At 69.2% G+C, this 56,486-nt stretch carries 54 protein-coding genes, 1 pseudogene and 1 riboswitch (1 of these 56 running past the window's edge); of the genes and pseudogenes, 39 read left to right on the top strand and 16 right to left on the bottom strand.

Annotated elements, in window-relative coordinates; all coding sequences use genetic code 11:
* Positions 1-53: 53 nt before the first annotated feature.
* The gene (locus AB0H36_RS15555) at positions 54-1,580 is read left to right on the top strand and encodes an alkaline phosphatase D family protein (RefSeq protein ID WP_360522415.1); all 1,527 of its coding nucleotides are present in this window, start codon (positions 54-56) and stop codon (positions 1,578-1,580) included.
* Positions 1,581-1,674: 94 nt separating this feature from the next.
* Here the strand turns inward: AB0H36_RS15555 and AB0H36_RS15550 are convergent, their stop codons facing one another.
* Complete coding sequence (locus AB0H36_RS15550; RefSeq protein WP_360522412.1) at positions 1,675-2,529, bottom strand: alpha/beta hydrolase; 855 nt, start codon at positions 2,527-2,529, stop codon at positions 1,675-1,677.
* A 54-nt stretch (positions 2,530-2,583) separates the two neighbouring features.
* Here AB0H36_RS15550 and AB0H36_RS15545 point away from each other — a divergent pair, with 54 nt between their 5' ends.
* Together AB0H36_RS15545 and AB0H36_RS15540 are read left to right on the top strand one after the other, a co-directional pair.
* Positions 2,584-3,129 (top strand): TetR family transcriptional regulator, encoded by a 546-nt coding sequence (locus tag AB0H36_RS15545; protein WP_360522409.1) that lies wholly within the window; start codon positions 2,584-2,586, stop codon positions 3,127-3,129.
* A gap of 10 nt (positions 3,130-3,139) precedes the next feature.
* Positions 3,140-5,200 carry a prolyl oligopeptidase family serine peptidase gene (locus tag AB0H36_RS15540; RefSeq protein WP_360522406.1) on the top strand — a complete coding sequence of 687 codons (2,061 nt, stop codon included), beginning with the start codon at positions 3,140-3,142 and terminating at the stop codon, positions 5,198-5,200.
* A gap of 10 nt (positions 5,201-5,210) precedes the next feature.
* Here AB0H36_RS15540 and AB0H36_RS15535 read toward each other — a convergent pair whose 3' ends face one another.
* Positions 5,211-6,575 (bottom strand): aminotransferase class V-fold PLP-dependent enzyme, encoded by a 1,365-nt coding sequence (locus AB0H36_RS15535; protein ID WP_360522403.1) that lies wholly within the window; start codon positions 6,573-6,575, stop codon positions 5,211-5,213.
* Between the two features lie 16 nt (positions 6,576-6,591).
* Positions 6,592-6,705: riboswitch (SAM riboswitch) on the bottom strand.
* 94 nt (positions 6,706-6,799) lie between these two features.
* On the opposite strand from AB0H36_RS15535, the gene AB0H36_RS15530 reads away from it, so the two are divergent.
* From AB0H36_RS15530 to AB0H36_RS15495, 8 genes are all read left to right on the top strand, one after another.
* The gene (locus AB0H36_RS15530) at positions 6,800-7,315 is read left to right on the top strand and encodes a DinB family protein (RefSeq protein ID WP_360522400.1); all 516 of its coding nucleotides are present in this window, start codon (positions 6,800-6,802) and stop codon (positions 7,313-7,315) included.
* A 105-nt stretch (positions 7,316-7,420) separates the two neighbouring features.
* Positions 7,421-10,051, top strand: coding sequence for a DNA translocase FtsK 4TM domain-containing protein (locus AB0H36_RS15525; RefSeq protein ID WP_360522397.1), 2,631 nt, complete (start codon positions 7,421-7,423; stop codon positions 10,049-10,051).
* Positions 10,052-10,195: 144 nt separating this feature from the next.
* A complete protein-coding gene (locus tag AB0H36_RS15520) occupies positions 10,196-10,762 on the top strand; it encodes a hypothetical protein (protein WP_360522394.1) in 567 nt (188 codons plus the stop codon).
* Positions 10,763-10,878: 116 nt separating this feature from the next.
* Positions 10,879-11,634: a RodZ domain-containing protein gene (locus tag AB0H36_RS15515; RefSeq protein ID WP_360522391.1), complete on the top strand. Its 756-nt coding sequence runs from the start codon at positions 10,879-10,881 to the stop codon at positions 11,632-11,634.
* Between the two features lie 202 nt (positions 11,635-11,836).
* A complete protein-coding gene (locus AB0H36_RS15510) occupies positions 11,837-13,744 on the top strand; it encodes a radical SAM protein (RefSeq protein WP_360522388.1) in 1,908 nt (635 codons plus the stop codon).
* Complete coding sequence (gene pgsA, locus AB0H36_RS15505; protein ID WP_360522385.1) at positions 13,741-14,361, top strand: CDP-diacylglycerol--glycerol-3-phosphate 3-phosphatidyltransferase; 621 nt, start codon at positions 13,741-13,743, stop codon at positions 14,359-14,361. The genes AB0H36_RS15510 and pgsA overlap by 4 nt, the downstream gene beginning before the upstream one ends.
* Positions 14,362-14,522: 161 nt before the next feature.
* Entirely contained in the window at positions 14,523-15,014 is a 492-nt protein-coding gene (locus tag AB0H36_RS15500) for a CinA family protein (RefSeq protein WP_360522382.1), read from the top strand.
* Between the two features lie 163 nt (positions 15,015-15,177).
* Positions 15,178-15,465, top strand: a complete 288-nt coding sequence (locus AB0H36_RS15495; protein ID WP_360522379.1) for a helix-turn-helix transcriptional regulator — start codon at positions 15,178-15,180, stop codon at positions 15,463-15,465.
* Positions 15,466-15,710: 245 nt separating this feature from the next.
* On the opposite strand, the gene AB0H36_RS15490 is transcribed toward AB0H36_RS15495, so the two are convergent.
* The 3 genes from AB0H36_RS15490 to AB0H36_RS15480 form a co-directional block, all read right to left on the bottom strand.
* On the bottom strand, positions 15,711-16,172 hold the full coding sequence (locus tag AB0H36_RS15490) for a DUF4262 domain-containing protein (RefSeq protein ID WP_360522376.1): 462 nt from the start codon (positions 16,170-16,172) through the stop codon (positions 15,711-15,713).
* Between the two features lie 127 nt (positions 16,173-16,299).
* A complete protein-coding gene (locus AB0H36_RS15485; protein WP_360522373.1) occupies positions 16,300-17,088 on the bottom strand; it encodes a DNA-formamidopyrimidine glycosylase family protein in 789 nt (262 codons plus the stop codon).
* Between the two features lie 3 nt (positions 17,089-17,091).
* A complete protein-coding gene (locus AB0H36_RS15480; RefSeq protein ID WP_360522370.1) occupies positions 17,092-21,681 on the bottom strand; it encodes an ATP-dependent helicase in 4,590 nt (1,529 codons plus the stop codon).
* Between the two features lie 134 nt (positions 21,682-21,815).
* Here AB0H36_RS15480 and AB0H36_RS15475 point away from each other — a divergent pair, with 134 nt between their 5' ends.
* Positions 21,816-22,967: a hypothetical protein gene (locus AB0H36_RS15475; protein WP_360522367.1), complete on the top strand. Its 1,152-nt coding sequence runs from the start codon at positions 21,816-21,818 to the stop codon at positions 22,965-22,967.
* Positions 22,964-23,158, top strand: a complete 195-nt coding sequence (locus AB0H36_RS15470; protein ID WP_360522364.1) for a DUF3046 domain-containing protein — start codon at positions 22,964-22,966, stop codon at positions 23,156-23,158. Before AB0H36_RS15475 ends, AB0H36_RS15470 begins: the two co-directional genes overlap by 4 nt.
* 26 nt (positions 23,159-23,184) lie before the next feature.
* Here the strand turns inward: AB0H36_RS15470 and AB0H36_RS15465 are convergent, their stop codons facing one another.
* The 3 genes from AB0H36_RS15465 to AB0H36_RS15455 form a co-directional block, all read right to left on the bottom strand.
* Positions 23,185-25,302: an MMPL family transporter gene (locus AB0H36_RS15465; RefSeq protein ID WP_360522361.1), complete on the bottom strand. Its 2,118-nt coding sequence runs from the start codon at positions 25,300-25,302 to the stop codon at positions 23,185-23,187.
* A gap of 146 nt (positions 25,303-25,448) precedes the next feature.
* Positions 25,449-26,012, bottom strand: a complete 564-nt coding sequence (locus tag AB0H36_RS15460) for a GrpB family protein (RefSeq protein ID WP_360522358.1) — start codon at positions 26,010-26,012, stop codon at positions 25,449-25,451.
* Between the two features lie 29 nt (positions 26,013-26,041).
* Positions 26,042-26,833, bottom strand: a complete 792-nt coding sequence (locus AB0H36_RS15455; RefSeq protein ID WP_360522355.1) for a hypothetical protein — start codon at positions 26,831-26,833, stop codon at positions 26,042-26,044.
* A gap of 248 nt (positions 26,834-27,081) precedes the next feature.
* Here AB0H36_RS15455 and recA point away from each other — a divergent pair, with 248 nt between their 5' ends.
* From recA to AB0H36_RS15435, 4 genes are all read left to right on the top strand, one after another.
* Positions 27,082-28,152 (top strand): recombinase RecA, encoded by a 1,071-nt coding sequence (gene recA / locus AB0H36_RS15450; protein ID WP_360522352.1) that lies wholly within the window; start codon positions 27,082-27,084, stop codon positions 28,150-28,152.
* A gap of 800 nt (positions 28,153-28,952) precedes the next feature.
* On the top strand, positions 28,953-29,282 hold the full coding sequence (locus AB0H36_RS15445) for a hypothetical protein (protein ID WP_360522349.1): 330 nt from the start codon (positions 28,953-28,955) through the stop codon (positions 29,280-29,282).
* A gap of 590 nt (positions 29,283-29,872) precedes the next feature.
* Positions 29,873-30,367 (top strand): regulatory protein RecX, encoded by a 495-nt coding sequence (locus AB0H36_RS15440; RefSeq protein WP_360522346.1) that lies wholly within the window; start codon positions 29,873-29,875, stop codon positions 30,365-30,367.
* 144 nt (positions 30,368-30,511) lie between these two features.
* On the top strand, positions 30,512-30,904 hold the full coding sequence (locus AB0H36_RS15435) for a hypothetical protein (RefSeq protein WP_360522344.1): 393 nt from the start codon (positions 30,512-30,514) through the stop codon (positions 30,902-30,904).
* A 205-nt stretch (positions 30,905-31,109) separates the two neighbouring features.
* Here the strand turns inward: AB0H36_RS15435 and AB0H36_RS15430 are convergent, their stop codons facing one another.
* On the bottom strand, positions 31,110-32,132 hold the full coding sequence (locus AB0H36_RS15430; protein ID WP_360522341.1) for a WYL domain-containing protein: 1,023 nt from the start codon (positions 32,130-32,132) through the stop codon (positions 31,110-31,112).
* Between the two features lie 63 nt (positions 32,133-32,195).
* Between AB0H36_RS15430 and AB0H36_RS15425 the strand changes: the two genes are divergently transcribed.
* From AB0H36_RS15425 to rny, 3 genes are all read left to right on the top strand, one after another.
* Positions 32,196-34,454, top strand: a complete 2,259-nt coding sequence (locus AB0H36_RS15425) for an excinuclease ABC subunit UvrA (protein ID WP_360522338.1) — start codon at positions 32,196-32,198, stop codon at positions 34,452-34,454.
* Between the two features lie 104 nt (positions 34,455-34,558).
* Positions 34,559-35,038, top strand: coding sequence for an antitoxin (locus tag AB0H36_RS15420; protein WP_360522335.1), 480 nt, complete (start codon positions 34,559-34,561; stop codon positions 35,036-35,038).
* A gap of 621 nt (positions 35,039-35,659) precedes the next feature.
* The gene (gene rny, locus AB0H36_RS15415) at positions 35,660-37,324 is read left to right on the top strand and encodes a ribonuclease Y (RefSeq protein ID WP_360522332.1); all 1,665 of its coding nucleotides are present in this window, start codon (positions 35,660-35,662) and stop codon (positions 37,322-37,324) included.
* 1 nt (position 37,325) lies between these two features.
* Here rny and AB0H36_RS15410 read toward each other — a convergent pair whose 3' ends face one another.
* Positions 37,326-37,694, bottom strand: a complete 369-nt coding sequence (locus AB0H36_RS15410) for a nuclear transport factor 2 family protein (protein WP_360522329.1) — start codon at positions 37,692-37,694, stop codon at positions 37,326-37,328.
* A 78-nt stretch (positions 37,695-37,772) separates the two neighbouring features.
* On the opposite strand from AB0H36_RS15410, the gene AB0H36_RS15405 reads away from it, so the two are divergent.
* Complete coding sequence (locus tag AB0H36_RS15405; protein ID WP_360522326.1) at positions 37,773-38,261, top strand: GNAT family N-acetyltransferase; 489 nt, start codon at positions 37,773-37,775, stop codon at positions 38,259-38,261.
* Here AB0H36_RS15405 and AB0H36_RS15400 read toward each other — a convergent pair.
* The 4 genes from AB0H36_RS15400 to AB0H36_RS15385 form a co-directional block, all read right to left on the bottom strand.
* A complete protein-coding gene (locus AB0H36_RS15400; protein WP_360522323.1) occupies positions 38,240-38,539 on the bottom strand; it encodes a DUF6458 family protein in 300 nt (99 codons plus the stop codon). The two genes, AB0H36_RS15405 and AB0H36_RS15400, sit on opposite strands and share 22 nt — an antisense overlap.
* A 90-nt stretch (positions 38,540-38,629) precedes the next feature.
* Positions 38,630-39,793 (bottom strand): acyl-CoA dehydrogenase family protein, encoded by a 1,164-nt coding sequence (locus AB0H36_RS15395; protein WP_360522320.1) that lies wholly within the window; start codon positions 39,791-39,793, stop codon positions 38,630-38,632.
* Between the two features lie 45 nt (positions 39,794-39,838).
* Positions 39,839-40,417, bottom strand: coding sequence for a DUF1707 domain-containing protein (locus AB0H36_RS15390; RefSeq protein ID WP_360522317.1), 579 nt, complete (start codon positions 40,415-40,417; stop codon positions 39,839-39,841).
* Complete coding sequence (locus AB0H36_RS15385) at positions 40,414-41,130, bottom strand: type 1 glutamine amidotransferase (protein ID WP_360522314.1); 717 nt, start codon at positions 41,128-41,130, stop codon at positions 40,414-40,416. The genes AB0H36_RS15390 and AB0H36_RS15385 overlap by 4 nt, the downstream gene beginning before the upstream one ends.
* A gap of 108 nt (positions 41,131-41,238) precedes the next feature.
* Here AB0H36_RS15385 and AB0H36_RS15380 point away from each other — a divergent pair, with 108 nt between their 5' ends.
* From AB0H36_RS15380 to AB0H36_RS15345, 8 genes are all read left to right on the top strand, one after another.
* On the top strand, positions 41,239-41,667 hold the full coding sequence (locus AB0H36_RS15380; RefSeq protein ID WP_360522311.1) for a hypothetical protein: 429 nt from the start codon (positions 41,239-41,241) through the stop codon (positions 41,665-41,667).
* Entirely contained in the window at positions 41,622-41,885 is a 264-nt protein-coding gene (locus AB0H36_RS15375; RefSeq protein ID WP_360522308.1) for an FHA domain-containing protein, read from the top strand. The genes AB0H36_RS15380 and AB0H36_RS15375 overlap by 46 nt, the downstream gene beginning before the upstream one ends.
* Positions 41,886-41,920: 35 nt before the next feature.
* Complete coding sequence (gene dxr / locus AB0H36_RS15370; RefSeq protein ID WP_360522305.1) at positions 41,921-43,147, top strand: 1-deoxy-D-xylulose-5-phosphate reductoisomerase; 1,227 nt, start codon at positions 41,921-41,923, stop codon at positions 43,145-43,147.
* Positions 43,144-44,454, top strand: a complete 1,311-nt coding sequence (locus tag AB0H36_RS15365; protein WP_360522302.1) for a site-2 protease family protein — start codon at positions 43,144-43,146, stop codon at positions 44,452-44,454. The genes dxr and AB0H36_RS15365 overlap by 4 nt, the downstream gene beginning before the upstream one ends.
* A 26-nt stretch (positions 44,455-44,480) precedes the next feature.
* Positions 44,481-45,629 carry a flavodoxin-dependent (E)-4-hydroxy-3-methylbut-2-enyl-diphosphate synthase gene (gene ispG / locus AB0H36_RS15360; RefSeq protein WP_360522299.1) on the top strand — a complete coding sequence of 383 codons (1,149 nt, stop codon included), beginning with the start codon at positions 44,481-44,483 and terminating at the stop codon, positions 45,627-45,629.
* A gap of 125 nt (positions 45,630-45,754) precedes the next feature.
* The gene (locus tag AB0H36_RS15355) at positions 45,755-46,009 is read left to right on the top strand and encodes a DUF2191 domain-containing protein (RefSeq protein ID WP_360522296.1); all 255 of its coding nucleotides are present in this window, start codon (positions 45,755-45,757) and stop codon (positions 46,007-46,009) included.
* Positions 46,006-46,428 (top strand): PIN domain nuclease, encoded by a 423-nt coding sequence (locus tag AB0H36_RS15350; RefSeq protein ID WP_360522293.1) that lies wholly within the window; start codon positions 46,006-46,008, stop codon positions 46,426-46,428. The genes AB0H36_RS15355 and AB0H36_RS15350 overlap by 4 nt, the downstream gene beginning before the upstream one ends.
* Positions 46,401-46,979 carry a nucleosidase gene (locus AB0H36_RS15345; protein WP_360522290.1) on the top strand — a complete coding sequence of 193 codons (579 nt, stop codon included), beginning with the start codon at positions 46,401-46,403 and terminating at the stop codon, positions 46,977-46,979. Before AB0H36_RS15350 ends, AB0H36_RS15345 begins: the two co-directional genes overlap by 28 nt.
* On the opposite strand, the gene AB0H36_RS15340 is transcribed toward AB0H36_RS15345, so the two are convergent.
* Entirely contained in the window at positions 46,967-47,473 is a 507-nt protein-coding gene (locus tag AB0H36_RS15340; protein WP_360522287.1) for an NUDIX domain-containing protein, read from the bottom strand. The two genes, AB0H36_RS15345 and AB0H36_RS15340, sit on opposite strands and share 13 nt — an antisense overlap.
* Positions 47,474-47,537: 64 nt before the next feature.
* Between AB0H36_RS15340 and AB0H36_RS15335 the strand changes: the two genes are divergently transcribed.
* From AB0H36_RS15335 to AB0H36_RS15290, 10 genes and pseudogenes are all read left to right on the top strand, one after another.
* On the top strand, positions 47,538-47,906 hold the full coding sequence (locus tag AB0H36_RS15335; RefSeq protein WP_360522284.1) for a MerR family transcriptional regulator: 369 nt from the start codon (positions 47,538-47,540) through the stop codon (positions 47,904-47,906).
* Positions 47,903-48,235, top strand: a complete 333-nt coding sequence (gene trxA, locus AB0H36_RS15330; protein ID WP_360522281.1) for a thioredoxin — start codon at positions 47,903-47,905, stop codon at positions 48,233-48,235. Before AB0H36_RS15335 ends, trxA begins: the two co-directional genes overlap by 4 nt.
* A gap of 89 nt (positions 48,236-48,324) precedes the next feature.
* A complete protein-coding gene (locus AB0H36_RS15325; protein WP_360522278.1) occupies positions 48,325-48,489 on the top strand; it encodes a CopG family transcriptional regulator in 165 nt (54 codons plus the stop codon).
* Positions 48,486-49,124: a VOC family protein gene (locus AB0H36_RS15320; protein ID WP_360522275.1), complete on the top strand. Its 639-nt coding sequence runs from the start codon at positions 48,486-48,488 to the stop codon at positions 49,122-49,124. The genes AB0H36_RS15325 and AB0H36_RS15320 overlap by 4 nt, the downstream gene beginning before the upstream one ends.
* Positions 49,121-49,597, top strand: a complete 477-nt coding sequence (locus AB0H36_RS15315; protein ID WP_360522272.1) for a GNAT family N-acetyltransferase — start codon at positions 49,121-49,123, stop codon at positions 49,595-49,597. Before AB0H36_RS15320 ends, AB0H36_RS15315 begins: the two co-directional genes overlap by 4 nt.
* A gap of 189 nt (positions 49,598-49,786) precedes the next feature.
* Positions 49,787-51,043 carry an MFS transporter gene (locus AB0H36_RS15310; protein ID WP_360522269.1) on the top strand — a complete coding sequence of 419 codons (1,257 nt, stop codon included), beginning with the start codon at positions 49,787-49,789 and terminating at the stop codon, positions 51,041-51,043.
* Between the two features lie 27 nt (positions 51,044-51,070).
* Positions 51,071-51,895, top strand: coding sequence for a GNAT family N-acetyltransferase (locus AB0H36_RS15305; RefSeq protein WP_360522266.1), 825 nt, complete (start codon positions 51,071-51,073; stop codon positions 51,893-51,895).
* A 36-nt stretch (positions 51,896-51,931) separates the two neighbouring features.
* A pseudogene (locus AB0H36_RS15300) lies at positions 51,932-52,653 on the top strand (M14 family zinc carboxypeptidase).
* Between the two features lie 221 nt (positions 52,654-52,874).
* Positions 52,875-54,638 carry a proline--tRNA ligase gene (locus AB0H36_RS15295; RefSeq protein ID WP_360522264.1) on the top strand — a complete coding sequence of 588 codons (1,764 nt, stop codon included), beginning with the start codon at positions 52,875-52,877 and terminating at the stop codon, positions 54,636-54,638.
* Positions 54,639-54,841: 203 nt separating this feature from the next.
* Entirely contained in the window at positions 54,842-56,197 is a 1,356-nt protein-coding gene (locus AB0H36_RS15290; protein ID WP_360522261.1) for an FAD-binding oxidoreductase, read from the top strand.
* Between the two features lies 1 nt (position 56,198).
* Here the strand turns inward: AB0H36_RS15290 and AB0H36_RS15285 are convergent, their stop codons facing one another.
* Positions 56,199-56,486 carry the 3' portion of a DUF6596 domain-containing protein gene (locus tag AB0H36_RS15285; protein WP_360522258.1) on the bottom strand. It continues 939 nt past the right edge of the window, so the window shows 288 of its 1,227 coding nt (coding positions 940-1,227); the start codon falls outside the window, past its right edge; it ends in the stop codon at positions 56,199-56,201.

Raw genomic sequence — 56,486 nt, 5'->3', positions numbered from 1 at the left:
CCAGTTCGCCCGGGTGTCACCTGGCTGTCATCGCGGCGGCGCACCTTCAGGTCATGAACTTGAGCCGCCGCCAGCTCCTGGCCGCATCCACCGTTGCCGGTGCGTCCCTCGCAGTACCAGGGACTGCCACTGCCGCGACGCCGAACCTCGTCCGTCGCGACCGGCCCGCCCTGCCGTCCGGGATCATGTCCGGTGACGTCACCGAGAACTCGGCCGTCGTCTGGTCCCGGACCGACCGCCGCGCCCGCCTCGTCGTCGACCTGACCAGCCACGGCCGGTTCGACCGGGCGATCCGGCTGCGCGGCCCGGTCACCGGGCCGGACGACGACTTCACCGCGCAGCTGCCGCTGAAGGGCCTGCGCCCGGGCCAGCGCTACGACTACCGGATCGCCTTCGAGGACGCCGGCGGCCGCCGCGGCGAGTCGCTCGAGGGTTCCTTCAGTACGCCGGGCCGCAACCGCGGACTGTCGTTCGTCTGGACCGGCGACACCGCCGGCCAGGGCTACGGCATCAACCCCGACCTCGGCGGCATGATCGCGTACCAGGCGATGCACGACACCCGGCCGGACTTCTTCCTGCACTCCGGTGACAACATCTACGCCGACGGCCCGATCGCGGCCGAGGTGAAGGTTGCCGACGGCACCATCTGGCGGAACGTGGTGACCGAGGAGGTCGCCAAGGTCGCCGAGACGCTGGCCGAGTACCGCGGCCGGTACAAGTACAACCTGCTCGACGAGCACGTCCGGGCCCTGTACGCCGACGTGCCGATCGTCAGCCAGTGGGACGACCACGAGACGGTCAACAACTGGTACCCCGGCGAGATCCTCACCGACGAGCGCTACACCGAGAAGCGGGTCGACGTCCTGGCGGCCCGGGCCCGGAAGGCGTTCCTGGAGTACCTGCCGATGGTCCACACCGCCGGCCGGGGCCGGATCTACCGCAAGGTGAGCTACGGCCCGCTGCTGGACATCTTCTGCCTGGACATGCGGACCTACCGCGACACCAACCCGAAGCCGGACGTGGCCGGCGAGGTCGCGATCCTCGGCGCGGAGCAGTCCGAGTGGCTGGTCCGCGAGGTCGCGAAATCGAAGGCGACCTGGAAGGTGATCGCCAGCGACATGCCGATCGGCGTGCTGGTCCCGGACGGCACCGAGATCGAGGCGGTCGCGAACGGACTGGCCGGCGCGCCCGGTGGCCGCGAGCACGAGATCGCCTGGATCCTCAGCCAGTTCAAGCGGCGCAAGATCCGCAACACGATCTGGCTGACCGCGGACGTGCACTACTGCGCGGCGCACCACTACGACCCGTCGCGGGCGGCCTTCACCGACTTCGACCCGTTCTGGGAGTTGGTCGCCGGGCCGATCAACGCCGGCACGTTCGGGCCGAACGCGCTGGACTCCACGTTCGGGCCGAAGGTCGAGTTCGTGAAGGCGGCCGACTTCCCGAACCAGCCGCCGAGCGGCGGCAACCAGTTCTTCGGCCACGTCGACATCGATCCCCGCACCGGCGTCTTCACCGCGTCGCTGCGCGACCTCTACGGCAAGGTCCTGTGGTCCAAAGACATCAAACCCGCCCAATAGAAGAGGCGGTTGAGAGGGCCACTGAGGCCCGTCGTACTCACTGGCCCCGGCGCCAGTGCGGGATGCCGCCCACCGGGGCCGGTGGGTACGACGCTCACCCTTTGAAGAACTCCAGGGCGTGCGCGACCACAGCCTCCGGCTGGTCGTCGACGACGAAGTGCGACGCGCCCGGGATCTCGATCAGCTGCAGATCGTCGACGTACGGCTCGTAGCCGTGCAGGAACTCGGCCCGGACGTTCGGATCCTCGGCGCCGAGCAGAACCAGCGTCCGGGTGGTCAGCTGCCGGTCCTTGTACTTGCCGCGCAGCATCTGCATCCCGACCGGCTGGATGAAGTGCCGGTACAGCGCGGACCCGGCCCGGGCGCGGGCCGGCTCGCGCAGCCGCTCGGTGAAGATCTCCAGGTCCTCGTCGCTGATCCCATGGGAGACCGACGCCAGCAGGTGGCGCGTCAGCCAGGTGCGCAGGGCCCACGGGCCGAGGCCCGGCACGGGCAGGATGAAGTTGAACCAGGCGTGCCGCACGAGGCTGCGCATCATCGCGCCGTCGAAATCGACGTACGGCGGCGGGATCGCGATCGACACCTGGTCGCGGACGCGCTCGGGATGTTCCAGGCACAGCAAGTACGCGACGATCGCGGACCAGTCGTGCGCGATCAGGTGCACCTGGTCGACGTCCAGCGCGTCCAGCAGCGCGAGCACGTCGCCGAGCAACTGGTCGGCGGTGTACCCGTCGGGCGGCGCGTCGGTCCACCCGGCGCCGCGCAGGTCGGGGCAGATCACACGGTAGTGCTGAGCCATGCTGGGAATGACGTCGCGCCACTCCCACCAGTGCTGCGTGAAACCGTGGAGCATCAGGACGGCGTCGCCGCTGCCGGCTTCGGTCACATGCATCCGGAGTCCAGGCAGCTCGACGTAGGTGTGGGTCACCCCATCGAGTGTCGGAAGCATGGCATCGACGGTACTACGAACGTAGTACAAAGTCACTACGTTTATAGTGACGGTATGACGCCGACGCGTGCTCGTGCTCTGGACGCCGCCATCGAGCTCCTCGGCACCAAAGGACTGCGGGCGATGACGCATGCCCGCGTCGACGAGAAGGCCGGCCTGCCGAAGGGCTCGACCTCGAACTACTTCCGTACCCGGGCCGCGCTGCTGTCCGGGGTGGCCGACCGGATCGCCGAGAGCGAGAACGAGGCGCTCGGCACTGCGTTCAGCCCGGCCACGCCCGAGGAGTTCGTCGACATCATGTGCGGGCTGTTCGACTTCCTCACCCGGATCAACCGGGTGCGGACGACCGCCCGGCTGATCCTGTTCCTGGAGGGCAGCCACGATCCGGTCGTCCGGGAGGCGCTGTCCCGCGGCCGTGAGGCGATCGTGGCGACTGCCACCGCGGCGCTGGCCGAGCTCGGCGCGCCGAACCCGCGGGAGGCCGCCCGGGCCGTGGCGGCCGCGTCCGAGGGCCTGATCCTGCATCGCATCGCGCGGCACGACGACGTCGACCCCCGGCCCACTTTCGAATTGCTGTTGAAGGTTGCACTTGCCGGTTAGGTTTGTCCGCATGACCTACCCGGAGAGCCGCCGCGACGACGTCGTCGAGACACTGCACGGGCATCGGATCGCCGATCCGTACCGCTGGCTGGAGGACCCCGACGCACCCGGCACCCGGGACTGGGTCACCCGCCAGAACGCGCTGACCGAGGCCGAGCTGTCGAGCTACCCGGAGCGGGCGTGGTTCCAGGCCACGATGTCCGCGATCCTGGCCCGGCCGCGGGCCGGCGTCCCGGTGAAGAAGTCCGGCTGGTACTTCGTCGGCCGCAACGACGGTACCCAGGCGCAGGACGTCGTGTACGTCGCCGAGACCCTCGAGGACCTGGTCGACCGCGGCCGGGTCCTGATCGACCCGAACACGCTGTCCGAGGCGGGCACCGACTCACTGGGCACCTTCACGGTCAGCCCCGACGGCAAGTACTTCGCCTACGGCATCAACGAGAGCGGCAGCGACTGGACGACGTTCCGGCTGCTCGACATCGCCACCGGCACGCCGGTCGACGACGTGGTCACGGAAGCCAAGTTCTGCGAGGCGACCTGGTTGCCTGACAGCTCGGCGTACCTCTATCTGCACTACCCGGCGAGCGGGCGCAGCGAAGGCACCGAGACGAAGTCGCTGTCCGGCGGCCGGTTGATGCTGCACCGGGTCGGTACGACGCAATCGTCGGACGAGCTCGTGCTGGACTTCCCGGAGAACGACCGCATCTTCATCACGCCCGAGGTGTCCGAGGACGACCGGTACCTCGTCGTCCACATCAGCGAAGGCACCGACCCGGCGACCCGGCTGTGGGTCTACCCGATCACCTCGGACGGCGGCATCGGCGAGCCGATCAAGGTGGTCGACTACCTCGCGGACGAGATCACGTTCGTGCGGATGTCCGGCGATCAGCTGGTCGTGCGCACCGATCGCGACGCACCCCGCGGCCGCGTCGTGCTTGCGTCCCTTGATGGGCAGTTCGCCGACCTGATCCCGGAGGGCGAAGGCACCCTGCAGGCGGTCCGCGGTACGGCGAGCGGCCTCGCCACGCTGACCCTGCTCGACGCGCAACCCGTGCTCACGCTCTACGCGCTGGACGGCTCCGACGCCCGCGTCGTCGATGCGCCAGGCGGGGGAGTGGTCGGCATGAACGCCTCCCCGGAGTACGACGAGCTCTTCGTCGGGCTGTCCACGCCGACCGAACCGACCCTCTCGTACGTCGTGTCCGCCTCGACCGGCGCCGTACGCGCACTGCCCGAGCTCGTCCGCGGGTCCGGCGGCTTCACGTCACCGGCCATCACGGTCGAACGCCGGCTCGAGCCCGGCCGCGAGGTGCCGTACTTCCTGATCAGCCGCGCCGACCTGGACTACTCGTCCCCGCGACCGACCATGCTCTACGGGTACGGCGGCTTCCGCATCCCGATCCTGGCCGAGTACCGGCCCGGCTGGCCGGCATGGCTGGCCGCCGGCGGGGTGCTGGTGATCGCGAACCTGCGCGGTGGCGGCGAGTACGGCAGCGCCTGGCACGACGCTGGTCGCCTGAAGAACAAGCAGAACGTCTTCGACGACTTCATCGCCGTCGCCGAGCACCTGCGCGACACCGGCGTGACCACGTCGGAGCAGCTCGCCATCCACGGTCGCAGCAACGGCGGTCTGCTGGTCGGCGCCGTGATGACGCAGCGGCCCGACCTGTTCGCGGTCGCGCTGCCGGGTGTCGGCGTACTCGACATGCTGAGGTTCCACCTGTTCACGGTGGGGGCCGCGTGGACGTCGGACTTCGGGCATCCGGGCGACGCGAAGCAGTTCGAGGACCTGCTGGCCTACTCGCCACTGCACCGGGTGCAGGACGGGACGGCGTACCCGGCCACGCTCGTGGTCACCGGTGACCACGACGACCGGGTGGTGCCGTTGCACAGTCACAAGTTCATCGCCGCGTTGCAGCATGCCCAGTCCTCCGCCGAACCTGTCTTGACCAGGGTCGAGGTCAACACCGGCCACGGCTTCGGGAAACCCGCCGCGATGGTCGCGTCGGAATGGGCGGACCTACTGGCGTTCGCTGCTCACCATGTAGGCCTTGAACCTCCTGAGCAGTAGGAGGGCTGCATCACCAGATGCGAGGCGCTTGGAGGTCGCGGGGGTCGTCGGCGGGCTGACAGCCGTGCGCGGACTCCTCGTACTCCGACCGCGGTCCGCTGGTGGCCAGCGTCCGTACGGCGTTGACGAGACGGTCCACGTGCTCTCGGGTCGTCCCGAGGCCGAGGCTCGCGCGGACCGCCGTACCGTGCTCGGGGGAGTCCGCGAGCAGGTGGCCGACGAGCGGGTGCGCACAGAACTTGCCATCGCGGACGCCGACGCCGTACTCGGCGCTCAGCGCCGCGGACACCAGGGTCGAGGTCAGGCCGGCGACGGTGAAACACACCGTGCCGACGCGGTCCGCGTCCTGGCCGAAGATCGAGTACGTCGTGACGCCGGGAATCTGCGCGAGACCGGTCCGGAGCCGGGCGAGCAGGCTGCGCTCGTGCTGCTCGATGGCGTCGCGGTGCTTGCTGATCGCCGCACAGGCCGAAGCCAGCGCGATCGCGCCGATCACGTTCGGGGAGCCGCCCTCGTGCCGCGCCGGGCCGGTCGCCCAGACCACGAGGTCCTCGGTGACCGCAGTCGTCGCGCCGCCGCCGTACAGGTAGGGCTCAGCGGCGTCCAGCCAGTCGGAGCGGCCGATCAGGGCGCCCGCGCCGTACGGCGCGTAGAGCTTGTGGCCGGACAGCGCGACCCAGTCGACGTCGAGCTCGGCGATGTCGACCGGCCGGTGCGGCGCGAGCTGCGCGGCGTCCAGGCAGACACGCGCACCGTGCGCCTTGGCGACGGCCGCGATCTCGGCGATCGGGAAGATCTCGCCGGTCACGTTGGACGCACCGGTGACGACGACGAGCCGCGGGCCCTCGGGCGCGTTGCGGAGCGCGTCGGCGACGTTGGTCACCGCCTCGCTCGGGCTGGCCGGCGCAGCGAGGCGCACGGTCCGCTCAGCCGGCCAGGGCAGAAGCGCGGCGTGGTGCTCGGACTCGAACACGATCACGGTCGCGTCAGCTGGTACGGCGTGGGCTAGTAGGTTGAGCGCATCGGTCGTCTGCCGGGTGAAGATCACCTGGTCGTCGTCACGGGCGCCGATGAAGGCATGCACCTCGGCGCGGGCCCGCTCGTACCACTGCGTGGTAATGCGGGAGGCGTAGCCGTTGCCGCGGTGCACCGACGCGTACGACGGCAGTGCCGCCTCGACGCTGGCGCGCACCGACTCCAGACACGGCGCGCTGGCGCCGTGGTCGAAGTTCGCGTAGTCGGTGACCCGGCCGTCGGCCAGTGGGACCAGCAGGTCGGAGCCGACGGTGGCGGGGATGCTGCCGGTCGCGAGGCGGGCCACAGTCGGCCGCGCGGTCGTCGTACTGGCAGGCTCGAGGATGGAGAGGATCGACATGCTGCTGCTCCCAGGAAGTCCGCACTTGCCGAGCGGGGTATCCGCACGGCCTGGTCTTCACCCGGGGCACCCCACCGCGGAGGAGGGTTGCCGGCCAGCGAGCCGGGGCTTGACGCTGGCGCTCATGACCTGCCGAAGACGGTAACGAACGGGCTACGGTCGACGCCAGTGGCTATCTCATGTGATGAGATGGGCGAACACATCGTGGACAACTTGGGGAACGCATGACTTGGAGAGCACCTGCCGTCGAACGACCGGCCGGCTCGTTGACCGCCCCGGAGCGCTCGTTGCTCCAGGGCTACCTGGATTTCTACCGCACCACGCTGCTGTTCAAGTGCGCAGGCCTCACGGCGGCGCAGCTGGCCGAGCGGCCATCGCCGCCGTCGAACCTGTCGCTGCTCGGGCTGATCCGGCACCTGACCAAGGTCGAGCGGATCTGGTTCCGGATCCACTTCGCCGCCGATCCCGCCGAGCCGGTGTTTCCGCTCGAGCTCGGGAAGGACGCGGACTTCGAGCTGATCGATGCTTCGCTGGCCGAAGCGGAGTACGACGGCCTGATCGAGGAGTGGAAGCTGTCCGACGAGGCTGCTGCCGGGCACTCGCTGGACGAGCGCTTCACCTTCAAGGAAACTGAGTCGACGCTGCGGATGATCTACATCCACCTGATCGGCGAGTACGCCCGGCACTGCGGCCACGCCGACCTCGTCCGTGAACAACTGGACGGCACCACCGGCGCCTAAGCTGCGGACCTGGTCCGGTCGTGGCGCCGTGACGCTACGGATGGGGCAGCGTGATCGGCGTGTGACACGTGGGACTCGAGAGGTAATCGGGGTAGCCTGAGGTATATGGCGACCCGCACGTCTTCCCCGGCGCGGGCGCAGAAGTCGGCAGCCAACCGGCCGAGTACGGCGCGGTCGGCTGCTGGTGGACGCTCCCGTCCGTCAGGCGCCCAGAAACGTGGGCAGAGCACGAAGCGCGGCGGTGGATCCACCGCGGCGCGGACCAGCACGCCCAAAGTCAGCGGACCGGGCCCCTTCGCGGCCGCCATGCTCGCGCTCGGCCGCGGCTTCGTGAAGCTCTGGATCGGCATCGCGCACCTGCTCGGCGGCATGGTCCGCGGGATCGGCAACGGCGCCCGCGACCTCGACCCCGAGCACCGCCGCGACGGCGCCGGCCTGTTCCTGATCGGCCTCGGCGTCGTGGTCGCCGCTGCCATCTGGTGGCAGCTGCCAGGTGCCGTCGGCAACGTCATCCGGACCGTCGTCGGCGGCAGCGTCGGCATGATCGGCTGGGCCGTGCCGCTGATGCTGCTGTTCATCGCGCTGCGCACCATGCGCCACCCGGACCGCAACGGCCCGGCCGGCCGCCAGGTAATCGGCTGGACGACGTTCGCGCTCGGTGTGCTCGGCCTGATCCATATCGCCAACGGCCTGCCCCGGCCCGGCAACCCGGCCGACGCGCCGATCCAGGAGGCCGGCGGCGCGATCGGGTACTTCATCTCCACGTTCCTGTCCGACCTGCTCACGCAGTACGTCGCGGCCCCGCTGCTGGTCCTGCTGTCGATCTTCGGCGCCCTGGTGATCACCGGGACGCCGGTCTACGCGATACCCGTGCGGGTCCGCGCGGCCTTCGACGTACTGATGGGACGTACGGCGCTGCCCGAGGACGCACCGTCCGTCGTGGCCGCGCCGACCGACGACACCGTCCGGCTGACCCGCAAGGAGCGCCGCGCCAAGGCCGCCGCCTCCGAGGACGAGGACGGCGAGCCCACGGTCAAGCCGTACGACTCGCCGGTGCTCGAGGGGCGGGAAATCAGCAAGCGCGGCCGCAAGTCGAAGGCCGCGCCGCCTCCCCCGGAGGAGGACGCGTACGACGCCGACGCCGCGGCGGCCGCCGTACCCTCGCCGTCACCGGTCGTTGCCTCGGGCAAGTCTTCTTCGGACTCGCCGCCCGAGCCGCCGCCGCACACGCCGCTGCCGCGGCGGGTCGAGCAGCTGAGCCTGTCCGGCGACATCACCTACACGCTCCCCGACGGGCAGATGCTCAAGCCGGGCTCGGTGCACAAGGCGCGGACCAAGGCGTCCGACCAGGTCGTCGACCGGCTCACCGAGGTGTTCGAGCAGTTCGGCATCGACGCCCAGGTCACCGGCTACACCCGCGGCCCGACCGTCACGCGGTACGAGGTCGAGCTCGGCTCCGCGGTGAAGGTCGAGAAGGTCACCGCGCTGTCGAAGAACATCGCCTACGCGGTCGCCTCGGCCGACGTCCGGATCCTGTCGCCGATCCCGGGCAAGTCCGCGATCGGCATCGAGATCCCGAACACCGACAAGGAGATCGTCAGCCTCGGCGACGTGATCCGGTCGGCGACCGCGCGCAACGACCACCATCCGATGGTGGCCGGGCTCGGCAAGGACGTCGAGGGCGGGTTCGTCGTCGCGAACATGGCGAAGATGCCGCACCTGCTGGTCGCGGGCGCCACCGGTTCGGGTAAGTCGTCGTTCGTGAACTCGCTGATCACCTCGATCCTGATGCGGGCCACGCCGGACGAGGTGCGGATGATCCTGGTCGACCCCAAGCGGGTCGAGCTGAACAACTACGAGGGCATCCCGCACCTGATCACGCCGATCATCACCAACGCCAAGAAGGCCGCCGAGGCGCTGCAGTGGGTCGTCCGCGAGATGGACATGCGGTACGACGACCTGGCCGCGTTCGGGTTCCGGCACGTCGACGACTTCAACAAGGCGGTCCGGGCGGGCAAGGTGAAGCCGCCACCGGGGTCCGAGCGGGTGCTGACGCCGTACCCCTATCTGCTGGTGATCGTCGACGAGCTGGCCGACCTGATGATGGTCGCTCCGCGTGACGTCGAGGACTCGATCGTCCGGATCACCCAGCTCGCGCGTGCGGCCGGCATCCACCTGGTGCTTGCCACCCAGCGGCCGTCGGTGGACGTCGTGACCGGTCTGATCAAGGCGAACGTGCCGTCGCGGCTGGCGTTCGCGACCTCGTCGCTGGCCGACAGCCGGGTCATCCTGGACCAGCCTGGCGCGGAGAAGCTGGTCGGCCAGGGTGACGGACTGTTCCTGCCGATGGGCGCGAGCAAGCCGATGCGTATCCAGGGCGCCTGGGTCACCGAGTCCGAGATCCGCGGCGTGGTCGAGCACTGCAAGGAGCAGCTGCAGCCGACGTACCGCGAGGACGTCACCGCCGCGGCCGGCCCGAGCCGGGAGCTCGACGACGAGATCGGCGACGACATGGACCTGGTCGTCCAGGCCGCCGAGCTGATCGTCTCCACCCAGTTCGGCTCCACCTCGATGCTGCAGCGTAAGCTCCGGGTCGGCTTCGCCAAGGCCGGCCGCCTGATGGACATCCTGGAAAGCCGAGGCGTCGTCGGCCCGAGCGAAGGCTCCAAGGCCCGCGACGTCCTTGTCAAGCCCGACGACCTAGAGGACTTCATCACCACCCTCCGAGGAGAGTGACGTGCTCCCCAGGACGCTCGCCACCACGACCACGTGTCCAGGCACACCCCGACCGGGCGTCAGCCCAGCCGCGCCTCCGGTCGGCTCCGTTCACCTTCACCCGGTCGCGCAGCGGCCGGGTCGTGTTGGGCGAGGGGTATGCCGATGACTGCTGCCAGTGCTCTGCCCAGGCAGGAACGCTTCGACCTCGACCCGGAGCCGGTGCCGTTCACCGTCCGCGCGTCCCAGAAGGTGCACGGCGGGATCGCCGTCGGCGCCCTCCTGGTCGCGATCGGCTTCGCCACCTCCGCCTCCACCAGCCCGACCGGCGTACTGCGCTGGATCGCTGCCGCCGGGTTCGCCGTACTGGCCCTGGTCTGCGCGCGCGCCCTGACGGTCGGCGACATGCTCGTGGCCGACGACGTCGGCATCCGCCTGCGCATCCGCAACGAGTGGATCGGAACCCGATGGGAGGACATCGAGGAAGTGACGGTGCTGAAGCGCCGGCATCTGCTGGACGACGGCAGAATCGCCGTCCACCTTCAGGATCCGGGCCCGGTCCTGGGCGCGATGCCGAGTTCGACTCGCAAGACAACGGATGCGAACCGGCGGTTGACCGGCTCGTCACTCGCGGTACCGTTCGGGTTGACGGCTCGGCCGTCGGACGGGGAAGTGGTACAGGCACTGCACATGCTGGCGGATGCCAGGTGTCCGGTCAGGGAACAACTCTGACTCGTCCGTGACCCTGTCGGACAAAGGCCGTTGAGTTGGTGTCGGCGGTCCCGCTGTCGGCGTTTCGGAGTCGACGGTCCGCTGAACAGTCGGGCGATGGAGAGGACGGTGGGGACGTGAGCATCGGCAGCGAGCTCACGGCGGCCCGCGAACGGGCCGACATGACGATCGAGCAGCTGAGCGCCGCAACCCGGATCAGAACGGGGCTGCTCGTCGCCATGGAGGCCGACGACTTCTCCCGCTGCGGCGGGAACTTCTACGCGCGCGGCCATATCCGCGCGATCGCCCGCGTGGTCAAGGCCGACCCGGCGCCCCTGCTCGCCACCTTCGACGCCGAGCACGCGGTCGAGGAGGACAAGGCCCGTCGCGAGGAACGGGCCGCCATCAAGGGCCCGACCCTGCACCCGGCCCGGCCGCGCTGGGCAGTCGTGGTCGGCGCGATCCTGATCGGCCTGATGGGCTGGGGCATGGTCCGGCTCTTCACCGTGCCGAGCGACGTCGAGGCGAACGCCTCCAAGTCCGCCACCTCGACCCCGGTCGTCACCACCGTGACCCCGAAGGCGACGCCCACGCCGACCGTCAAACCCACCAAGCGCAAGCCGACCAAGCCTCCGGTGCCCACCAAGGTCAAGCTCACCCTGACCGCGAAGGGCGACGGCTCCTATGTCACGGTCCGGGACAAGAAGGGCAAGCGCCTCTTCCAGGGCCTCCTCGGCCCCGGCACCTCCCAGACCGTCACCACCACCGGCGACGTCCGCGTCTCCGTAGGCGTCCCCGCCAACCTCTCCGTCACCGTCAACGGCCACACCCACTCCATCAAGCTCTACCGCTTCGAAGCCCACCCCAACGGCACCCTCACCAAACCCGACTAATCCCCGCCAATCGCCGCACGACCCCGCCCAAACACCACCTCCGGGCGACGTTGCTCCGCCACCGCCGGGCCACCTTCCACCGCGGCTGGCTGACCGCCGCCTGGGGGACGGCTCGCCACCAGGCAGCGGTGAGTGGGGTGATGTGGGCGGGTGTGAGATGTGGTGGTGAGTTAGGTCGCGGGGTGTACGTCGCGTCATACTCGTGGTGATGACTACGCCTCCCACCACCGTCGCCCTGGTCACGCTGGGCTGTGCCCGCAACGATGTCGACTCCGAGGAGCTGGCCGGTCGGCTCGAAGCCGGCGGGTTCCGGCTCGTCGAGGACGCCGCCGAAGCGGACACCGTGGTGGTGAACACCTGCGGTTTCGTCGAGGCCGCCAAGAAGGACTCGGTCGACACGCTCCTCGCAGCCGCGGACTACAAAGACGGCGGCCGCACCCAGGCCGTCGTCGCGGTCGGCTGCCTCGCCGAGCGGTACGGCGAGCAACTCGCCGAAGCCCTGCCCGAAACCGACGCAGTCCTCAGCTTCGACGACTATGCCGACATCTCGGACCGCCTCCGCTCGATCCTCTCCGGCACCAAGCACCAGCCCCACGTACCCCGCGACCGCCGCAAACTCCTCCCGCTGGCCCCCGCGGCCCGCGCCTCAGCCACCGATGTAGCCATCCCCGGCCACGGAAACCACATCCCCACCTCCCTCAAGGCTCGCCCAACCCCCGCCACGCCAACTTCCACCACGCCCCCGGCGAGCAGCGGAGCCGCAGCTCCCAGCGGTGCGGCGACCACCGCCGCTCGGCCAGTGACCGGCGGAGGCGCGGCGGCTGCCGGCGCAGAGTCGCCGACCTCACCGGACGGCACCTCTGCAGCCAGCACTTCTGCCCTAGGTGACGCTGCCGCGGCTGCGCGGGCGCTGGGCGGTCCGTCGGCGGCGGCGCGTGAGGGCTCGGCGGAGATCTTGGCGGCGGACGGTTCCGAGGGTGGGCTCGAGCTGAAGATCGAGGCGCCGGATCTGCAGGCGGCGCCGGCTAGTGGACCCCGGGTCGTGCGGCGACGGCTCGACGGTGGACCGATGGCGCCGCTGAAGCTGGCGTCCGGGTGCGACCGGCGGTGCGCGTTCTGCGCGATCCCGATGTTCCGCGGCGCGTTCGTCTCGCGGCGGCCGACCGAGGTACTCGGCGAAGCCCACTGGCTGGCGGAGAACGGCGTACGCGAACTCTTCCTCGTCTCCGAGAACTCCACCTCGTACGGCAAGGACCTCGGCGACCTGCGGCTGCTCGAGACCCTCGTCGGCGAGATCGCCGAGGTGCCGGGCATCACCCGCGTGCGTGTCTCCTACCTGCAGCCCGCCGAGATGCGCCCCACGCTGATCACCGCGATGACGTCGACTCCCGGCGTCGTCCCGTACTTCGATCTGTCGTTCCAGCACGCCTCCGGTCCGCTGCTGCGCCGCATGCGCCGCTTCGGTGACGCCGAGCGCTTCCTGGAGCTCATCGCACAGGTCCGCGCGGCCGCGCCGTCCGCAGGCATCCGCAGCAACGTGATCGTCGGCTTCCCGGGCGAGACCGAGGAAGACGTCGACATCCTCTGCGACTTCCTGTCCCGCGCCGGCCTCGACGCGATCGGCGTCTTCGGCTACTCCGACGAGGACGGCACCGAGGCCGAGACGTACGACGGCAAGCTCGACGAGGACACCATCGCCGCCCGCCTGGACCGCGTCACCCGCCTCGCCGAAGACCTCACCTCCGCCCGAGCCGAATCCCGCATCGGCGAACTCGTCGAGGTCATCATCGAGTCCACCGCCCCCGACTCCACCGCCACAGCGACCAACTCCGCCCCTGGCGCCAAGCTCGCCTCCGCCGCTGGCTCCGACCTCGGCCCCGGGCTGGATTCCGACGTGCGGCCGGAAGGGCGTACCGGCGAGGGGCGGGCGGCCCATCAGGGGCCTGAAGTCGATGGGTCGACGTCGGTGACTGGTCTTCCGGATGGCGTGCGTGTTGGTGATCTTGTGACGGCGAAAGTGGTCGGAAGCGACGGGGTAGACCTGATTGCGGAGTTCGCGGCACTCGTGAACCCCCGGGACGGCCGTCCGGCAGCTAACCTGACCGCGTGACCAACCCGCCGTCGAACCCGGTGCCTAGCGCAGCCGGTCCGCTCAGCGCGCCCAGCGCGTGGAACGTGGCCAATGCGCTGACGGTCCTGCGGCTGATCTTGGTCCCGCTGTTCGTCTGGTTGCTGCTGCGCGACGGCGGCACCGACGACGGGAACCGCCTGCTCGCCACCGCCGCGTTCGTGGTCGCGATCGTCACCGACCGGTTCGACGGCGACATCGCGCGCCGGTGGAACCTGGTCACCAACTTCGGCAAGATCGCCGACCCGATCGCCGACAAGGCACTGACCGGAGCCGCGTTCATCGGCCTGTCGCTCCTCGGCGAGCTGCCGTGGTGGGTCACCGTGGTCGTGATGGTCCGCGAGTGGGGTGTGACCGCACTCCGATTCTGGGTGATCCGGCACGGCGTCATGCCGGCCAGCCGCGGCGGCAAGCTGAAGACCGTCCTGCAGGCGATCGCGCTCGGCCTCTACCTCCTTCCCTGGCAGTCCGTGCCAGTCCTGCACTGGACCGCTGTCGCGTTCATGGGCGCGGCCGTCCTCGTGACCATCGTCACCGGCCTCGACTACGTAGGCCGAGCCCTCCGTCTCCGAGCCGCCGCCAAACGCCCACTCCCATAACCCGAGCAAGCCGGCACCAGCTGTGGGGTCCGGCCGTAGGTGTCCGGGCGCGGGTGCGTTCGGCGCGTGGGTGTTGGGGGCTGGTGCGGCTCGGGGAGAGTGTTGTTGGTTGGTGCCGTGGTTGGTGGTGCGCATGGTGATCGGCTTTCGGAGGTGTGTGGGTGTCTGAGGGGCTGGAAGCGGTTCTGGGGCGGTTGGTCGGGCTGCTCAAGAGTCGCGGGGAGACTGTGGCCACGGCGGAGTCGCTGACTGGTGGGCTGGTGGGGGCAGCGCTGACCGACGTACCTGGGGTGTCGGCTGTGTACCGCGGTGGCGTGATCGTGTACGCCACTGACCTGAAGGCCAAGCTCGCGGGCGTTCCTGACGACCTGCTGGCCGCTGTCGGGCCGGTGCACCCGGACACGGCTGCAGCACTGGCTACGGGCGTACGGGAGCGACTGGGCGCCACTTATGGGCTCGCCACGACCGGCGTGGCCGGCCCGGACCCGCAGGCGGGGGTTGAGGCTGGAACTGTTTATGTCGCAGCCGCTGGACCAGACGCGGTTGAAGTGCGCAAGCTAGAGCTGAGCGGGGATCGGACAGCCATCCGCAGGGGGAGTGTGCAAGCGGTGCTGGAACTGGCCGTGGCTGTGGTGGCGGAAGAACTCGACTGACCGGCGTGTTGAGACCAGCATGGGGACAGGTAGGGCAGACTGGCACGGCGCACCGAAGCTGGACATTGCGAGGAGTAGTGACCCAGCAACGGGTACCGTTGGTTCCTACGGTCGAGCTACCGTGCGAGTAGAGACGACCGGACAGGCGGAAGGGAGAAACCTCATGGTGCTGGTTCGTGGCCTGCTGGGCGACGTCCTGCGGCGTAAGCGGCTGCGCCAGGGGCGCACCCTCCGCGAGGTATCCGCCGATGCCCGGGTGAGTCTGGGCTACCTGTCCGAGGTCGAGCGCGGCCAGAAGGAGGCCTCCAGCGAGCTGCTGGCGGCGATCTGCATGGCGCTCGACGTCCCGCTGTCGACCGTCTTCGCCGAGGTCAGCGAGGACCTGGCCCGTGAAGAGGCCCTGGTCCTGGCCCACCCGACCATCGAGCCCGAGGTCGCTTCCGCCGCCTGATCGCACAGCCGGTCCCACAGGCCGGCGCGATTCGGCCGAACCAAATGTCGGCGCTGTCCCGGCGCGCCGCAATGCCTGCATTACTGGCAGTCGCTGAAGGTGTCGTAGACCTGATCTGCAGCAAATGGGGCAGCGTTTGTCGTGCGGTGCACCTGGGCAGGCACTTGTGAGCTTGTGACCGACATCGGTCGGCCTGCAGGTATCCGTACGAGCTTCCAGTTCAACCCGGACGCACTCGCGGTCGGTCATCGGTCGGCGTCCCGGCGTGTCTGGGTCGTCAGGGCAGCCTGGATGAGGCTGTTCCGGGTCGGCCAGATCAGTTGCAGGGCCGGGATCGGGCCTTCCCCAGGCCGGCGGAACATGGTGTTCGCCGTGAACAGATGAGTCGCCGAGTCCGGGAAACGCAGCAACGCGGCCTGCTCGGGAGGTGGGAAGTACGCCGAGAGGTCGTCGCCCTCGTCGAACTCCTCGCCGGTCTGCACCGCCCACACCAGCGGCTTGAGGCCGAGGTGGATGAAGGCCGGATCGGGATCGAAGACAATGATCTCCGGGTGGTCGTAGAGGCTCAGGCCCAGCGTGTAGCCGAAGGCTGGGTTGCGGACGCCGTCACCCTCGATGAACTGCATCGTCCAGCCATAGGTCCGGATGTTCTGCTCCAGCCGGCGCGCGATCTCCTCGTCGGTCTTTCCACCGCATGCGTCGCACATAACCCTCTCCTCTCATTCGAACAGATGTTCGATGCATCGGAGAAGATACCGGTGTTCGGACCCGTCACAGCGGCTGTCCACAGGCCATTTCCCGGGGCCACCCGATCCTGGGTTGGGCGATCCCAGGCTAGAGGTGCTCAGGTTGGCAAGTGGGGCACCAGTAGGTGACTCGGTCGCGTGGGGGAGTGCCGATGGAGGCGGTCTCGATCTTGGTGCCGCAGCGGCGGCAGGACTTGTTGCCGCGCTCGAAGACCCAGGTGCGCTGGCCGGGACGGTCGATGCCGGTGCTGACCTGGGCTCCGTTGCGGAGGTTGGCCTTCATCAGGCGGCGACTGAGGTCGACGGCAGCCGCGACATCGACTGATGCGACCGGACGCCAAGGATGGAGGCCGAGCAGGAAGCACACCTCGGTGCGATAGAAGTTGCCGATGCCGGCGAGGTTGCGCTGGTCGAGCAATGCCTCGCTGATCGTCCGTTCCGGATCGGCCTGGACGTTGGCGATCGCCTGCTCGCGGTCGAACGTCGGCGACAGCAGATCCGGCCCGAGATGACCGACCACGCTCGCCTCGTCGTCGGTCGCCACCAACTCGAGCACCGGCAGGCGGTAGCCGACGGCGATCCAGGACGACGTCTCCAGCACCGCGCGCACCTGATGGTCCGGCCCACCGCGCCAGCGCTCGCCCGGCCGGTACAGATGCCAACTCCCGTCCATCCGGAAGTGACTGTGCACGGTCACCCCACCGGACACCCGCATCAGCAGATGCTTGCCACGTGCAACGACCTCCAGCACCGTCTGACCGCTGAGATCAGTCGTGGCCAAGGCGGGCACGCGAAAGTCGGTCCGGATCAGCTCCTGCCCACCCAGGGCCTGGTCGAGCCGCTTGCACGCTCGCCAGACGGTGTCGCCCTCAGGCATGACTCAGGCTCGCAATCGCAATCCCCGCGGCGTCGCGTGGAAGCCCGCCTTCGCCAGCGCATCACCGAATGCCGTATGCCGGACCTGCTCACCATCCGCCGTCTCGACACTGAGCTTGCCGAGCTGCCCGTCCCTGATCGCCAGGGCGAGCGCATCGACGGCAGGCTGCAGCAGATCTGGGTCCTCGGTGAAGCTGAGCACGGTCCGCCCGCCGCGTTCGACGTACACGATCAGTTGGCCGTCGACGAGCATGACGAGCGCTCCGGCCTTTCGCCCAGGCCGATGCCCGCCGGCGTTCTCCCGCTCGGGCCACGGCAGCGCGGCGCCGTACGGGTTCGCCGGATCGGAAGCAGCGAGTACGACGGCCCGCGCAGCCGGCTCCTCATCGCGTCGACCGCGAGCCGAACCTGTCGACCCAGGCAACTCAGCCATTGCTCGCAACCGATCGACCGCGCCCGGCAACGCGAACTGGGCCGCCCCCAGCCCCGCCACGAAGTACCCGCGCCGGCACCGGCCTGACTCCTCGAATGCGCTCAGCACCTTGTAGACGGCCGCAAACCCACCGGGAGTCCGTTCGGTGATCACCGACCCGCGGGTGACGATCCCGTACCGGTCGAGCAGTGTCTCGGCCGCCGCATGAGCCCGCCGGGTCGCGTCCGGATTCCGGGCCGGAAGCAACGACCACCGTCCACCCGCCGTCGGCGGTCCGCTACGGGCCGGCATCGCCGGGCGCCCCGGCCGCGGCAGGCGTCCAGGCCGAGCGCGAGGCGTCGTACGGCGGGCTCGATGAGCGCCGCGTCCACCGCCGACAAGTGACCGGACGGGTGCGAGTGTGTCGTTGGTCAGCTGACCCGCCCACACCAGATCCCACAGCACGCCGACCAGGGTCTCGTCGTCCACCACACCGGCGGCCGCCCCGACGACATCGCTCAACTGGCGGAAGAAGAACGCACCCCCGCCCGACAACGCGTCGAGCACTGCCTGATGTGTCTCACCGATCTCGAACGCCGGATCGGGATCGGGCAACGTCAGGTCGCAGTTGTCCGCGAGATGCAACGACACCCAGCCGTCCGTCCCCGGCAACGAACCCGAACCCGCCCACACGACCTCACCGGTCGCGGTCAACTCGTCCAGCATCGACGGCTGGTACCCGGGCACCCGCGACGGCAGCACGATCGACTCGAGCGCCGAAGCCGGCACCGCACAGCCGGCCAACTGCTCGACCGCTCCGAGCAGCACGTCGTACCCACGGCCGCGGCTGCTGGTGATGCCTTGCCAAGCCGGCAGGAACCGCGCGAGCGCCGACGGATCGACAGGCTCGACCTCCTTGCGCAGCGCGGCCAGCGACCTGCGTCGCAGCAACCGGAGCACCTCGCCGTCGCACCACTCCAGCGCAATGCCACCCGGCAGGAACTCGCCCTCGACGACCCGGCCGGCCGCACCCAACCGCCGCAGCGCATCCGTCACCACCGCCACGCCAATGCCCAAGTTCGTCGCGAGATCGACCGCACGGAACGGCCCGTGCGTCCGCGCATACCGCGACACAAGATCCCCGAGCGGATCGGCGACCGGCTCGGCATGTGCCTCCGCGATCCCCGGCGGAAGAGGTACGCCGAGCGCGTCGCGGAGTCGAGCCACATCCTCAACGACAGCCCACCGATGCTCGCCGGCGATCCGCACCCGCACGACCCGTCGAGCCGCCGCCAGCTCCGTCAACCACGTCTCGGCATCCGCGTCGTCCACACACCGCTGGGATGCCTCGGACAGCGAGAGCGGACCGATCATCCGCAGCACGTCGAACAATCCCTCGGCATTACGCGCCCGGCGATCCTCGGCGAGCCGTTGCAGCTCGGCCTCGGTCCGCAGCACGACCTCGGCGTCGAGAAGCTCGCGCAGTTCCGTCCGGCCGAGCAGCTCCGCGAGCAGGCTCTGGTCCAGCGCAAGAGCAGCCGCACGCTTCTCAGCCAGCGGCGTATCGCCCTCGTACATGAACGCGCCGACGTAGCCGAAGAGCAAGGACTTCGCAAACGGCGAAGCCTCCGGGGTCTCGACCTCGACCACCGAGATCCGCCGCTCGCCGATCCCGGTCAGCAGATCCTTGAGCGCGGGCAAGTCGTAGACGTCCTGCAGCACCTCACGCAGAGTCTCGAGCACGATCGGGAACGAGCCGTACTTACTGGCCACGCTGAGCAGCTGCGCCGACCGCTGCCGCTGCTGCCACAATGGCGATCGCCGACCCGGATTCCGCCGCGGCAGCAGCAACGCCCGCGCTGCACATTCACGGAACCGCGAGGCGAACAGCGCCGACCCACCGACTTCCGCGGTGATCAGGTCCTCGATCTCAGCCGGATCGAACAGCACCAGCTCAGCACCCGGCGGCGCCTCATCCGTCTCCGGCAGCCGCAGCACGATGCCGTCGTCACCCGACACCGACTGCGCGTCCATCCCGTACCGCTCGCGCAGCCGCGCCGCGATCGCCAGCGCCCACGGTCCGTGCACTTGGCCGCCGTACGGCGAATGCACGCAGACTCGCCAGTCGCCGAGCTCGTCGCGGAACCGCTCGACCAGGACGGTCACGTCGTCCGGCACCCGACTGGTCGCATCTCGTTGCTCAGCCAGATACGACACCAGGTTGTTCGCTGCGTACTCGTCGAGCCCGGCGGCGCGTGCGCGCTCGACGGCCTTGGCCGCCGGCAGCGAAGCCATCTTCCGCACAAAGGCACCTGTCGCCGCACCCAGCTCGGCCGGCCGGCCGACCGCATCGCCCTTCCAGAACGGCAGCCGCCCCGGCTGACCAGGCGCGGGGGAGACCAGCACGCGGTCGTGGGTGATGTCCTCGATCCGCCAGCTCGACGCGCCCAGCGTGAAGACGTCGCCGACCCGCGACTCGTACACCATCTCCTCGTCGAGCTCACCGACACGATGGTTCGTCGACTCGCCGACCAGGAAGACACCGAACAACCCGCGGTCCGGGATCGTGCCACCGCTCGTCACCGCGAGCCGCTGCGCTCCCGGCCGCCCGGAGATCTCCCCGCTCACCCGGTCGAACACGATCCGTGGCCGCAGCTCGGCGAACTCGTCCGACGGGTAGCGACCCGAGAGCATGTCGAGCACCCCGTCGTACGCCGATCGTGGCAGCGTCGCGAACGGCGCGCACCGCCGCACCAGAGCGAAGAGCTCGTCCACGTCGACCGTGTCCAGCGCCACGATCGACACGATCTGCTGAGCCAGCACGTCGAGCGGATTGGCCGGGATGTGGAGGCTCTCGATCAGCCCGTCGCGCATGCGCTGCACGACGACCGCCGTGTCGATCAAGTCGCCACGGAACTTGGGGAACAACACGCCACGCGACACAGCGCCGACCTGGTGACCTGCACGCCCGACCCGCTGCAGACCGCTGGCGACGGATGGCGGCGCCTCCACCTGTACGACGAGGTCGACGGCGCCCATGTCGATGCCGAGCTCGAGGCTGCTCGTCGCCACCACGCACGGCAGCCGCCCCGACTTCAGATCCGCCTCGATCAGCAGCCGCTGCTCCTTGCTGACCGAGCCGTGGTGAGCCCGCGCGATCAACGGCGGCGCTGCCAGCGACGCACCTGACTGCGCCATCAGCTGAGCCGGTGAACCAGCCTCGGGCAGCTCCAGCTCCGCACGCTCGGCGGCGATCTCGTTCAGCCGCGCGGTGAGCCGCTCGGCCAGCCGGCGCGAGTTGGAGAAGACGATCGTGGACTTGTGCTGCGAGATGAGGTCGAAGACATGCTCTTCGACATGTGGCCAGATCGACGCGTGCTGCGGCGCACCGGCGGCCGAGCCGGAGGTCTCGATCTCGGTGCTCGCCAGCTCGGCCATGTCCTCGACCGGCACGACGACGCTCAGGTCCCACTGCTTGGTGAACTTCGGCTGCACCACGGTCACCGGCCGCTCGCCACCGAGGAAACGCGCCACCTCCTCGACCGGCCGAACGGTCGCCGACAACCCGATCCGCTGGGCCGGCTTCGGCAGCAAGGAGTCCAGCCGCTCCAGCGTCAGGGACAGGTGCGCGCCACGCTTGGTCCCGGCGACCGCGTGCACCTCGTCGACGATCACTGTCTCGACACCGCGCAGTGCTTCGCGGCCCTGCGAGGTCAGCAAGAGGAACAGCGACTCCGGGGTGGTGATCAGTACGTCGGACGGCCGGGTCGCGAACCGTCGTCGCTCGCCGGCCGGCGTATCGCCCGATCTGACCGCGACCTCGATGTCGATCGGCGCCTCGCCGAGCCGCCGCGCGGTCTCGCGGATCCCGATCAGGGGCGCCCGCAGGTTGCGCTCCACGTCGACCGCGAGCGCCTTCAATGGAGACACGTACAGCACCCGGCAACGCAGCTTCGGATCGTCCGGCGGCGGAGTACTGGCCAGCCGGTCGAGTGCCCAGAGGAACGCCGCCAGCGTCTTGCCCGAACCCGTCGGGGCGACCACCAGCGCATCCCGGCCCGCGGTGATGGCGTCCCACGCCTCGAGCTGGGCCGGGGTGGCCGCCTCGAAGACGTCGCCGAACCACGCCCGGGTCGCGGGCGAGAACCGGCTCAACGCGCTGGTTTTCTTCACGTCGCCCATCTTGCCGGGTCCCTCGGACAGTTTTCCGTCCCCGCCCCACCGCCCCGGTCTGGCAGTTTCCGCGTTTCTGCCTCTGACCAGGCAGTTCACGTCCGGTGACGGCGTTGTCCCGTTCTTCTGGAATGATCGACGGCATGATGAACCGCGTACGTGCAGCGTTCGTCCTCGTGGCCTGCCTGGTCGCGTTGACCGGATGCGTGAAACTCGACGCCGACCTCAAGGTCGGCTCGAACGAGACCGTCTCGGGCAACATGCAGATCGGCGTCGACATTCAGCTGCTGGAGGCCAGCGGCCAGTCGCTCGACAAGGTCCGCGGGCAGATCGAGAACGGGATCAAGGAGACCACGACTGACGGGGTCACCTGCAAGGCGTTCGAGGACGACCAGTACGTCGGTTCCAACTGCACCTTCGAGAGCGTGCCGTTCGACAAGATGGGCAGTTCGAGCGGTGAAGGCGTCAGCTTCCGCAAGGACGGCGACAAGGTCATCGTGACCGTGAAGGCGGACAACCTGGGCAACAACGTGCCGTCCGGGAGCCAGCCGACTGTGAACTTCAAGATCACCATGCCCGGCAAGATCCTCGAGCACGACGACGGCGCCCAGATCGACGGCCGGACAGCGACGTACGACAGCCTCGACAAGCTCGGGAACGTGTCGCTGACCTCTGAGGCGGGCAGCAGCTTCCCGCTGTGGGCAATCATCCTCATCGTCGTGCTGCTGTTGCTGGTCGTCGGTGCGGCCGTCTTCTTCGTGCTTCGCAGCCGCAAGGCCAAGGCGCAGCAGGGATATGGGCAGTACGGGCAGTACCCGGGGCAGCCGCAGCAGGGCCAGTGGGGGCCGCAGTACGGCGGCCAGCCTGGGCAGTACCCGGGACAGCCGGGCTACGGCCAGCAGCAGGGCTACGCGCAGTCCGGTCCGGGCGGTCAGTACGCACAGCCCGGGCAGTACGGCGGCCAACCCGGCCCGTACGGCGGACAGCCGGGTCAGGGCCAGCCGGGTCCGGGCGGTCAGCCGGGTCCGGCGCCGTACCCGGGTCAGCCTGGTCAGCCGCAGTACCCTGGACAGCCTCAGCCGCAGCAGGGCCAGCCTGGGCAGGGACAGTGGGGTCCGCCGGCCCAGCCGCCTCAGCGGGGTCAAGGTGGCTGGGGACAGCAGCCAGGCCAGCAGCAGGACGGTTGGGGGCAGGACCAGCAAGGCCGTCCTCCGGCGCAAGGCCAGCCTGGACCGCAGGGCGGTTCACAGGGCAGTTGGGGACAGCCACCGAAGGACGACGACGGGCAGGCATGAGACTGACGGAGTTCTGGGCGCGGATGGACGAGCATCTCGGTCCCGCCTATGCACGGACCTGGGCCGAGACCCAGGTCGTTCGGGAGCTCGGCGGCCGTACGGTCGTCGAGGCCCTGGCCGACGGTGAGCACGCCAAGACCGTCTGGCGGGCCGTCTGGGCCCACCTGCAACTCCCACCCAGCGAGCGCTGACGGCCGGCGGGCCGTCAGCGCCGCCCTCAGGTGGCCGTCAGCTCAGGCTCCGGCTCTGCGAGGTCGTCGGTCGGCTCCGGGTCACGCTTCTTCGCCAGCTTGCTCGGCCACCACAGGTGCCGGCCGATGTCGAGGTTGAGCGCGGTCACCAGCACCGAGCGAACGACGATGGTGTCCAGCAGGACACCGAGCGCCACCGCGATGCCGATCTCCGCGAACGCCACCACCGGCAGCGTGGCCAGCACCGCGAACGTCCCGGCCAGCACGAGGCCGGCCGAGGTGATGACGCCACCGGTCGCGGCGACGCCGATCAGCGCGCCGCGCCGAGTGCCGTGGATCTTCGACTCCTCGTGCACACGGGTCATCAGGAAGATGTTGTAGTCGATGCCCAAGGCAACCAGGAAGACGAAGACGAACAGCGGCAACGACACGTCCGCGCCGCCGAACCCGAGCACCTGGTCGAACACCAGCGCACTGATGCCGAGCGCAGCGCCGAAGGACAGCACCACGGTCGCCACGAGCAGCACCGGTGCGAGCAACGAGCGCAGCAACAACATGAGGATCAGCAGCACGACCGCCAGCACGACCGGGATGATCACCCTGTTGTCCCGGTCCGCGGCTCGCTGGGTGTCCAGCAGGATCGCGGTCCCGCCACCGGCCAGCGCGTCCGCTCCCGGCAATGCGTGGACTGCTTCTCGGACTCGGTCCACGGTGTCCTTCGCGGCCTGCGTGTCGGCCGCGTCTGTCAGGGTGCCCTCGAGATAGGCCAGTCCGCCCGCGACTCGGGGCTCCGTCACCGCGGCGATACCTTCCGTCGACTCCATCGCCGTACGGACCTCTGTCGCGCTCTCCGCGTTGCTCACCACGACGAGTGGATTGCCCGCGCCGGCCGGGAAGTGGGCGGCCAGGACCTTCTCGCCGACCACTGACTCCGGCGTACCGACGAAGGACTCTGCGTTGCTGAGGCCGTTCGCGTCCAGGCGCAGCATGCCGAGTGAAGCGACGGCCAGTACGAGCGTCGTCGTGACCCACGTCAGACGCGGGCGTACGGCGATCCGTCGGCCGATGCGACCCCACACGCTCGTCTCGGTGTGGTCTGCGGAGCCGTACGTCGGCTTCAGCGGCCAGAACACCCAGCGACCGCAGATGACGAGTAGTGCGGGCAGCAAGGTCAGCATGGCGGCCAGAGCAACGACGATGCCGACCGCTGCGACCGGTCCGAGGCCACGTGTCGAGTTCATCGAGGCAAGAAGCAGGCAGAGCATGCCGGCCACGACAGTCGACCCAGAGGCCACGATCGCCGGGCCGCACCGGTGCAGCGCGAACGCCATCGCCTCGTGCCGATCCTCATGTCTCCTGAGTTCTTCGCGATATCGAGCCACCAGGAGCAGGGCATAGTCTGTCCCAGCGCCGAACACGAGCACTGTCAGGATGCCGGCGCTCTGGGCGTTGACGGTGAGGTCTGCCTCGGTGGCGAGGTAGTAGACGACCGCCTGCGCGGCGAACAGGGCTGCTCCGGCTGAGAACAGCGGCAGCAACCAGAGCACCGGACTGCGGTAGGTCAGCAGGAGGATGACGATCACTACGGCGGCAGCGGAGTACAGGAGCTTGCCATCGATGCCGGCAAAGGCCTCCTGCGAGTCGGCAGCGAAGCCGCCCGGACCTGTCACGTGGAAGGACATGCCCTCGGGGCGATCGGCTGCGACGCGCCTGAGGTCGTCTGCGCGTTCGCCGATTGTCTCCCAGCCACCGGAGCCGGCGTTGATCGGCACGAGTACCTGCAGTGCCTTGCCGTCCTCCGACGGGATCGGCCCGATCACCTCACGGTCGATGTCCGGCAACTCCGCGAACCGCGTCACATGCTGTGCGACCGCCTGCTGGTCAGCAGGGGTGATGCCGGACGACCGCTCGTAGACGAGCACTGCTGGGATCTCGTCAGGCGAGGAGAACTGCTCAGTCGCTTTGAGAACTTCGGTGGACTCGGCCTTTCCCGGCAGCCAGGACACGGCATCGTTCTCCTGCGCACCGGTCAGCTTGCCCGCCGGACCGAATGACGCCGCAATGGCAACGAGCCACAGCGCCAGCACGATCCACTTGGACACCTTGCCGCACGGCAATGCCGCCAGCCGTCCTGCTCCGCCCACCACAACCACGCCCCCTAAAGGGGACGCCCGCCCGCACGCCGGACTGTCCACGACGCACCCCCCGATCCAGCCTGCTGGCTGCACCGGACAGGGTCAACGACCACGCTGTAGTACTGCACTCACCCTGCGTCTCAATGCCCGGTCGGTCAGGGCTTCCAGCCCGTCCGGGCGGCCCACTCCTCTGCAGGTAGGTAGATGAGGTCGCAGACCGGGTCCTTCAGGTCGGCGTAGTCCGCGGTCGACTCGATGGGCAGTGCGGCGGCCCGTCGCTTGAACTCGCCGTACGCCGCTGCCGTCTCCGGGTGGCTGCGCAGGTAGTCGCGGAACAGCAGGGCATAGCGCTGGTTGGCTCGACCGGCGACCCGGACGTGCAGGTTCACCCGGCGCCGGTACATCGGCTCGACCAGTAGCCGCTTGACCCACTGCAGGTCCTCGGCGGGCAAGCCGGGCACCGGGTGGTCTCGCCTGGGCGGACGCAGCTCCCAGTCGGCCGCGACCATCCGCTCGGCCACGTCGTCCAGCTCCGGTTCAGTCCCGACGGTCACCTGCATGTCGAGGACGTCCTTCGCCGCCAGCCCAGGTACGGAGGTCGATCCGATGTGGTCGATCCGCTGTGCCGCTTCCCCCAGCAACTCACTCACGGCGCGCGCGATCTTCTCGTACTGCGCCGGCCAGCTCTCGTCCGCCCTCACGATGACGATCCCAGTCATGCCGAGATCATCCCAGCCTTTGCCTGTGCTCAGACAGGCTTGACCCGGAAGGCGCTGGACATGAGGAGCTCGGCGGCCTCGTACGCCGCCTTGCGGATGGCCTTGCGTTCGTCGAAGAAGCCGCCGACCACTCCGATCGCGGGCAGCTTGCCGACGAATCTGGCGGCGAGAGTGCCGCGCGGACGCTCCTCGAACACGTCCCCCAGCCCGCCGAACAGCTTGCTGATCCGCCAGACCAGTCTCACGCCCTTGCGCAGTCCTGCCTCCTCCGACTCGTCACCGAGCCCCAGTTGCTTGGCCACATCCTGGCCGGCTGCGGTGGGGTCGTCGTACTTGAGCACCTCGTCCGGTGTGATCGGCCGGTCGGTCAGTACGCGGGCGATGATCGCCGTACGGTCGGCATGGGCCTCGACGCCGTACTCGCGGCAGACTGCGCCGATGACCATGGCCTGTACGGCGGCGCCGAGCGTGTCCTTGATCGGCAGGCGATCGGCGGCCGCACCGCTGATCCGGGGGAGGCCTGCGACGACAGCAGCGAATCCGCCGAGCCGCTCCACCCACCAGTCGCAGCGCTCCGCCAGCGGCAGCGTCGGCCACTCGGCGTGACCCGGCACCTTCATCTTCAGCAGCCGGTCGATCGCCAGGATCAGGCCCTTCTCGGCCAGGTTGGGCTGCTCCTGGGCCGAGTAGTCGGTGAGGACGCTGCGGATGCCGAACGGGTCCTGCGTGCGGAGCGAGTCGAGCACCGAGTCGATGCCGAACTCGACCCTGCTGAGCGCCAGGATGACGGCGGAGTCGGGGATGTCTGGACGGTCTGCCACGCCGCAAGGGTAGGGAGTCGGCGGGTCCAGGACGGTTGCCGGGACGACTTCGGCGTGTCAGTTGCGATTCGAACACGTGTTCGGGATAGTTTGGTCTCCTGAAGGTGCTGGGCGGCCGAGTTTGTCCACAGATTCCCGGTGGCGACGAAAACTGTCCGACGTAACCCGTACCTTCTCTGGCGACAACGAAATCCTTCGGGCGGCTGGGACGGCGGCCCCGATACGTAGATGGGTCAGGTGGCAGTCACATGGCTGGTGCAACGAGTGCGGAACGCGCGGCAACGGATCGTGAGAAGGCGCTGGCGACCGCGCTGACGCAGATCGAGCGGCAGTGTGGCAAGGGCGCGGTGATGCGGCTGGGGGAGCAGGGCAAGGCCCCCATCGAGATCATCCCGACCGGGTCCATTGCGCTCGACATCGCGCTCGGCATCGGCGGTCTGCCGCGCGGCCGGGTGGTGGAGATCTACGGCCCGGAGTCCTCGGGTAAGACGACGGTCGCCCTGCACGCGGTGGCGAACGCCCAGCGGGCCGGCGGTATCGCCGCCTTCATCGACGCCGAGCACGCGCTCGACCCGGAGTACGCGCGGAAGCTGGGCGTCGACACCGACGCGCTGCTGGTCTCGCAGCCCGACTCCGGTGAGCAGGCGCTGGAGATCGCCGACATGCTGGTCCGCTCCGGCGCGATCGACATCGTCGTGATCGACTCGGTGGCCGCGCTGGTGCCGCGGGCCGAGATCGAGGGCGAGATGGGTGACAGCCACGTCGGTCTGCAGGCCCGGCTGATGAGCCAGGCGCTGCGAAAGATGACCGGTGCGGTCAACGGCACCGGGACGACGGCCATCTTCATCAACCAGCTGCGCGAGAAGATCGGCGTCATGTTCGGCTCGCCGGAGACCACGACCGGTGGCCGGGCGCTGAAGTTCTACGCGTCGGTGCGGTTGGACGTGCGCCGGATCGAGTCGCTCAAGGACGGCAGCGACGTGGTCGGCAACCGGACCCGCGTGAAGGTCGTGAAGAACAAGGTCGCCCCGCCGTTCAAGCAGGCCGAGTTCGACATCATCTACGGCCAGGGCATCAGCCGTGAGGGCAGCCTGCTGGACCTCGGCGTCGAGCAGGGCTTCGTCCGCAAGGCCGGCGCCTGGTTCACCTACGAGAGCGACCAGCTCGGCCAGGGCCGGGAGAACGCGCGGAACTTCCTGCGCGACAACCCCGACCTGGCCAACGAGCTGGAGAAGAAGATCAAGGAGAAGATGGGCATCGGCCCGACTCTGGACGCGCCGGCCGACGAGGCCGCCGCCGAGGTCGATGTCGACTTCTGATCGACCCACCGCGGGCGGCAGCGATCCTCGGCACCCCGCCGAAGACGCTGCCCCCGCGGCTCTGTCTCTCCCCCACGCCGACCGCCTGGCCCTGGCCCGCTCACTCCTGGCCCAAGGGCCCGGCGCATCTCCTGACGCCGTCGCGCCCGACCAACGCCGTCGTCAGACCAGCACCTCCACGGATCCACAGTCGGCAGGCGACGCCACACTCGATCCACCGTCGCCTTTGAACCGGCGCCGCCCCATCGGCAGCATCAGGCGACGCCCCCGCAATGACGACCCGTGGTCAGACGACTCCACCTCCGACGACGCGTTCCCGTCGGACCGCGCCAGCAGAAACACGCGGACCTCCGCCGACTCACAGGCAGCAGAGGACGCCGCCGTACCCGACGCCGCGTCAGGTCGTGCGAGCGGACGCAGCACCAACCGCACCACCTCTGACTCAGGGCCTGTCGCGGACGCCAGACTCGACACCGCGTCGTCCCCAACCACACGCCGCGGCGCCGGGCGGGATGCGAATGTCGACGATCCCTGGGCGGAAGACGGCGTGCCGCACGAGATCTCCGGTTCGGGTCGCCGGGTCGGGAGGACTCGACCGACCTCCGGGACCTCGGATCCTTGGGACGAGCTTGAAGGCGTGCAGTCGACTGGGCCGGGGCGGGCTATTCGCGGTGGCGGAGTTCGGCGAGTTGCTGGGTCTGTGGATCCCTGGGGTGATTCGGCCGACGACGGGGAGTCGACTGGCCGTAGTTCTCGCGGGGTCGACCGAGCTGGGGCGTCTGTGGACCCGTGGGGAGACGATGCGGACGACGAGTCGACTGGGTCGGGTCGTGGCGGGCGTCGTACTGGCGGAGTCCGGAGCGTCGCAGGGTCCGTGGATCCTTGGGGTGATGCGGCCGAGTCGGACGGTGCTGGTCGCCGTACCGGCGTCGGGGGAGATGCGGGTGCTGACGACCGGCGGGCGGCCGCGAAGGCATTTGCGGCTGATGAGGAGTCGATCGCAGGTGCCGCCCGGGGCCGACTGGCGCCGGCGGAGGGCGTCGATCCGTGGGCGGAGCCGGACGGCGTCGCACCTGACCGCGCACAACAAGCGCAGACGCGGGCCGCGGCTGAGGTACGCGCGGAGTTGAAGTCTGGGCGCGCGAATGCGACGTCGGCGGATAACTCGTCTCAGGCTGGGGCCGGTCGTAGGTCGGGGGATAGCGGCCGCCCTGGAAGCGCAGGACGTGCTGCTCAGGCAGAAGACGAGGCTGGGGAGATGCCTCGCAGCGGTCAGGTCGGCGGTCGGTCTGGGGACGGTGCTGGTGTCGGACGTTCTGGGGGTGCTGGGTCCGGGGAGCAGGTGGATGACCGGGCTGGGGAGGTGCCTCGCAGTGGTCGATCCGGAAGTCGGTCCGGGGACGGGCGTGGTGCCGGGCGATCTCGGGGTGCTGGGCTTGCTGAGCAGGTGGACGACCGAGCTGAGGAGGTGCCTCGCAGCGGTCGGGCCGGAGGACGGTCTGCGGACGGGCCTGGTGCCGAGCGGTCTGTGGCTGGGCTCGATGAGCGGGCGGACGGTCGGGGTGGCGAGGCTGGGCGTGGTCGGAGTGGCGGGGGTGCTGGGGAGCGGCGTGGGGTTCGGAAGCGGGGGTTTGGGGGATCTCGGCGAGGGCGGGGTACGGCGGAGGGGCCGGAGGGGCCTGCGGATCCGGGGATGGATGGGGAGTCGGATCCGTATTCGGTGGCTCGGACGATTTTGCTGGACAAGCTGACGGGGCAGCCGCGTACCCGGGCTGAGTTGGCTGGATTGCTTGCTGAGCGGGAGATTCCGGACGAGGTGGCCGACGAGCTGCTCGATCGGTTCACCGACGTCGGGTTGATCGATGACGCGGCCTTTGCGAATGCCTGGGTTGAGTCTCGGCATCGGGGGCGTGGGCTGGGGAAGCGGGCGCTGGCACAGGAGCTTCGCCGGCGGGGTGTGGATGATCAGTTGGCGCGTGATGCGCTCGATGAGCTGGATCCGGAGCAGGAGGAGGAGACGGCTCGCGCGCTGGTACGGCGGAAGCTCAGGTCCATGCGCTCGTTGGATCGGCAGGTGGCCATGCGCCGGCTCCTTGGCATGCTTGCCCGCAAGGGATATCCGGGTGGCCTGGCGATGACGATCGTGAAAGACGAGCTCTCCGCATCCCACGAAGAGCTACCCCTCCTCGACTCCTCCGGCATCGAGCCCGACTGACAGGCAACCGTCGTCGCCCCACGTAGGTCTTGCCGCAGCCCTGCTAGAAGCTCGGGCTGCCGACGCTGTCCGGAGTTCCCGCCAGGTGAGGGGCGCGTGGTTGTTGGTCGACGGGCGGTTCGGGGGCTGGGTAGGTTGGGTTGCATGGCTGGCTTCGAGGACGTGGAGCGGTTGGTGGCGGGGTTGCCGGAGACTGCGGAGACGACTCGGCGTGGGAGTCGGACGTGGACAGTTGGCGGGAAGGCGTACGCGTGGGAGCGGCCGTTCAGTAAGGCGGATTTGCGGCGGTTCGGGGATGAGACTCCGCCCCAGGGGCCGATTCTGGCGGTTCGGGTGGAGGACCTGGCTGAGAAGGAAGCGGTGCTCTCGGCGCGGGCGGGGGACGGGTTCTTCACGATTCCGCACTTCGACAACTACGCGGCTGTGTTGATCGAGCTCGACAAGGTTTCTGAGCCCGTGCTTCAGGATGCGCTGCTTGATGGGTGGCTGGTGTTCGCGCCGCCGCAACTCGCGAAGGCACACCTCGACGGGCAGTAGACCCGTCAGACACCACCGACAGCTGGCTCGGCCGTGACGGGCAGTGCCCTGCCGCCGGGCGGTGCCGCGAGCAAGCCGGGCGGTGGGCTGCGACGGCACCGCGGGTCGCGAGCTGGTATCGAGGCGCGCCTTGATGGGCGGTCCGGTCAGGGTTTGCGGGGGTGCTCGGTGGGGGCGGTGCGACGGAGCGGTGGCGTGCTGGGGGTTAGGTGGTGGCGGTTAGGAGGCGGTGGGCGAAGGTTCGGTAGGCGGGGGTGAAGGGGGAGGTTGGGGGGAGGTGGAAGTCGGCGTTGAGGAAGGCCAGGGGGAGTAGGAGCCATTGCCAGGTGTCCAGGGCGATGGTGACTGAGGTGTGGTCGGCGTCTAGCGGGTGGATTTCGGCGTCTTGGTATTTGAGGGCGTCGAGGACGGGGGCGATGGGGGCGTCGATGGTGAGGGTGAGTTTCTGCTTGGACTTGTTGAGGGCCTGGCGGAGGTAGGCGGTGGCGGAGTCTGCCGGGAGTGGGCGTGGGGTGTAGGGGGTGTTGGTACGGCGTTCGTCGGTGATGCGGTCGAGGCGGAACACTCGCCAGTCGTCGCGGTCGAGGTCGTAGGCGAGCAGGTACCAGCGGAGCATGTAGTGGATTTGGCGGTAGGGCTCGACTCGGCGGATCGCGTGTTCGCCGCGGGCGTTGATGTAGGAGAACGAGATCGTCTCTACGGCAGCGATTGCTTCGGCGATGGTGCCGAGTTGGTCTGCGGTGACGGTTGGCGCCGGTTGGGGAGTGGTTTCCAGGCTGGAGCGGACGGAGACTACTTGGCCGCGGAGGCGGGCGGGGAGGAACTGGTCGACCTTGCCGTAGGCACGCAACGCTGCGTCGTCGATGCCCCGCTCACCTGAAGAAGAACCGGCGGCGGAAGGACGGGCAGGGGTGGTGGGGCCGGCGGGGGACGGGGGTGTCGGGGACGGCGTGGTTGAGGCTAGGGCGGCTAGGGCTAGGAGGGTGGCTACGGCTTCGTCGTCGTCGAGGACCAGGGGTGGCATGGTGCGGCCGGCGGATAGGCGGTAGTAGCCGCCGGGGCCGGGTTGGGTTTCGACGGGGTAGCCGTAGCTGCGGAGGCGGTCCACGTCGCGGCGCAGGGTGCGTGGGCTGACGGACAGGCGCCGGGTCAGCTCGTCCCCGGTGAAGGACCGGCCGGTCTGCAACGTGGACAGGAGCGCCAGCATGCGGGCGGTCACGTCTGCCATGCCGATCATGATGGCACTAATTGCGGCCAGGATCCGGCCACATCTGCGCATAGCGTCGTACGCATGGCTGACCGAAGCATCACCATTCGCCAAGCCCGGACCAACAACCTCGACGGGCTCGATCTCGTCGTACCGCGGAATCAACTGGTCGTGTTCGTCGGCAGATCGGGATCGGGGAAGTCGTCGCTGGTGTTCGACACGATCGCCGCGGAGGCGGGGTTCGAGTTGAACGAGACGTTCCCGCCGTTCGCGCGTAACCGGTTGCCGAAGTGGACCCGCCCGGAGGTCGAGCACATCGACGGCCTGACCCCGGTGATCGTGATCGACCAGCGGCGGATCGGCGGCAACGCGCGGTCGACGGTCGGCACGATCACCGACGCGTGGACGTACCTGCGGCTGTTGTTCTCCCGGCTGAGCGAGCCGCACGTCGGTGAGTCGAACCGGTTCTCGTTCAACGACCCCACCGGGATGTGCCCGACCTGCCACGGTCTCGGCGAGGTCGTGGTCAGCGCGGTCGATCGCTTCCTGGACCTCGACAAGTCACTCGCCGGCGGCGCGATCCGGCTGCCCGGCTTCGGCAACGGCGGCTACTGGTACAGCCAGTACGCCGACATCGGCACGTTCCACGTGGACACACCACTGCGCGACTGGACCGCTTCGGAACGCGAAGCACTGCTGTACGGCGGCCAGGCCGCAGCCGACCTCGGACACAAGCCACCCAAGGACTACGAGGGGGTGGTCGAGCGCTTCGAACGCATCTACCTGCGCACCTCCGACAACCTGTCCGAACGCAAGCAGGACACGATTCGCAAGTTCACGAAGTCCGGGACCTGCCCGGAGTGCGCGGGCGATCGCCTCAACGAGGCCGCGCGCACGGCGACAGTCGACGGCCACTCCATCGGCCGGCTCGCCCACCTGGAGATCACCGAACTGCTGGACGTCGTACGGAAGATCGACACAAGCAGCGTCCGGCCGGTGGTGGCTGCGTTGACGGCGCGGTTGGAGGCGATGGTGACGATCGGCCTCGGGTACCTGGCTCTGTCGCGGGCGACGACCACGCTGTCCGGTGGCGAGTCGCAGCGGATCAAGACGGTCAAGCACCTCGGGTCGAGCCTGACGGAGATGACGTACGTCGTGGACGAGCCGACCGTCGGCCTGCACCCGACCGACGTCGACTCGATGATCAAGTTGCTCGAGCAACTGCGCGACAGCGGGAACAGCGTGCTCGTGGTCGAGCACGACCCGGCAGTCATGCGCCACGCGGACCAAGTCGTCGAGGTCGGGCCTGGGGCGGGAGCCGGAGGTGGGCGGCTCGTGTTCCAGGGAACGTTCGCCGAGCTCGGTGATGCCGGTACGCCGACCGGGAAAGCGCTGGCCCGGACGCGACCAGAGAAGGCCCAACCGCGCCGGGCGGACGGAACTCTGACCGTGACGGATGCCAAGCGCAACAACCTGCAGAGGGTCACCGTCGGCTTCCCGACCGGGGTGATGACAGTGCTGACCGGCGTTGCGGGCTCGGGGAAGTCGAGCCTCGCGCAGGAACTGGTCGAGCAGCACCAGGCGATCGTGATCGACCAGAAGCCGGTCAGCACCAACCGCCGCTCGACGCCGATCACCTACACCGGTATCGCACCGGCGATCCGGAAGCTGTTCGCCCGCCACAACAACGTGCCGGCCGCGTTGTTCAGCGCCAACTCGGACGGTGCGTGTCCGGAATGCAAGGGACTCGGCGTGATCTACACCGACCTCGCGTTCATGGACGGGCAGGAGGTGGTGTGCGAGACGTGCCAGGGGCGGCGGTTCACTCCGGAGGTGCTGGCGTACACGGTGAACGGGCGCTCGATCGCGGACGTCGACGAGCTGACAATCGACGAGGCGATCACGGAGTTGCCGGATGCGCGGATCTCGCGGGCGTTGCGGCAGCTCGCCGCCGTCGGGCTCGGGTACCTGCGGTTGGGGCAATCTCTCAGCACGTTGTCGGGTGGCGAGTGTCAGCGCGTGAAGATCGCCAAGGAACTACGGCAGGCCGAGCAACCCACGACGTACGTGCTCGACGAGCCCACGACCGGGCTGCACCTGGATGACATCGACACGCTGCTGGAGGTGCTCGACAGCCTGGTCGAGCACGGGCACACGGTGGTCGTCGTCGAGCACAACCTGGACGTGATTCGGCAGGCCGACTGGTTGATCGACCTCGGTCCGGGGCCTGGCCGGCACGGCGGCACGGTCCTGTTCGAAGGGCGGCCCGCCGACTACGTCGACCGCCCGACACCGACCAGTCTGGCGCTGGCCGAGCGGCCGCCGTACGGCGAGGGGCGTTGACGGGTCGGGTGTGACGGTGTGTTATCCGAAGTAGGACCCGTGTTTGGGCTGGTCCGTAAGCTGGGATTTTCGGTCGATCCGCCCCTGACACCGCGGAGGGTGCAATGAACGATTTCCAGGAACAGGCGAAGAACTGGCTCCGGAACGTCGTCAAGCAGAACCCGGACAAGATCAAGGCCGGTGTGGAGAAGGCCGGTGACTTGCTCGACAAGCAGACCGGCGGGAAGTACGCGGACAAGGTCGACACCGTCCAGCAGAAGGTCGGCGGGTACGTCGACTCCCAGTCGGGCGACACCCCCGCGAGCCAGCCCGCCGAGTCGGCCCCCGACGACGGCGCGCCGGAGGCCGCAAGCCAGGCGGGCACATCAGGCCAGGCAGGGGAGGCCGGTACGGCGACTGAGAGTGAGGCGACCGGTGGTGTGCCTTCGCCCGGTGGCGGTGGTGACCCCGGAGTCGTCGGTGGTGAGGCGCCGGACCCGGCGACCGAGCCTGCGAGCTCGGCCGGATCCCGCCCGGAGGGCTCCCAGACCGGCAGCACGGTGACCGGCGAGTCCGAGGAAGGCCTCCCGGGCCCACGCCCGTAGTCCGAGGACTCGAAGGCCTCCCGGGCACACGCCCCGTAGTAGGAAGACCGCCTCCCGAGAACACGCGCGCGGTCCGGCCGAATCACGAGCGAGCCGAGCTGCGCGACGTACTTGAGCGGTTCGGTTCTGGAGTGGACCAGTGGGGGTGGTGGTCTGCTGGTGCGACCGGGTCGCAGGGTGACGCTGGACGTTGGTTCCGGTGCTTGCGGTGACGGGTCGGGTGGGCTGGGAGTGTCCGTCTTGACCGGGTGATGGGGCACGCCTAGCCTCGGAATCAGTAAGGGATCACTCCACCTGACGGTGGCGGGTATAAGCACCGGCAGGGCGGTTGACCACCGGCCGACCGGCCGGAGAGAAACACGACACCACGCTCGACCGAGCTGAAGACTGACGACGGCGACTCGCAGCGCCGTCGGATAGACGGCACCGCGGCAAGCACCGAACCTGGGTGACGCACACCCACCGGCCGCCCGGCGGTACCGGCGTCACGGAACGGACAGGCGCACCGCCGTAGGCCGGTGGTGCGGTCAGCCGTACCGTCAGTCGCCGTACACGTGGCGAATCCCTTCGACCGAGGCCACAGTCCCGCCTGGTGCGTGACTCGAACGAGGGGAGACGCCGATGACGGCTACGTCGATCGGGCTGTCTCTGATCGGACTGCTGATCGCCGGCCTGCTGGCCTGGATCGGCCTCACCCTCTCCCGCCGCAAGGCCGCCGACGGGTCGGCCGCCGCCGAGCTCGAGGCCGCGAACATCACCGGCGCCGCGAAGTCCGCGGCCGAGTCGGTGCGCCGCCAGGCCGAGGAGGAGGCCGCCGTCCTGCGGGTCCGGGCCGAGGCCGCGGAGCAGCGCGCCGAGGAGATCCGCCGGGCCGCGGAAGACCGGGCGTCCGAGGTACGGCGCGAGGTCGAGCAGCGGGCGTCCGACGTACGGCGGGAAGCCGAGTCGGAGGCGCAGTCGATCCGGGACGACCTGCGCGAGCAGCGGCTGGAGATGGAACGCCGTGAGCACCGGCTGACCGAGCGTGAGGAACGCCTGGACGAGCAGCACCGCTCGATCGAGGAACGTCAGACCGAGCTGACCGCGCAACTGGCCGAGCTGGACCGCCGCAAGGCCGAGATCCGGGACCTGGAGGACGAGCGCCGCCGGATCCTGGAAGGGGTCGCGAACCTCACCACCGAGCAGGCGCGGACCGAGCTGATCGCGTCGATCGAGGCGGAGGCGAAGCGGCACGCGCACACGATCGTGCGCGACATCGAGCGGCAGGCGCTGGACGAGGGCGAGGTCAAGGCCCGCAAGATCATCACCGGCGCGGTGCAGCGGCTGGCGTCGGAGCAGACCAGCGAGTCCGTCGTCTCCGTGGTGCACCTGCCGAGTGACGACATGAAGGGCCGGATCATCGGCCGCGAGGGCCGCAACATCCGGTCGTTCGAGCAGACGACCGGCGTGAACCTGATCATCGACGACACCCCCGAGGCGGTGCTGCTGTCCTGCTTCGACCCGGTACGGCGGGAGACCGCGCGGCTGACCCTGGACTCGCTGGTGCTCGACGGCCGGATCCACCCGAGCCGGATCGAGGAGATCTACGAACGCAGCAAGGGCGAGGTTGCCGAGCTGTGCGAGCGGGCCGCCGAGGACGCGATGGCGGAGGTCGGGATCACCGACCTGCACCCGGAGCTGGCCCGGACCATGGGTCTGCTGCGCTACCGGACGTCGTACGGGCAGAACGTGCTCAAGCACCTGGTCGAGTCCGCGCACATCGCCGGCATGATGGCGGCCGAGCTCGGGCTGGACCCGAAGCTGTGCAAGCGGGGCGCGTTCCTGCATGACATCGGCAAGGCGCTGACGCACGAGTCCGAGGGCAGCCACGCGATCGTGGGCGCCGAGCTGGCCCGCAAGTGGGGCGAGAACGACGACGTTGTGCACTGCATCGAGGCGCACCACAACGAGGTCGAGGTGCGGACCGTCGAGGCCGTGCTGACCCAGGCGGCGGACGCGGTCAGCGGTGGCCGGCCGGGTGCGCGGCGGGAGTCGCTGGAGGCGTACGTGCAGCGGCTCGAGCGGCTGGAGGAGATCGCGATGCACCACGACGGTGTGGAGAAGGTGTTCGCGATGCAGGCCGGCCGAGAGATCCGCGTGATGGTGCTGCCGGACGCGGTCGACGACATCGGCGCACAGGTGATGGCACGCGACATCGCGAAGCAGGTCGAGGAGGAGCTGACCTACCCCGGCCAGATCCGCGTCACCGTCGTCCGCGAGTCCCGCGCCACCGAGGTCGCGAAGTAGCTCAGTCCGCGTACTTGAGACGCCACTCGGGCGGATCGAACGGGGCGCCGTAGATCCGGGTCTCGCGCGCGATCCGCCCGTCCCGGAACTCGACGACGTTCGCGACGTAGTAGATGTCGCCGCTGTAGTCCGAGCGCCCGAGCACCACGAAGTGGTCGCCTTCGCCGGTGATGCGCAGGATCGTGATCGACGGCGGGCTCGGGTACTCCTGCTGCATCGCCCGCATCTTGTCCCGGCCGACGATCCGCTCGCCGGACTGCGGCATCTCCAGCACGTAGTCCTCAGTTCGCATTTCGTGCTCGGCCTCGGCGGACAGCGTCAACTCACCCTCCGCCGCCCACAGCCGCTCCAGCAACTCGCGATTGTCCATGGCTTCACCGTCCCCGCGACTCTTCAGGCAGTCTTAAATGCGGGTGCGACCGGTGACAAGCCGCCGTACGGTCGGACGATGGACATCAGGCCCGCAACCCAAGCCGACGTCGACGGACTCATTGCTCCGGCCGAGCCGGCCGCGCAGCACCACCTGCGCGAACGCTGGGCGACGCAGCAGCGCGGTGACGGCCTGTTCCTGCTCGCACACCAGGACGGCGAGGTCGTCGGCCACACGATGCTGTTCCGGGCATCGAAGTACGACGAGGTCCGGGAGGCTCACGACGTCGCCGAGATCAACGCCCTGCACGCCTACGTCCAAGGCCAGGGCATCGGTACGGCGATCATCCGCGCGGCCGAGGCGATCGCCGCCGACGAGTGGTCCCGCGCGGCGATCGGCCTGGCCGTCGGCGCCGACAACCCAGGCGCCCGCAGGCTGTACGAACGCCTCGGCTACCGGCTCTGGGAAGGCGACCCGGTGATCGACCGCTGGACCGAAAAAGATGCCGACGGCAACGTCGTACGGGCGCACGCGGACCCCTGCGACTACTTGTTGAAGCCCTTCTGATCCTCACGCAGGTGCGCGGGCGTGACGTCGATCGGCCGGGTGGCGACCTGCTCCGGCGGGTCGGTGTTGTACTGCTTCTCGACCTCCGGGTCGATCACGGTGAAATCGTCGCGCTTGTGCGGGTTGGCGAGCCGGTACGAGACCCAGATGCCGGCCACACCGGCGAGCATGATGATGATCCCCAGGGCGGTGAGGTTCAGAGTGTCGGACGTGTCACGAACGGCGAACGCGATGATCGCACCGAGCGCGATCAAAGCGATTCCGGCTCCGATCCTCATGACCGACTCCTTCCTGAACTCCGAGGGTTGTCACTTGCAGTAACGGACATCACTCCCGGTACCCAAAGGGTGTCCTGACATGCGCGCCGGTCAGCGGAAGGCGGCCTGGCCGGTCAGGGCCTGGCCGATGACGAGTTGGTGGACCTCGGAGGTGCCCTCGTAGGTGAGGACGGACTCGAGGTTGTTGGCGTGTCGCATGATCGGGTACTCGCCGCTGATGCCGTTCGCGGCCAGGATCGTGCGGCACTCGCGGGCGATCGCGATCGCCTCGCGGACGTTGTTGAGCTTGCCGACGCTGACCTGCTCGGGGCGCAGCGTGCCCTTCTCCTTGAGCCGGCCGAGGTGGACGGCGAGCAGAATGCCCTTGTTCAGCTCGACAGCCATGTCGGCGAGCTTCGCCTGGGTCAGCTGGTAGCCGGACAGCGGCTTGTCGAAGACCGTCCGCTCACCGGCGTAGGCCAGGGCGGTCTCGAGGCAGTCGCGGGCGGCGCCCATCGCGCCGAAGATGATGCCGAAGCGGGCCTCGTTCAGGCAGCCGAGCGGTCCGGACAGACCACGGGCCTCGGGCAACAGTGCGGACGCCGGCAGCCGTACGTCCTCCAGAACCAGCTCGGACGTGACCGACGCGCGCAGCGACAGCTTCCCGGTGATCTCCGGCGCCGAGAAACCGGCCGTCGAGGTCGGTACGACGAAGCCGCGGACGCCGTCGTCCGTCCGGGCCCAGACCACGGCGACGTCGGCGACCGAACCGTTCGTGATCCACATCTTCGAGCCGTTCAGCACCCAGTCGTCGCCGTCGCGGCGGGCGTTGGTGCGCATGCCGGCCGGGTTCGAGCCGAAGTCGGGCTCGGTCAGGCCGAAGCAGCCGATCGCCTCACCGGCCGACATCCGCGGCAGCCACTCGTTCTTCTGCTCCTCGCTGCCGTACTTCCAGATCGCGTACATGGCCAGCGAACCCTGCACCGACACCAGCGAACGCATCCCCGAGTCGGCCGCCTCGATCTCCAGGCAGGCCAGGCCGTAGGCAACCGGACCGACACCGGCACACCCGTAGCCGGTCAGGTGCATCCCGAGGAACCCGAGTGCCCCCAGCTCCTTGGCCAGCTCCCGCGCCGGAATGCTTGCCGACTCGAACCACTCCGGCAACGACGGCCGCAACCGCTCATCCGCAAACCGACGAGCCGTAGCCCGGACGTCAACCTCCTCCGAGGTCAACAACGAGTCCACATCCACCAGATCCAGCGAAGCCGTCATAAAGCTCACGCTAGCCGGTAGAAGGTGATCAGGAAGCGGCGCAGCTCACTTCCGGTACCAGGGCCACCACCAGTGGCGTTTGCGGGGATGGCGGACGACGATCGTGCCGTGTCTGGCCTGGCCGGTGACGCGGAGGCGGACGCCGCCGGCTCGGGGTGTGGTGGCCTTGTTGCGGGCGGTGCCGTGGACCATGTCGACGGCGTCCATGTCGATGCTCCAGCCCTCCGGCACGATCATCACGACCGAGCTGTGCACGGCCTGGGCGTCGACGTGGATCTCCGGCCACCGGATCACCGCGTCGGTGAAGTCGAGCCGGACCGCGGAGTGCTCGGCGACCGCGTGCACCGTCTGCGGGACCGTCCACGGCCCTTCCCGCCGCTGGGCGCTGTGCTTGGCCCGGATGGTCAGCTCGACCGCGTTGCTGCCGTGCGCGACCGGCACCAGATCTGCGGTCGCGTTGCGCAGCTCGAGCTGCGTCTTGGCCGAGTAGATCTGGGTCAGCCGCTCGTCCAGCTCCTCGAAGTCCAGCCGCCCGTCGCTGTGTGCTTCCTGGACCAGGGCGGCGGCGCGCTCGCGGTCGTGGTCAGAGGCCCGATGCCCGGGCGGCGGCTGCTCCAGACTCATGCCCCAAAGGTAGCGCCGCTACCGGTCCGCTCCAGGAACCGGTCGAACACTGCTGACCAGGTCGCTTCCAGTTCAGCCTCGTAGAGCTCCGCCTCCGCGACCACAGTCGCCGGATCGAATCCCAACGACAGCAGTCGCTCCGGGGTCCAGCGCCGTACTCGATCTGTTGTGACCTCGGGATGGAACTGCACGCCCCAGCTCCGGCCGATGCGCAGCATCTGGATGGGACAGCGCTCGCTCGACATCAACAGCACGGCATCAGCGGGCAGCCGGGTGATCTGGTCCTGGTGACTCTCCACTGCCCGCACAACCGCAGGCAGACCGGCGAGCAGCGGGTCGTCCGCGGCCGCGGGCAGCAGGCGCAGCTCGGTCACACCTTTCTCGGGCAGACCGTGCTTGCCGAGCACCTCACCGCCGAACGTATGCGCCAGCAGCTGAGCGCCCAAGCAGATCCCCAGCACCGGCACGCGGTCGTGCGCCGCCCGCAGCAGCTCGCGCTCGGCCTTCAGCCACGGCGAGGCGTCGTCCGCGTCCGGCAGCATTCCGCCACCCAGCAGGATCAGCGCGGCGTGCCCGCTGATGTCGGACGGGATCGGCTCACCGTCCCACGCGCGTACGACGACCGCGGCGAAGCCCCGCGCCTCGAGCCAGCCGAGCAGGCGGCCCGGTCCGCTGTCGGGATCGTTCTCGATGATCAGCACAGCTGCAGACACAGTCGCCAACCGTAGACCACCGGGGCACACCGCGAGCCGCCGTACCGGCGAGACTGTTCCGCGATACTGAGCAGGGCTCAGCTGGGGGTGTGCGGCACTGTGCCGGCAGTGGATCGGCTGGTGGGCCTGCAACAGGTCACTCCGGCTGCGCTGCTCATTGTGGAGTTCAAGCCCGGAGACACCGGTGCCGAGGCCCGGCTCACGGCGAACGATCCGGTGCTCCTCACCATCAGCGATGTCAGCCATCCGGAGTTCGACGCACTGGTGCTGACCACCACGCTGGGCGGTGCAGCGTCTGCACAACTGCCGGCCGGGTTCTACAACGTGTCAGCTGTCGTGATCGACGACTGCGAGGACGTTCTGCTCGGGTACGGCGTTCAGGACAACCTGAGACTGGTCAGTGGCGACGACCTGATCCTGTCTTTGGCCATCCACACCGACGGCGTGGCCGATGTGCCGCGGCGCTGGCGTCCGGTCCGCAGCCGGTGCTCATGGGACCGGACGGTGACGTCGTACCGATCCTGGACCTGGTGCTGATCGGGCGGGCGCCGGACTGCGACCTGATCCTGGACCACCCGGAGGTGAGCCGGCACCACGCGGAGCTGCTCCGGATGGACGAGCTGAGCTACGAGCTCCGCGACCTCGGCTCGACCAACGGCACCTCTGTGAACGGCGCCCGCGTCCACAGCCGACTCGTCGGCGACGGCGACCAGCTCCGCCTCGGAAGCTTCCCCCTCAACCTCTACCTGGCCTGACGCGACCTAGCCCGCGGACCTGGGACAATGGCGCCGTGAATGCGCGAACCGTCGTCATCCTCGGCTCGACCGGCTCTGTCGGCACCCAGGCGCTGGAGCTGATCGGCCGGAACCGCGACCGGTTCCGGGTGCTCGCGCTCTCGGCCGGCGGGGACAATGTCGGCCTGCTGGCCGCGCAGGCGCTCGAGTTCGGCGTCGAAGTGGTCGGTGTGGCGAAGGCCACGGTGGCTCAGGACCTGCAGCTCGCGTTCTACGCCGAGGCGCAGCGCAAGGGGTACACGCAGGGCGAGTTCCGGATCCCGAAGATCGTCACCGGCCCGGACGCCTCCAGCGAGCTCGCCGCGATGCCGTGTGACGTGGTTCTCAACGGCATCAACGGCTCGCTCGGCCTGCAGCCCACGCTGGCCGCCCTCGACGCCGGCAACACGCTCGCCTTGGCGAACAAGGAGTCCCTCGTCATCGGCGGTCCGCTGGTCACCCGCCGGGTGAAGCCGGGCCAGATCGTCCCGGTGGACTCCGAGCACAGCGCGATCGCGCAATGCCTGCGCGGTGGCTCGGCCGACGAGGTGCACAAGCTGCTGCTGACCGCCAGCGGCGGGCCGTTCCTGGGCCGGGCGCGCAGCGAGCTCGCGGACGTGACGGTCGAGCAGGCCCTGGCGCACCCGAACTTCGCGATGGGCCCGGTCGTCACGATCAACTCCGCCAACCTGGTCAACAAGGGGCTGGAGCTGATCGAGGCGCACCTGCTGTTCGGGATCCCGATGGACCGGATCGACGTCGTCGTACACCCGCAGCAGGCGATCCACTCGATGGTCGAGTTCACCGACGGGTCCACGATCGCGCAGGTCGGCGTACCGACGATGACGGTGCCGATCGCGCTCGGCCTCGGCTGGCCCGACCGGATACCGGACGCGTCGCCGCCGTGGAACTGGGCCGAGGCGAGCACCTGGCAGTTCCTCCCGCTCGATGACAAGGCGTTCCCGGCGGTCCGGCTGGCCCGCGAGGCCGGGACCCGCGGCGGGACCGCGCCGGCCGTCTTCAACGCCGCCAACGAGGTCTGCGTGCAGGCGTTCCGGGACGGGCGGCTGCCGTTCCTGGCGATCGTCGACACGGTGGCACGGGTGGTGACCGAACACGACGTACCCTCGTATGAGGAACTGTCCATCGACGACGTGCTCGCCGCTGACACATGGGCGCGTGCGCGGGCTCGCGAGTTGACCGGCGCGTCGACCGACCACAGCCAGGAGATCACGAACGCATGACCGCGCTTCTCACCGTAATCGGCATCGTGCTCTTCGTAGCCGGCATCCTGATCTCGGTCGGGCTGCACGAGCTGGGCCACATGGTGCCCGCGAAGGCGTTCGGGATGAAGGTGACCCAGTTCTTCGTCGGCTTCGGCCGGACGCTGTGGTCGACCAAGCGCGGCGAGACCGAGTACGGCATCAAGGCTATCCCGGCCGGTGGGTTCGTCCGGATCATCGGGATGATGCCGCCGGCCAAGGGCGAGGACCCGACCAAGGTCCGCAAGGCCAACACCGGCCCGATCCAGTCCATGGTCGAGAACGCCCGAACCGCGGAGTACGAGACCATCTCGCCCGAGGACAACGGCCGGCTCTTCTACCAGAAGGTGTGGTGGAAGAAGCTGATCGTGATGGCGTCCGGTCCGCTGGTCAACGTGGTGATCGCGTTCGTGCTGTTCGGCGGCCTGTTCATGCTGTACGGCGCCAACGTCGCGCAGACCACCGTCGCCACGGTCACCGACTGCGTCATCCCGGCGTCGCAGGCCACCGCGGACCGCAAGTGCGAGGCCGGCGACCAGGTCTCGCCGGCCAAGACCGCGGGCTTCCAGGTCGGCGACAGGATCGTCTCCTTCAACGGCACCCAGATCACCAGCTGGGACCAGCTCACCCCGCTGATCCGGGCGAACACCGACAAGGCCGCCACGATCGTTGTCGAGCGCAACGGTGCGCAGCAGACCCTGCAGACCACCACGATCATCAACCAGGTCCGCGACGAGGCAGGGTCGGACAAGATCGTCTCGGTCGGCTTCCTCGGCGTCTCGCCGGAGATGAAGGTCGAGCGCCAGGACTTCGGGTTCGTGGTCAACAAGATGGGCGAGCTGACCGTCGCCACCGTGCAGGCGATCGGCAACTTCCCGGAGAAGCTGGTCGGCGTGGCCAAGTCGATCGTCGGCGGCGACCGCGACGAGGACAGCCCGATGAGCGTGGTCGGCGCCAGCCGGGTGGCCGGCGAGATCGCCTCCAACCAGTCGCTCACCGGCGGCGAGCGGATCGCGTTCCTGATCTCGCTGCTCGCCTCGCTGAACCTGTTCCTTGCCCTGTTCAACTTCATCCCGCTGCTCCCGCTGGACGGCGGCCACATGGCCGGCGCGATCTGGGAAGGCATCCGGCGCGGCTTCGCGCGGCTGCTCGGCCGGCCCGACCCCGGGTACGTCGACGTCGCCAAGCTGCTCCCGATCGCGTACGTCGCGGCCAGTGCCATCGTGGTGATGGGCGTCCTGCTCGTCATCGCCGACATCGTCAACCCGATCCGGCTGTTCAACGGATAACGCTCCACCTCAACGGACAAGGACTCATGAGCATCAACCTGGGCATGCCCGCGCTGCCGCCGCCGACCCTCGCCCCGCGCCGCAAGACCCGCCAGATCAAGGTGGGCAAGGTGCTGGTCGGCGGTGACGCCCCGATCTCCGTGCAGTCGATGACGACGACGCTGACCTCGGACGTCAACACCACCCTGCAGCAGATCGCCGAGCTGACCGCGGCCGGCTGCGACATCGTCCGGGTCGCGTGCCCGTCGCAGGACGACGCGGACGCGCTGCCGGAGATCGCGCAGCACTCGCAGATCCCGGTGATCGCCGACATCCACTTCCAGCCGAAGTACGTGTTCGCCGCGATCGAGGCGGGCTGTGCGGCGGTCCGGGTGAACCCGGGCAACATCCGCAAGTTCGACGACCAGGTGAAGGAGATCGCGGCCGCGGCCAAGGACCACGGCACCTCGATCCGGATCGGCGTGAACGCCGGCTCGCTGGACCCGCGGCTGCTGCAGAAGTACGGCAAGGCGACCCCGGAGGCGTTGGTCGAGTCGGCCGTCTGGGAGGCGTCGCTGTTCGAGGAGCACGACTTCCACGACTTCAAGATCTCGGTCAAGCACAACGACCCGGTCGTGATGGTCCGCGCGTACGAGTTGCTGGCCGACGCCGGCGACTGGCCGCTGCACCTCGGCGTGACCGAGGCCGGCCCGGCGTTCCAGGGCACGATCAAGTCGTCGGTGGCGTTCGGCGCGCTGCTGGCCAAGGGCATCGGCGACACCATCCGGGTCTCGCTGTCCGCGCCGCCGGTCGAGGAGGTCAAGGTCGGCCTGCAGATCCTGCAGTCGCTGAACCTGCGTGAGCGCAAGCTCGAGATCGTCTCCTGCCCGTCCTGCGGCCGCGCCCAGGTGGACGTCTACACCCTGGCCGAGCAGGTCACCGCCGGCCTGGAGGGCATGGAGGTCCCGCTCCGGGTCGCCGTCATGGGCTGCGTCGTGAACGGCCCCGGCGAGGCCCGCGAGGCCGACCTCGGCGTCGCCTCCGGCAACGGCAAGGGCCAGATCTTCGTCAAGGGCGAGGTCATCAAGACCGTCCCGGAATCCGCCATCGTCGAAACCCTCATCGAGGAAGCCCTCCGCATCGCCGAGCACATGGGCGACACCACCCCCGGCGAACCCACCGTCACCGTCAGTTGACCGCGACGTCCCAGAAGGTGCCATACCCTGCCGGGGTGCGGCACCTTCTGGCGTATGAAGCTGGTGCTTCGTTTGCCGGGATCAATGCATCAAATCGTCAGCCATTTTGGTGTAGCATTGGGTGCATGACACGTATCTCGGTAGACGTCAACGACGAGTGGCTCGACGCGGCCCGGGCCGAGTTGGGTACGGATAGCAAGGTGGAGACGATCAACGCCGCCTTGCACGAGTTCGCCCGGCGCAAGCGGGCGAAAGATCTCATCGCGACGCTCGACGAGGTCGAGTTGGATGTCAGTGCCTCGGCCGACGCCTGGAGATATGGGGGCGGTCGTGATCTGAGCAGGCTGGAGGAAGACGCCAGGGAGGCCCGCACCGCATGATGGCTGGCGCTGCTTATCTGGTGGACACCTCGGTCGTCGTGCTGCGCGGTCGGTACGCGTTGGTCAAGGAGCGCTTCGACACACTGCTCGTCGAAGGTCGCCTGGTGCTCTGCCAAATGGCGCTGCTGGAGTGCCTGAACAACGCTCCGGATCCGCGGTCCTACGAGCGAATGTGGGGGGACCTTCAGGGCCAGCGGTGGGTCGATGTCACCACAGCGTCCATGGACAAGGCCCTGGAGGTGCACCGCGCTCTGGCGAAGAAGAGCCAGCACCGGGGGTTCAAGCTGCCTGACCTGATCATTGCTGCGACCGCAGAGTTGGCTGGCCTGACTGTCTTGCACTACGACGAGGATTATGAGCGGATTGCCAAGGTCACTGGGCAGCCGGTGGAGTGGGTTGTGCCGAAGGGATCGCTCTGAGGGTGGTTGAGTACCTGGTGGTCGGGGCGGTTGCAGGTGAGCTTCGGTATGTGCCGCAGGGGATTCCTCGGGTGGTTACCGGGGTTGGGAAGACTGCGGCGGCGGTGGCTACTGCGAGGGCTTTGGGGGAGCGGGACACTCTTGAGCTGGTGGTGCTGAATGTGGGGACCACGGGGGCGTTGCGGGATGGGATGGCGGGGTTGTACCTGCCGTCGCGGGTGATCAATCACGACGTCAACGCGGAGGCGGTGCGGGCGCTGGGGCTCGACCCGCAGGAGGTGCTGGAGGTCGAGGGCGGGGACGGGACCGTGCTCGCCTCGGGCGATGTGTTCGTGACCGATCCGGTCGTCCGGGCCCGGCTCGCGGAGCGGGCGCAGTTGGTGGACATGGAGGCGTACGGCGTCGTCTACGCCTGCCGCGAGTACGGCGTACCCGTCCGTGTCGTGAAGCACGTCTCCGACTCGGCCGACGAGTCCGCCCTCGACTGGCCCGCGCTGGTCGACGCCAGCGCCAAGGTCCTGGGGGAGTGGGTCACCGACTACGTCCGCTGAGACGCCAGCCACTCGAGTACGGCGGTCTCCCGCACCAGCCACCGCATCACCCCAACCCCACCCGCCTGCACGGCCCGGTTCGCCGCCAGCGCCTCGTCGACCGTCATCCACCGCGGCACCAGTTCCAGCTCGGCCTCGTACCCCTCCAGCGTCTGCTCACGCTCAGCCGCACCGCCCGAGCAGCGGAAGTAGTGCGAGGTCATCCGGAACACGTCGTACGCCGGCTCGGCCGCCGGCACCTCCTCGATCGTCGAGCCGACGCCCGGGCCGACCTGGACGCCGACGACGCCGCACTCCTCGCGGAACTCGCGGCGGAGCGCCTCGGCGTGCGACTCGCCCGGCTCCACCCCGCCGCCGGGGAACTTGTAGTCGCCGTGACGGGAGCCGAGCAGCAGCAGCTCGCGACCGTGGAAGAGGATGCCGCGGACGGCGGTTCGCTTGACGACGCGACCGCCGGGAGGGAGATCCGGTGAGCTGAACCTGCCGAGGAGCATGCGGATATGCTGGCTTGACCTTGACCCTGGGGGCAAGGTTTAGCGTCGGGGTGAAGGAGGCGGGATGCGGATCAGTGATCTGGCGGCCGAGGCCGGGGTGACGGTCAAGGCGGTCCGGTACTACGAGGCGCAGGGACTGCTGAAGCCCCGGCGGGAGGCCAACGGCTACCGCGCGTACGAGGCCGAGGACGTGGTCGTCGTACGGGAGGTGAAGGCGTTGCTGTCGCTCGGCCTGACCGCGGAGCAGACGTACCCGTTCATCGAGTGCCTGCGGGCCGGCAACGACCGGGCGGACGTGTGCCCGGCGTCGCTGGCGGCGTACCGGACCCGGATCGCCGACGTGGACCGGCGGATCACCGAGCTCACCGAGCTCAGGTCCCGGCTGACCGACCTCCTGGCCGATGCCGAGAGCTGGAGGACGAGAACAGGATGAGTGACCTGCGGACGGTCGACGAGTCGACCTTCGACGAGGTGGTACTGCAGGCGGACCAGCCGGTGCTGGTGGACTTCTGGGCGCAGTGGTGCCCGCCGTGCCACCAGATCGCGCCGGTGCTGGCGCAGATCGATGCCGAGCGCAATGACCTGACGGTGGTAAAGCTGAACTCCGACGAGAACCCGGCGGTGTCGGCGAGCTACCGGGTGATGGCCCTGCCCACGCTGATGCTGTTCCACCGTGGCGAGGTGATCTGGTCGGTGGTCGGCGCCCGCCCGAAACACAAGCTGGTCAAGGAGCTCGACGACGCCCTGCACGCCGTCGTCTGAGCGCCGCTGAGGAAGCCCGCCGGTGGATTCCGCCGGCGGGCTTCGTCGTACCTTGCTTGGTAGCTAGCTAGATTGCTAGCATCCTAGGCATGAGCGATGAAGGCGGGAAGAAGGCGCAGTTCAACGTGTACCTGCCGCCGGAGCTGGTTCGCCGGGTGAAGCACAAGGCGATCGACGAGGCGGTCAGCCTGTCCGCGCTGGTGGAGCTCGCACTGACGGAGTACCTGGACAAGCATGGGGAGGCACGAGGATGAACGATGTGATGATCCGGCCGCTGCGGTTCACGGCCGATGTGGACGCGATGCAGGCGTTCCTGGAGACCCTCGGCCTGCGGGCGCGGATCGAGTCCGAGCGCGGCGGCTGGGCGGTGCTGCTGGCCGGCCGCGGAGCTGTCTCGCTGCACGACGCGGCCACCAGCGACACCGGCGGCCGGCCGGGTCAGACCAGGCTGACGTTCGTGGCCGAAGACATCGACGAGCTGAAGACGACCCTCGAGAACGCCGGCTACGACGACGCGACGATCTTCGACGAGGCGTTCGGGCGCGTCCTGTCGGTTGCCGGGCCGGACGGGACGAAGCTGTGGATCGACGAACGCAGCAAGGATCTGTACGGCTACCGCGAGCTCGACGCGCAGCCGGATGAGCGCTTGGCGGTGACGCCACACCTGACGGTCTCGGATCAGCCCGCCTGGGAGCGGCTGCTGGGCGTGCTCGGCGTCGACCAGAAGGTGTACTTCGCCGCCGGTGACGAGCCGGCCGTCCGGCTCGGGCTGACCACCTCCGAGGATCTGGACGACATGCTGCGACGGATAGGTGCGCAGGCCACCCGGACCGATGATGGTCTGGAGATCGTGGATCCGGACGGGGAGACGGTGGTGGTGCACGGGTGATCGAGGTTCGGAAGGCCGAGCTCGGGGATGTCGAGGGCATCCGGCAGATCGGGCTGCAGACCTGGCCGGCGGCGTACGGCGGTCTGGTCTCGGAGCAGTTCATCGCCGACGGCCTGGCGCAGTACTGGTCACCGGAGGCGGTGGAGCGGGGCATGCGCCGCGGGATCACGCTGGTCGCGGCCGACGGTGAGCAGTTGGTCGGGGTGGTCGGGCTCGGTCGGGAGGACGAGTTCTGGGTGATGTGGAAGCTGTACGTGCTGCCCGATCACCAGGGCAAGGGGGTCGGCAAGGCGCTGCTCGACGCGGCGATCGAGGCTCTGCCGGCCGGTACGTCGGAACTGCTGCTGGACGTCCTGGTCGGCAACGAGAAGGCAATCCGCTTCTACCGCGCCAACGGCTTCGGCGACCCACCCCGCACCCCCGACCGCGACCTCGGCGTCGAAACGATGTGGATGAGTCGTGGCGGTCTCTGATGGTCCCCCGCCTACTGCGCGGCACTCGGCACGGCATCTCGCCGCACTGGAGCAAAGGCCACGATGAAACCACATCGAGGCCTTCACTCCAGCACGCCGAGCTACCGCACCGAGCACCTGCTCGCTACGGCGCGGGACCATCAGACACCGCCTTGACCTCCAGACGGCTTGAGGTTGCAGGGTGCCCGCATGACAGTGACTGAACCGGTGCGGTTGCGGGACGATCCGGACTTTCGGCGGTACTGGGTCGCTCGGGTGTTGTCGTTCACCGGGTCGATGGTGACGGCGGTCGCGCTGCCGGTGCTCGTTTACCGGCTGAGTGGATCTACGTTTCTCACCGCGCTCACGACGGCGCTCGAGGCGGCGCCGTACCTGCTGACTGGGCTGTTCGCCGGCGCGCTCTCGGACCGGTGGAACCGGCAGCGGGTGATGGTGTCGGCGGATCTGGTCAACGCGGTGCTGATCGGGTCGATCCCGGTCGCGCACCTGCTCGGCGTGCTGACCGTCGCGCAGGTGCTCGTGGTCGGGTTCGCGGTACAGGCGGTCTTCACGTTCTTCGACGGTGCGAACTTCGGCGCGCTCCCTGTGCTGGTCGGGCGGGCCCGGGTCGCGCAGGCGAACTCGGCGGTCTGGACGGCGTCCAGCCTGGTCGAGCTGTTCGTCCCGGCGCTCGCCGGCCTGGCGTTGGCGGTGCTGAACCCGGCCAGCCTCCTCGCTCTCGACGCGTTGAGTTTCGTCGCGTCCGCGGTCGCCGTACGTGGCATCGTGCGCGCGATGTCGGAGCGGCGGGACGGGCAGCAGCCGCTGCGGCCTCGGGTGATCTTCGCGGACATCGCGGAGGGCGTGCGGTTCCTGGTCCGGCATCCCGGTGTCAGGACGATGACGATCGTGGGCAGTCTGCAGTCGTTCGCCGGCGGCGGGTTCGTCGCGCTGATGGTGGTCTGGTGCGACCGGATCCTGCACATCGGTACGTCGGGAGTGCGGTTCGGGCTCGTGTGGGGTGCATGGGGGATCGGTGGCCTGATCGCCGCGCTCGGCCTGCCGCGGCTGCTGAAGCGGATGCCGCCGGCCGCGATCACGCTGTACGCGTTGCCGGTGTCGGCGGTGCTCGGGATCGTGACGGCGCTGATGCCGGGGTGGGCCCTGGCCGCACTCGCGTTGCTCGTGTGGGGCTCGGCGTACGTGCTGGTGATCGTCAACTCGATCTCCTACCGGCAGCAGGTGACGCCGGAGCAGTTGCTCGGCCGCGTCAACACGGCCGGCCGGATGCTGTCGTGGGGAGTGGGCTGGACGCTGGGCTCGATCGCCGGTGGTCTACTCGGGAACCAGTACGGCGTCCGCACCGCGATGGTCGTGATGGGTGCCTTCGGGTTCGCCGCCGTGGCAGTCGCTTGGACCTCGCCGTTGCGCCGGATCGCGGACGCTCACGACCCGTTGCACGCTTGACGGGGGATCATCGGCTAGGTTCTGCGCGTGGGCGTTCGGGTTCTCGGTCCTCGTGACCTCGCGGCGGCGCGTGCCGTGATCGGCCGCGACCCGGTCGTCAACGTGTTCGTCGACAGCCTGGTGCAGGCGTCCGGACTCGATCCACGGCGCGGCGCCGAGGTCTGGGGGTACGTCGAGAAGGGCGTGCTCGAAGCGCTGTGCCACGCGGGCGGCAACATGGTGCCGGTCGGCGCGGACGACGCTGCGCTGCGGGCGTTCGCGTCGTACGCGTTGCGGCGGGGGCGGAACTGCTTCCAGATCCTCGGCCAGGCGCGCGCGGTCGAGCAGTTGTGGAACACCCTCGAACCGCACTGGGGTCCGGCCCGCGAGGTGCGCGACAACCAGCCGTTCATGGTGATCGAGGGACCGCCGGCCATCGCCCCGGATCCATTGGTCCGGGAGGTCGAACCGGTCGAGCTGCCGATCCTCTACCCGGCCTGTGTGGCGATGTACACCGAGGAGGTCGGGGTCCCGCCGCAGACCGGGCCGGACGGGACGTTCTACCGGTCGCGGGTGGCCGAGCTGATCCGGGCCGGGCGGGCGTTCGCGCGGATCGAGGACGACCGCGTGGTGTTCAAGGCCGAGGTCGGGTCGGTCGGGACCGGCGTCTGCCAGATCCAGGGGGTCTGGGTCGACCCGGAGTTCCGCGGCCGCGGGCTGGCCGCGCCGGGGATGGCGGCGGTGGTCGAGCTGGCCCGGCAGATCGCCCCGGTGGTGACGCTGTACGTGAACGCCTTCAACGTCCCGGCCCGGGCGGCGTACGAGCGGGTCGGGTTCCGGACGATCGAGACGTTCGCGACGATCCTGTTCTGATACTGGGCGCCCACCGTGATGCTGCGGTGACCGCTGGTGCGCTTTCAGGCTCTGTGCATCACCAAGCTCGCGGCGGGGGACTGTGCGGTGGACAGCAACGGGAATAAGCCGAAGTTCGTGCTGCACTCGCAGATCCATGCGCGCGAGATCGCGACCGGCGAGATCGCGTACCGATGGATCGACCTGCTGGTCACGTCGTACGGCGTGGACCCGGAGATCACGTCGTTGCTCCGTTCCAGTGGGACGTGCAGCAGGGCGGGCCGTGTGACGAGACCTATCCCGGTCCAAAGGCGGAGTCGGAGCCGGAGACGGTCGCGATCCAGGGGTTGCTGGAGGCGATCTTCCCTGATGGGAAAGGGGAGGTGAACGATCCGGCGGCCCCGCCGACGACCGGGGTGATGCTGAGTCTGCACAGTTTCGGGAACGACATCCTGGCGCCGTACGGCTACACGAACACCGCTGCGCCGGACCAGGCCGCGTTGGTTGCTCTGGGCAAGAAGATGGGCGCGCTGACCGGGTATCCGGTCTCGACCGGGGACGGCGGGGTGGGGTATCTGGCGCCGGGAGCGACGGACGACTGGCTGTACGGGACGCGCGGGGTGCCGGCGTACACCTTCGAGATCGGGCCGGCGTCGGGGGCCTGCGCGAGGTTCCTGCCGGCGTACTCGTGCGTGTCGTCGACGTTCTGGCCGATTCTGAAACCAGCGTTGGTTTACGCGGCCCGGGCCGCGGCGGCGCCGTACGGGAAGCTGCCGTGATTACCGTCCGGTAGGCTCCGCGCATGGCGTGCGCGGCTGGGCGCGGCTGCCGCTCCAGGTTCCGCTGATCAAATGGGCCCTGAGGGCGTCGCGCGAGACCGAATGAGGCGGCTGGGTGCGCGTGGGCTGTGGATAACGTGGTGAGAGCATGGTCGCCGGACGGATATCCTCTGTGACGTCCAATGTTCCATCCATCTTCTGTCAGGCTTTTGGAGACTCCCGTGATTCTGCGCATGTCGTCGCTGTTCCTTCGCACCCTTCGCGAGGACCCGGCGGACGCGGAGGTCCCGAGCCACAAGCTGCTCGTCCGCGCCGGCTACATCCGGCGGACCGCGCCCGGCATCTACACCTGGCTGCCGCTGGGCCTGCGGGTACTGCGCAACGTCGAGCGGATCGTGCGCGAGGAGATGGACGCGATCGGCGCGCAGGAGCTGGTGTTCCCGGCGCTGCTGCCCCGGGAGCCCTACGAGGCCACCGGCCGCTGGACCGAGTACGGTCCGAACATCTTCCGGCTGAAGGACCGCAAGGGCGCCGACATGCTGCTCGGTCCGACGCACGAGGAGATGTTCACGCTGGTCGTGAAGGAGCTCTACTCGTCGTACAAGGACCTCCCGCTGTCGATCTACCAGATCCAGAACAAGTACCGCGACGAGGCGCGGCCGCGGGCCGGCGTGCTGCGCGGGCGCGAGTTCGTGATGAAGGACTCGTACTCGTTCGACGTGGACGACGCCGGGCTGGAGACGTCGTACGAGGCGCATCGCGACGCCTACATCAAGATCTTCGACCGGCTCGGCTTCGACTACGTGATCGTGAAGGCGATGTCCGGCGCGATGGGCGGGTCGCGGTCGGAGGAGTTCCTGGCGATCGCCGAGAACGGTGAGGACACCTTCGTCCGCTCGCCGGGTGGGTACGCCGCGAACGTCGAGGCGGTCGTGGTCCCGCAGGCGGCGCCGGTGGACGCGTCGGACGTGCCCGCGGCCGAGGTCGTCGACACCCCGGACACCCCGACCATCGAGACGCTGGTCGACGCGCTGAACGCGAAGCACGCGCGCGCCGACGGCCGCGAGTGGACCGCCGCGGACACGCTGAAGAACGTGCTGGTCACGGTCGTGCACCCCGACGGCACCCGCGAGCCGCTGGCCATTGGCGTGCCCGGTGACCGCGCGATCGACGAGAAGCGGCTGGGCGCGCAGCTCGAGCCGGCCGAGGTCGTGGCCTTCGAGGAGGCCGACTTCGAGAAGATCCCCTCGCTGGCGAAGGGCTACATCGGGCCGGGCGTGCTGGGCAAGGAGAACACCTCCGGGATCCGCTACCTGCTCGACCCCCGGATCGCCGAGGGGTCGGCGTGGGTCACGGGTGCGGACAAGTCCGGCTTCCACGTGATCAACCTGGTGCACGGCCGCGACTTCACCGCCGACGGCACCATCCAGGCCGCCGAGGTGCGCGACGGTGACGAGGCGCCGGACGGGTCCGGTCCGCTGGAGACCGCGCGCGGGATCGAGATGGGGCACATCTTCCAGCTCGGCCGGAAGTACGCCGACGCCCTCGACCTGAAGGTGCTGGACCAGAACGGGAAGCTCGTCACGGTCACGATGGGGTCGTACGGCGTGGGTGTCACCCGCGCGGTGGCCGCGATCGCCGAGGGCAACCACGACGAGCTGGGCCTGGTCTGGCCGCGGGAGATCGCGCCGGCCGACGTCCACCTGGTTGCCACCGGCAAGGACTCCGAGGTCTTCGAGAAGGCCGCCGAGCTCGCCGCCGAGCTGGAGTCCCGCGGCCTCACGGTCATCTACGACGACCGCGTGAAGGTCGCCCCGGGCGTGAAGTTCAAGGACGCCGAGCTTCTCGGCGTCCCGACCATCGCCGTCGTCGGTAAGGGCCTCGCCGAAGGCACCATCGAGGTCCAGGACCGCCGCAGCGGAGACCGCGCCAACATCCCCGTGGCCGAGGTCGTGGACCGCCTGGTCACCACGGTCCGCAGCTGAACCACCGGCGGCCGCAGCGCCGCGGCCTGCCGTCGCCACCACACCACCCATCGGCCCCCACTCCACACCCCCGGAGTCGGGGCCGGTGGTTTGTCACCACTTCGGCTCCTCGAAGATTTCTTGCTGGGGGATGTCGAGGGATGCCGGTCGGCTTCGATCTCGGGGCGAAGGCGCCAAGGGGGCGCTGGGATCGAGGGGTTGAGATGGCTCAGGGTGTTGGGACGCGTGGGGTCGAGAGGCTTCGGGCGGATGTGGTCGGTGAGGTTGTCGTCGCGGGGGATGCGGGGTATCAGGAGGCTGCGCGGACGTTGGTCGCCGAGGGGCGGCCGGCGGTTGTCGTGCGGTGCGCGGAGGCTGGAGATGTTGCCGCGGCGCTGCGGTTCGCCGAGGCGCACGGGCTGGAGGTGGCGGTACGGAGTGGTGGGCACCACATGGCCGGGTTCGGGACCAACGACGGGGGAGTGGTGATCGACGTCCGGCCGATGGATGAGGTTGCCATCCGAGACGACGCCGTGGTCAGGATCGGGACGGGGGCTACCTGGGGGCAGGTGGCTGAGCGGCTGGGCGAGGCCGGACTGGCGATCTCGTCGGGCGATACGGCCGGTGTGGGAGTCGGCGGGTTGATGGCCGGCGGTGGGATCGGGTGGATGGTGCGCAAGCACGGGCTCGCGATCGACCACGTCGTGGCGGCCGAGGTGGTCACCGCGGACGGGACGGTACGGCGGGTCGACGCGGCGACCGAACCCGAGTTGTTCTGGGGACTGCGCGGCGCCGCGGGGAGCCTCTGCGTGGTGACGTCGTACGACATCGCCGCCGTACACCGGCCGACAGTGCACTTCGGCACCCTCCTGTTCCCGTGGACGCAGGCGGGACAGGTGCTGGCAGGCTGGTCCGAGTACGTCGTGAACGCGCCGGACGAGCTGTCGTCGTCGCTGCAGTTGCCGCCGACGATGATGGCCGACCGGCAGGCACCGGTCGCGGTGATGGTTTGCATCGCCGGGGACGAGGCCACGCGGGACGAGATCCTGAAATCGCTGCGGGACCTGGGCACGGTGCTCACCGACACCGTGGCCGAAATCCCGTACGCAGAGGTGTTCTCGAACGAGTCGATGCCGGCCGACTGGACGCCGCGCGTGCGCAACGGGCTGTTCGACCAGTGGTCGCCGGAGCTGAGCGAGCAGCTCCTCGAGGCCCGGCTACGGCTGCCCGCGATGGCGGTGGAGATCCGGGCGCTGGGCGGTGCGTTCGGCGCAATGCCTTCGGACGCGACCGCGTTCGCGCACCGCGAGGCGCAGTTCATGCTGAACTCGGTGCTGATCGGGTCGATCGACCTGCACGGATCGCAGGTGGCCGGCTTCGACTGGCTCTGGGAGGCACTGGACCCGGAGCGCGCGTACGCGAACTTCCTGTCGCATCCGGCCACGGCCGACCTCGACCGGTGCTACCCGCCGGCGCACCGCGCGCGGCTGGCGGCGTTGAAGCAGGCCGTCGACCCGGACGACGTCTTCCACAGCGCCCTCACGGTCCCGCCCGCCGAGCGCATCCCACCGGCGGCGTGAGTCAGTCGGTGAGGCGGGCGATCCGCTCGCGGAGGTAGTTCTGCTCGGCGGTGTTGCGGGTGCGGTCCAGGGCGGCGAGGTAGTTCGCGCGGGCCAGGTCGGGCCGGTCGGCAAGCTCGTGCAGGTGGGCGAGCACCGACAACCGCCGGTGGTGGTCACCGAGGTACTTGTCGCCGGCCAGCCCGTCGACGATCGCGATCCCGGCCTGCGGGCCCTCGGTCATCGCCACCGCCACCGCCGAGCCGAGTGTCACCATCGGTCCCGGATCGACCTGCGCGAGGATCCGGTA

This window comes from Kribbella sp. NPDC050820 (assembly GCF_040653975.1).
Lineage (GTDB): Bacteria > Actinomycetota > Actinomycetes > Propionibacteriales > Kribbellaceae > Kribbella.
This window is presented reverse-complemented; position numbering and strand designations above follow the sequence as displayed.

What these genes read in the sequence shown, in the direction of transcription:
- AB0H36_RS15555 (WP_360522415.1), top strand. Translation starts at nt 54, where the DNA reads ATGAACTTGAGCCGCCGCCAGCTCCTGGCCGCATCCACCGTTGCCGGT.
- AB0H36_RS15550 (WP_360522412.1), bottom strand. Translation starts at nt 2,529, where the DNA reads ATGCTTCCGACACTCGATGGGGTGACCCACACCTACGTCGAGCTGCCT.
- AB0H36_RS15545 (WP_360522409.1), top strand. Translation starts at nt 2,584, where the DNA reads ATGACGCCGACGCGTGCTCGTGCTCTGGACGCCGCCATCGAGCTCCTC.
- AB0H36_RS15540 (WP_360522406.1), top strand. Translation starts at nt 3,140, where the DNA reads ATGACCTACCCGGAGAGCCGCCGCGACGACGTCGTCGAGACACTGCAC.
- AB0H36_RS15535 (WP_360522403.1), bottom strand. Translation starts at nt 6,575, where the DNA reads ATGTCGATCCTCTCCATCCTCGAGCCTGCCAGTACGACGACCGCGCGG.
- AB0H36_RS15530 (WP_360522400.1), top strand. Translation starts at nt 6,800, where the DNA reads ATGACTTGGAGAGCACCTGCCGTCGAACGACCGGCCGGCTCGTTGACC.
- AB0H36_RS15525 (WP_360522397.1), top strand. Translation starts at nt 7,421, where the DNA reads ATGGCGACCCGCACGTCTTCCCCGGCGCGGGCGCAGAAGTCGGCAGCC.
- AB0H36_RS15520 (WP_360522394.1), top strand. Translation starts at nt 10,196, where the DNA reads ATGACTGCTGCCAGTGCTCTGCCCAGGCAGGAACGCTTCGACCTCGAC.
- AB0H36_RS15495 (WP_360522379.1), top strand. Translation starts at nt 15,178, where the DNA reads ATGGTGCTGGTTCGTGGCCTGCTGGGCGACGTCCTGCGGCGTAAGCGG.
- AB0H36_RS15490 (WP_360522376.1), bottom strand. Translation starts at nt 16,172, where the DNA reads ATGTGCGACGCATGCGGTGGAAAGACCGACGAGGAGATCGCGCGCCGG.
- AB0H36_RS15485 (WP_360522373.1), bottom strand. Translation starts at nt 17,088, where the DNA reads ATGCCTGAGGGCGACACCGTCTGGCGAGCGTGCAAGCGGCTCGACCAG.
- AB0H36_RS15480 (WP_360522370.1), bottom strand. Translation starts at nt 21,681, where the DNA reads ATGGGCGACGTGAAGAAAACCAGCGCGTTGAGCCGGTTCTCGCCCGCG.
- AB0H36_RS15475 (WP_360522367.1), top strand. Translation starts at nt 21,816, where the DNA reads ATGATGAACCGCGTACGTGCAGCGTTCGTCCTCGTGGCCTGCCTGGTC.
- AB0H36_RS15470 (WP_360522364.1), top strand. Translation starts at nt 22,964, where the DNA reads ATGAGACTGACGGAGTTCTGGGCGCGGATGGACGAGCATCTCGGTCCC.
- AB0H36_RS15460 (WP_360522358.1), bottom strand. Translation starts at nt 26,012, where the DNA reads ATGACTGGGATCGTCATCGTGAGGGCGGACGAGAGCTGGCCGGCGCAG.
- recA (WP_360522352.1), top strand. Translation starts at nt 27,082, where the DNA reads ATGGCTGGTGCAACGAGTGCGGAACGCGCGGCAACGGATCGTGAGAAG.
- AB0H36_RS15445 (WP_360522349.1), top strand. Translation starts at nt 28,953, where the DNA reads ATGCGGACGACGAGTCGACTGGGTCGGGTCGTGGCGGGCGTCGTACTG.
- AB0H36_RS15435 (WP_360522344.1), top strand. Translation starts at nt 30,512, where the DNA reads ATGGCTGGCTTCGAGGACGTGGAGCGGTTGGTGGCGGGGTTGCCGGAG.
- AB0H36_RS15430 (WP_360522341.1), bottom strand. Translation starts at nt 32,132, where the DNA reads ATGGCAGACGTGACCGCCCGCATGCTGGCGCTCCTGTCCACGTTGCAG.
- AB0H36_RS15425 (WP_360522338.1), top strand. Translation starts at nt 32,196, where the DNA reads ATGGCTGACCGAAGCATCACCATTCGCCAAGCCCGGACCAACAACCTC.
- AB0H36_RS15420 (WP_360522335.1), top strand. Translation starts at nt 34,559, where the DNA reads ATGAACGATTTCCAGGAACAGGCGAAGAACTGGCTCCGGAACGTCGTC.
- rny (WP_360522332.1), top strand. Translation starts at nt 35,660, where the DNA reads ATGACGGCTACGTCGATCGGGCTGTCTCTGATCGGACTGCTGATCGCC.
- AB0H36_RS15410 (WP_360522329.1), bottom strand. Translation starts at nt 37,694, where the DNA reads ATGGACAATCGCGAGTTGCTGGAGCGGCTGTGGGCGGCGGAGGGTGAG.
- AB0H36_RS15405 (WP_360522326.1), top strand. Translation starts at nt 37,773, where the DNA reads ATGGACATCAGGCCCGCAACCCAAGCCGACGTCGACGGACTCATTGCT.
- AB0H36_RS15400 (WP_360522323.1), bottom strand. Translation starts at nt 38,539, where the DNA reads ATGAGGATCGGAGCCGGAATCGCTTTGATCGCGCTCGGTGCGATCATC.
- AB0H36_RS15395 (WP_360522320.1), bottom strand. Translation starts at nt 39,793, where the DNA reads ATGACGGCTTCGCTGGATCTGGTGGATGTGGACTCGTTGTTGACCTCG.
- AB0H36_RS15390 (WP_360522317.1), bottom strand. Translation starts at nt 40,417, where the DNA reads ATGAGTCTGGAGCAGCCGCCGCCCGGGCATCGGGCCTCTGACCACGAC.
- AB0H36_RS15375 (WP_360522308.1), top strand. Translation starts at nt 41,622, where the DNA reads ATGGGACCGGACGGTGACGTCGTACCGATCCTGGACCTGGTGCTGATC.
- AB0H36_RS15365 (WP_360522302.1), top strand. Translation starts at nt 43,144, where the DNA reads ATGACCGCGCTTCTCACCGTAATCGGCATCGTGCTCTTCGTAGCCGGC.
- ispG (WP_360522299.1), top strand. Translation starts at nt 44,481, where the DNA reads ATGAGCATCAACCTGGGCATGCCCGCGCTGCCGCCGCCGACCCTCGCC.
- AB0H36_RS15355 (WP_360522296.1), top strand. Translation starts at nt 45,755, where the DNA reads ATGACACGTATCTCGGTAGACGTCAACGACGAGTGGCTCGACGCGGCC.
- AB0H36_RS15350 (WP_360522293.1), top strand. Translation starts at nt 46,006, where the DNA reads ATGATGGCTGGCGCTGCTTATCTGGTGGACACCTCGGTCGTCGTGCTG.
- AB0H36_RS15340 (WP_360522287.1), bottom strand. Translation starts at nt 47,473, where the DNA reads ATGCTCCTCGGCAGGTTCAGCTCACCGGATCTCCCTCCCGGCGGTCGC.
- AB0H36_RS15335 (WP_360522284.1), top strand. Translation starts at nt 47,538, where the DNA reads ATGCGGATCAGTGATCTGGCGGCCGAGGCCGGGGTGACGGTCAAGGCG.
- trxA (WP_360522281.1), top strand. Translation starts at nt 47,903, where the DNA reads ATGAGTGACCTGCGGACGGTCGACGAGTCGACCTTCGACGAGGTGGTA.
- AB0H36_RS15325 (WP_360522278.1), top strand. Translation starts at nt 48,325, where the DNA reads ATGAGCGATGAAGGCGGGAAGAAGGCGCAGTTCAACGTGTACCTGCCG.
- AB0H36_RS15320 (WP_360522275.1), top strand. Translation starts at nt 48,486, where the DNA reads ATGAACGATGTGATGATCCGGCCGCTGCGGTTCACGGCCGATGTGGAC.
- AB0H36_RS15310 (WP_360522269.1), top strand. Translation starts at nt 49,787, where the DNA reads ATGACAGTGACTGAACCGGTGCGGTTGCGGGACGATCCGGACTTTCGG.
- AB0H36_RS15290 (WP_360522261.1), top strand. Translation starts at nt 54,842, where the DNA reads ATGGCTCAGGGTGTTGGGACGCGTGGGGTCGAGAGGCTTCGGGCGGAT.